This window comes from Staphylococcus sp. 510 (genome assembly GCF_057219715.1).
The window spans coordinates 1-56,987 of the sequence record NZ_JBXVVK010000003.1; the positions used below are offsets into that span (position 1 = coordinate 1).

Annotated in this window: 72 protein-coding genes and 1 riboswitch (1 of these 73 running past the window's edge); of the genes, 45 read left to right on the forward strand and 27 right to left on the reverse strand. The window is 31.9% G+C overall.

Annotated features, from left to right (window positions below; genetic code table 11):
* Positions 1–137: 137 nt before the first annotated feature.
* The 5 genes from AC2D8K_RS02940 to AC2D8K_RS02960 form a co-directional block, all read right to left on the reverse strand.
* Entirely contained in the window at positions 138–371 is a 234-nt protein-coding gene (locus AC2D8K_RS02940) for a hypothetical protein (RefSeq protein WP_002450875.1), read from the reverse strand.
* 228 nt (positions 372–599) lie between these two features.
* The gene (locus tag AC2D8K_RS02945; RefSeq protein WP_002450874.1) at positions 600–839 is read right to left on the reverse strand and encodes a hypothetical protein; all 240 of its coding nucleotides are present in this window, start codon (positions 837–839) and stop codon (positions 600–602) included.
* Positions 840–1,304: 465 nt separating this feature from the next.
* On the reverse strand, positions 1,305–1,520 hold the full coding sequence (locus AC2D8K_RS02950) for a hypothetical protein (RefSeq protein WP_002450873.1): 216 nt from the start codon (positions 1,518–1,520) through the stop codon (positions 1,305–1,307).
* Between the two features lie 77 nt (positions 1,521–1,597).
* Positions 1,598–1,882, reverse strand: coding sequence for a hypothetical protein (locus AC2D8K_RS02955; protein ID WP_002450872.1), 285 nt, complete (start codon positions 1,880–1,882; stop codon positions 1,598–1,600).
* A gap of 89 nt (positions 1,883–1,971) precedes the next feature.
* Positions 1,972–2,724, reverse strand: coding sequence for a poly-gamma-glutamate hydrolase family protein (locus tag AC2D8K_RS02960; RefSeq protein ID WP_484697988.1), 753 nt, complete (start codon positions 2,722–2,724; stop codon positions 1,972–1,974).
* Positions 2,725–2,987: 263 nt separating this feature from the next.
* On the opposite strand from AC2D8K_RS02960, the gene AC2D8K_RS02965 reads away from it, so the two are divergent.
* A complete protein-coding gene (locus AC2D8K_RS02965; protein ID WP_002450870.1) occupies positions 2,988–3,221 on the forward strand; it encodes a hypothetical protein in 234 nt (77 codons plus the stop codon).
* Positions 3,222–3,280: 59 nt separating this feature from the next.
* Here the strand turns inward: AC2D8K_RS02965 and lnsA are convergent, their stop codons facing one another.
* The 3 genes from lnsA to tsaA form a co-directional block, all read right to left on the reverse strand.
* Positions 3,281–3,862, reverse strand: a complete 582-nt coding sequence (gene lnsA / locus AC2D8K_RS02970) for a lipoprotein N-acylation protein LnsA (protein ID WP_037551972.1) — start codon at positions 3,860–3,862, stop codon at positions 3,281–3,283.
* Positions 3,863–3,961: 99 nt separating this feature from the next.
* Entirely contained in the window at positions 3,962–4,147 is a 186-nt protein-coding gene (gene tsaT, locus AC2D8K_RS02975) for a type II toxin-antitoxin system toxin TsaT (protein ID WP_002450868.1), read from the reverse strand.
* Between the two features lie 19 nt (positions 4,148–4,166).
* Positions 4,167–4,424: a type II toxin-antitoxin system antitoxin TsaA gene (gene tsaA / locus AC2D8K_RS02980; protein WP_002450867.1), complete on the reverse strand. Its 258-nt coding sequence runs from the start codon at positions 4,422–4,424 to the stop codon at positions 4,167–4,169.
* 254 nt (positions 4,425–4,678) lie between these two features.
* On the opposite strand from tsaA, the gene AC2D8K_RS02985 reads away from it, so the two are divergent.
* Positions 4,679–4,882: a sterile alpha motif-like domain-containing protein gene (locus AC2D8K_RS02985; RefSeq protein ID WP_002450866.1), complete on the forward strand. Its 204-nt coding sequence runs from the start codon at positions 4,679–4,681 to the stop codon at positions 4,880–4,882.
* Here the strand turns inward: AC2D8K_RS02985 and AC2D8K_RS02990 are convergent.
* Positions 4,874–5,107, reverse strand: coding sequence for a hypothetical protein (locus tag AC2D8K_RS02990; RefSeq protein ID WP_002450865.1), 234 nt, complete (start codon positions 5,105–5,107; stop codon positions 4,874–4,876). The genes AC2D8K_RS02985 and AC2D8K_RS02990 overlap by 9 nt on opposite strands.
* Positions 5,108–5,307: 200 nt before the next feature.
* On the opposite strand from AC2D8K_RS02990, the gene AC2D8K_RS02995 reads away from it, so the two are divergent.
* Complete coding sequence (locus AC2D8K_RS02995) at positions 5,308–5,898, forward strand: histidine phosphatase family protein (protein WP_002450864.1); 591 nt, start codon at positions 5,308–5,310, stop codon at positions 5,896–5,898.
* 129 nt (positions 5,899–6,027) lie between these two features.
* Here the strand turns inward: AC2D8K_RS02995 and AC2D8K_RS03000 are convergent, their stop codons facing one another.
* Positions 6,028–6,522 carry a GNAT family N-acetyltransferase gene (locus AC2D8K_RS03000; protein ID WP_002450863.1) on the reverse strand — a complete coding sequence of 165 codons (495 nt, stop codon included), beginning with the start codon at positions 6,520–6,522 and terminating at the stop codon, positions 6,028–6,030.
* 283 nt (positions 6,523–6,805) lie between these two features.
* Positions 6,806–7,228, reverse strand: a complete 423-nt coding sequence (locus tag AC2D8K_RS03005; protein WP_002450862.1) for an organic hydroperoxide resistance protein — start codon at positions 7,226–7,228, stop codon at positions 6,806–6,808.
* Positions 7,229–7,405: 177 nt separating this feature from the next.
* Between AC2D8K_RS03005 and aroD the strand changes: the two genes are divergently transcribed.
* Positions 7,406–8,122: a type I 3-dehydroquinate dehydratase gene (gene aroD / locus AC2D8K_RS03010; RefSeq protein ID WP_002450861.1), complete on the forward strand. Its 717-nt coding sequence runs from the start codon at positions 7,406–7,408 to the stop codon at positions 8,120–8,122.
* Between the two features lie 77 nt (positions 8,123–8,199).
* Positions 8,200–8,739 carry a nitroreductase family protein gene (locus AC2D8K_RS03015; protein ID WP_002450860.1) on the forward strand — a complete coding sequence of 180 codons (540 nt, stop codon included), beginning with the start codon at positions 8,200–8,202 and terminating at the stop codon, positions 8,737–8,739.
* 108 nt (positions 8,740–8,847) lie between these two features.
* On the opposite strand, the gene AC2D8K_RS03020 is transcribed toward AC2D8K_RS03015, so the two are convergent.
* A complete protein-coding gene (locus AC2D8K_RS03020; RefSeq protein WP_002450859.1) occupies positions 8,848–9,171 on the reverse strand; it encodes a thioredoxin family protein in 324 nt (107 codons plus the stop codon).
* Between the two features lie 140 nt (positions 9,172–9,311).
* Between AC2D8K_RS03020 and AC2D8K_RS03025 the strand changes: the two genes are divergently transcribed.
* The 7 genes from AC2D8K_RS03025 (at position 9,312) to AC2D8K_RS03055 (ending at position 13,996) form a co-directional block, all read left to right on the forward strand.
* Entirely contained in the window at positions 9,312–9,665 is a 354-nt protein-coding gene (locus AC2D8K_RS03025) for an arsenate reductase family protein (RefSeq protein ID WP_002450858.1), read from the forward strand.
* A 176-nt stretch (positions 9,666–9,841) separates the two neighbouring features.
* Positions 9,842–10,222, forward strand: a complete 381-nt coding sequence (gene gcvH, locus AC2D8K_RS03030; protein ID WP_002450857.1) for a glycine cleavage system protein GcvH — start codon at positions 9,842–9,844, stop codon at positions 10,220–10,222.
* 306 nt (positions 10,223–10,528) lie between these two features.
* Entirely contained in the window at positions 10,529–10,915 is a 387-nt protein-coding gene (locus AC2D8K_RS03035) for a toprim domain-containing protein (protein ID WP_002450856.1), read from the forward strand.
* Positions 10,908–11,204 (forward strand): thioredoxin family protein, encoded by a 297-nt coding sequence (locus AC2D8K_RS03040; protein WP_002450855.1) that lies wholly within the window; start codon positions 10,908–10,910, stop codon positions 11,202–11,204. Before AC2D8K_RS03035 ends, AC2D8K_RS03040 begins: the two co-directional genes overlap by 8 nt.
* Before the next feature lie 57 nt (positions 11,205–11,261).
* A riboswitch (SAM riboswitch) is annotated at positions 11,262–11,364 on the forward strand.
* 90 nt (positions 11,365–11,454) lie between these two features.
* Positions 11,455–12,480 (forward strand): methionine ABC transporter ATP-binding protein, encoded by a 1,026-nt coding sequence (locus tag AC2D8K_RS03045; RefSeq protein ID WP_484697992.1) that lies wholly within the window; start codon positions 11,455–11,457, stop codon positions 12,478–12,480.
* Positions 12,473–13,168 (forward strand): methionine ABC transporter permease, encoded by a 696-nt coding sequence (locus AC2D8K_RS03050; protein ID WP_002450853.1) that lies wholly within the window; start codon positions 12,473–12,475, stop codon positions 13,166–13,168. The genes AC2D8K_RS03045 and AC2D8K_RS03050 overlap by 8 nt, the downstream gene beginning before the upstream one ends.
* Positions 13,169–13,186: 18 nt before the next feature.
* A complete protein-coding gene (locus AC2D8K_RS03055) occupies positions 13,187–13,996 on the forward strand; it encodes a MetQ/NlpA family ABC transporter substrate-binding protein (protein ID WP_002467439.1) in 810 nt (269 codons plus the stop codon).
* 88 nt (positions 13,997–14,084) lie between these two features.
* On the opposite strand, the gene AC2D8K_RS03060 is transcribed toward AC2D8K_RS03055, so the two are convergent.
* A complete protein-coding gene (locus AC2D8K_RS03060; RefSeq protein WP_002450851.1) occupies positions 14,085–14,249 on the reverse strand; it encodes a hypothetical protein in 165 nt (54 codons plus the stop codon).
* A 161-nt stretch (positions 14,250–14,410) separates the two neighbouring features.
* Between AC2D8K_RS03060 and AC2D8K_RS03065 the strand changes: the two genes are divergently transcribed.
* Positions 14,411–14,581, forward strand: coding sequence for a CsbD family protein (locus tag AC2D8K_RS03065; protein ID WP_171001918.1), 171 nt, complete (start codon positions 14,411–14,413; stop codon positions 14,579–14,581).
* A gap of 54 nt (positions 14,582–14,635) precedes the next feature.
* On the opposite strand, the gene popT is transcribed toward AC2D8K_RS03065, so the two are convergent.
* Complete coding sequence (popT, locus tag AC2D8K_RS03070; protein WP_075778054.1) at positions 14,636–15,496, reverse strand: polyprenyl-phosphate transporter PopT; 861 nt, start codon at positions 15,494–15,496, stop codon at positions 14,636–14,638.
* Positions 15,497–15,817: 321 nt separating this feature from the next.
* Between popT and sufC the strand changes: the two genes are divergently transcribed.
* From sufC to AC2D8K_RS03130, 12 genes are all read left to right on the forward strand, one after another.
* Positions 15,818–16,579, forward strand: a complete 762-nt coding sequence (sufC, locus tag AC2D8K_RS03075) for a Fe-S cluster assembly ATPase SufC (protein WP_002450848.1) — start codon at positions 15,818–15,820, stop codon at positions 16,577–16,579.
* Between the two features lie 105 nt (positions 16,580–16,684).
* Positions 16,685–17,992, forward strand: a complete 1,308-nt coding sequence (sufD, locus tag AC2D8K_RS03080; protein ID WP_002450847.1) for a Fe-S cluster assembly protein SufD — start codon at positions 16,685–16,687, stop codon at positions 17,990–17,992.
* A 36-nt stretch (positions 17,993–18,028) separates the two neighbouring features.
* A complete protein-coding gene (locus tag AC2D8K_RS03085) occupies positions 18,029–19,279 on the forward strand; it encodes a cysteine desulfurase (RefSeq protein ID WP_172852382.1) in 1,251 nt (416 codons plus the stop codon).
* Positions 19,269–19,730 (forward strand): Fe-S cluster assembly sulfur transfer protein SufU, encoded by a 462-nt coding sequence (gene sufU, locus AC2D8K_RS03090; RefSeq protein ID WP_002450845.1) that lies wholly within the window; start codon positions 19,269–19,271, stop codon positions 19,728–19,730. Before AC2D8K_RS03085 ends, sufU begins: the two co-directional genes overlap by 11 nt.
* 173 nt (positions 19,731–19,903) lie before the next feature.
* Positions 19,904–21,301 carry a Fe-S cluster assembly protein SufB gene (gene sufB, locus AC2D8K_RS03095; RefSeq protein WP_002450844.1) on the forward strand — a complete coding sequence of 466 codons (1,398 nt, stop codon included), beginning with the start codon at positions 19,904–19,906 and terminating at the stop codon, positions 21,299–21,301.
* Positions 21,302–21,524: 223 nt separating this feature from the next.
* Positions 21,525–22,553 carry a hemolysin family protein gene (locus AC2D8K_RS03100; RefSeq protein ID WP_002450843.1) on the forward strand — a complete coding sequence of 343 codons (1,029 nt, stop codon included), beginning with the start codon at positions 21,525–21,527 and terminating at the stop codon, positions 22,551–22,553.
* Positions 22,554–22,567: 14 nt separating this feature from the next.
* On the forward strand, positions 22,568–23,638 hold the full coding sequence (locus tag AC2D8K_RS03105; protein ID WP_207024174.1) for an NAD(P)H-dependent flavin oxidoreductase: 1,071 nt from the start codon (positions 22,568–22,570) through the stop codon (positions 23,636–23,638).
* 158 nt (positions 23,639–23,796) lie between these two features.
* On the forward strand, positions 23,797–24,645 hold the full coding sequence (locus AC2D8K_RS03110) for a DUF72 domain-containing protein (RefSeq protein WP_002450841.1): 849 nt from the start codon (positions 23,797–23,799) through the stop codon (positions 24,643–24,645).
* A 13-nt stretch (positions 24,646–24,658) separates the two neighbouring features.
* The gene (locus AC2D8K_RS03115; RefSeq protein ID WP_002450840.1) at positions 24,659–25,486 is read left to right on the forward strand and encodes a sulfite exporter TauE/SafE family protein; all 828 of its coding nucleotides are present in this window, start codon (positions 24,659–24,661) and stop codon (positions 25,484–25,486) included.
* 91 nt (positions 25,487–25,577) lie between these two features.
* Positions 25,578–26,897, forward strand: coding sequence for a bifunctional metallophosphatase/5'-nucleotidase (locus AC2D8K_RS03120; protein ID WP_002450839.1), 1,320 nt, complete (start codon positions 25,578–25,580; stop codon positions 26,895–26,897).
* Between the two features lie 84 nt (positions 26,898–26,981).
* Positions 26,982–27,899: a lipoyl synthase gene (gene lipA / locus AC2D8K_RS03125; RefSeq protein ID WP_002450838.1), complete on the forward strand. Its 918-nt coding sequence runs from the start codon at positions 26,982–26,984 to the stop codon at positions 27,897–27,899.
* A gap of 190 nt (positions 27,900–28,089) precedes the next feature.
* A complete protein-coding gene (locus AC2D8K_RS03130) occupies positions 28,090–28,464 on the forward strand; it encodes a YutD family protein (RefSeq protein ID WP_002450837.1) in 375 nt (124 codons plus the stop codon).
* A 74-nt stretch (positions 28,465–28,538) separates the two neighbouring features.
* Here the strand turns inward: AC2D8K_RS03130 and AC2D8K_RS03135 are convergent, their stop codons facing one another.
* Positions 28,539–28,805: a DUF3055 domain-containing protein gene (locus AC2D8K_RS03135; RefSeq protein WP_002450836.1), complete on the reverse strand. Its 267-nt coding sequence runs from the start codon at positions 28,803–28,805 to the stop codon at positions 28,539–28,541.
* 105 nt (positions 28,806–28,910) lie between these two features.
* Between AC2D8K_RS03135 and hepT the strand changes: the two genes are divergently transcribed.
* The 8 genes from hepT to dltD all read left to right on the forward strand — a co-directional run bounded on the left by hepT (position 28,911) and on the right by dltD (position 35,756).
* Complete coding sequence (hepT, locus tag AC2D8K_RS03140; protein ID WP_002450835.1) at positions 28,911–29,342, forward strand: type VII toxin-antitoxin system HepT family RNase toxin; 432 nt, start codon at positions 28,911–28,913, stop codon at positions 29,340–29,342.
* A gap of 2 nt (positions 29,343–29,344) precedes the next feature.
* Positions 29,345–30,124: a TIGR01457 family HAD-type hydrolase gene (locus AC2D8K_RS03145; protein WP_002450834.1), complete on the forward strand. Its 780-nt coding sequence runs from the start codon at positions 29,345–29,347 to the stop codon at positions 30,122–30,124.
* 28 nt (positions 30,125–30,152) lie between these two features.
* Positions 30,153–31,115, forward strand: a complete 963-nt coding sequence (locus AC2D8K_RS03150; protein WP_484697996.1) for a 2-hydroxyacid dehydrogenase — start codon at positions 30,153–30,155, stop codon at positions 31,113–31,115.
* Positions 31,116–31,470: 355 nt separating this feature from the next.
* Entirely contained in the window at positions 31,471–31,623 is a 153-nt protein-coding gene (locus tag AC2D8K_RS03155; RefSeq protein WP_002466673.1) for a teichoic acid D-Ala incorporation-associated protein DltX, read from the forward strand.
* Positions 31,624–31,637: 14 nt separating this feature from the next.
* On the forward strand, positions 31,638–33,095 hold the full coding sequence (gene dltA, locus AC2D8K_RS03160; protein ID WP_002450832.1) for a D-alanine--poly(phosphoribitol) ligase subunit DltA: 1,458 nt from the start codon (positions 31,638–31,640) through the stop codon (positions 33,093–33,095).
* The gene (dltB, locus tag AC2D8K_RS03165) at positions 33,092–34,306 is read left to right on the forward strand and encodes a D-alanyl-lipoteichoic acid biosynthesis protein DltB (protein WP_002450831.1); all 1,215 of its coding nucleotides are present in this window, start codon (positions 33,092–33,094) and stop codon (positions 34,304–34,306) included. The genes dltA and dltB overlap by 4 nt, the downstream gene beginning before the upstream one ends.
* 17 nt (positions 34,307–34,323) lie before the next feature.
* Positions 34,324–34,560: a D-alanine--poly(phosphoribitol) ligase subunit 2 gene (gene dltC, locus AC2D8K_RS03170; protein ID WP_002433359.1), complete on the forward strand. Its 237-nt coding sequence runs from the start codon at positions 34,324–34,326 to the stop codon at positions 34,558–34,560.
* Entirely contained in the window at positions 34,557–35,756 is a 1,200-nt protein-coding gene (gene dltD / locus AC2D8K_RS03175; RefSeq protein WP_484697998.1) for a D-alanyl-lipoteichoic acid biosynthesis protein DltD, read from the forward strand. Before dltC ends, dltD begins: the two co-directional genes overlap by 4 nt.
* Before the next feature lie 66 nt (positions 35,757–35,822).
* Here the strand turns inward: dltD and AC2D8K_RS03180 are convergent, their stop codons facing one another.
* The gene (locus tag AC2D8K_RS03180; protein ID WP_484697999.1) at positions 35,823–36,815 is read right to left on the reverse strand and encodes a YeiH family protein; all 993 of its coding nucleotides are present in this window, start codon (positions 36,813–36,815) and stop codon (positions 35,823–35,825) included.
* Between the two features lie 122 nt (positions 36,816–36,937).
* On the opposite strand from AC2D8K_RS03180, the gene AC2D8K_RS03185 reads away from it, so the two are divergent.
* A complete protein-coding gene (locus AC2D8K_RS03185; protein ID WP_002450828.1) occupies positions 36,938–37,774 on the forward strand; it encodes a LysR family transcriptional regulator in 837 nt (278 codons plus the stop codon).
* Between the two features lie 131 nt (positions 37,775–37,905).
* On the opposite strand, the gene AC2D8K_RS03190 is transcribed toward AC2D8K_RS03185, so the two are convergent.
* Positions 37,906–38,148 carry a NifU family protein gene (locus tag AC2D8K_RS03190; protein ID WP_002433501.1) on the reverse strand — a complete coding sequence of 81 codons (243 nt, stop codon included), beginning with the start codon at positions 38,146–38,148 and terminating at the stop codon, positions 37,906–37,908.
* A gap of 99 nt (positions 38,149–38,247) precedes the next feature.
* Between AC2D8K_RS03190 and AC2D8K_RS03195 the strand changes: the two genes are divergently transcribed.
* Positions 38,248–38,562: a YuzD family protein gene (locus AC2D8K_RS03195; protein WP_002450827.1), complete on the forward strand. Its 315-nt coding sequence runs from the start codon at positions 38,248–38,250 to the stop codon at positions 38,560–38,562.
* A gap of 80 nt (positions 38,563–38,642) precedes the next feature.
* Here AC2D8K_RS03195 and AC2D8K_RS03200 read toward each other — a convergent pair whose 3' ends face one another.
* Positions 38,643–39,707 carry an NAD(P)/FAD-dependent oxidoreductase gene (locus AC2D8K_RS03200; protein ID WP_002450826.1) on the reverse strand — a complete coding sequence of 355 codons (1,065 nt, stop codon included), beginning with the start codon at positions 39,705–39,707 and terminating at the stop codon, positions 38,643–38,645.
* A gap of 329 nt (positions 39,708–40,036) precedes the next feature.
* Between AC2D8K_RS03200 and AC2D8K_RS03205 the strand changes: the two genes are divergently transcribed.
* From AC2D8K_RS03205 to AC2D8K_RS03230, 6 genes are all read left to right on the forward strand, one after another.
* Complete coding sequence (locus AC2D8K_RS03205) at positions 40,037–40,282, forward strand: YuzB family protein (RefSeq protein WP_484698001.1); 246 nt, start codon at positions 40,037–40,039, stop codon at positions 40,280–40,282.
* 12 nt (positions 40,283–40,294) lie between these two features.
* The gene (locus tag AC2D8K_RS03210; RefSeq protein ID WP_002450824.1) at positions 40,295–40,654 is read left to right on the forward strand and encodes a HesB/IscA family protein; all 360 of its coding nucleotides are present in this window, start codon (positions 40,295–40,297) and stop codon (positions 40,652–40,654) included.
* Positions 40,655–40,917: 263 nt separating this feature from the next.
* Positions 40,918–42,126: an NAD(P)/FAD-dependent oxidoreductase gene (locus AC2D8K_RS03215; RefSeq protein WP_002450823.1), complete on the forward strand. Its 1,209-nt coding sequence runs from the start codon at positions 40,918–40,920 to the stop codon at positions 42,124–42,126.
* A gap of 160 nt (positions 42,127–42,286) precedes the next feature.
* The gene (locus AC2D8K_RS03220) at positions 42,287–43,768 is read left to right on the forward strand and encodes a leucyl aminopeptidase family protein (protein ID WP_002450822.1); all 1,482 of its coding nucleotides are present in this window, start codon (positions 42,287–42,289) and stop codon (positions 43,766–43,768) included.
* Between the two features lie 155 nt (positions 43,769–43,923).
* Positions 43,924–45,240, forward strand: a complete 1,317-nt coding sequence (locus AC2D8K_RS03225) for a Na+/H+ antiporter family protein (RefSeq protein ID WP_002450821.1) — start codon at positions 43,924–43,926, stop codon at positions 45,238–45,240.
* 21 nt (positions 45,241–45,261) lie between these two features.
* Positions 45,262–45,636, forward strand: a complete 375-nt coding sequence (locus AC2D8K_RS03230; protein WP_002450820.1) for a PaaI family thioesterase — start codon at positions 45,262–45,264, stop codon at positions 45,634–45,636.
* Between the two features lie 43 nt (positions 45,637–45,679).
* Here AC2D8K_RS03230 and AC2D8K_RS03235 read toward each other — a convergent pair whose 3' ends face one another.
* Positions 45,680–46,840: an NAD(P)-binding domain-containing protein gene (locus AC2D8K_RS03235; protein ID WP_207024162.1), complete on the reverse strand. Its 1,161-nt coding sequence runs from the start codon at positions 46,838–46,840 to the stop codon at positions 45,680–45,682.
* 210 nt (positions 46,841–47,050) lie between these two features.
* On the opposite strand from AC2D8K_RS03235, the gene bioB reads away from it, so the two are divergent.
* Positions 47,051–48,028, forward strand: a complete 978-nt coding sequence (gene bioB / locus AC2D8K_RS03240; RefSeq protein WP_002450817.1) for a biotin synthase BioB — start codon at positions 47,051–47,053, stop codon at positions 48,026–48,028.
* 82 nt (positions 48,029–48,110) lie between these two features.
* Here bioB and mnhG1 read toward each other — a convergent pair whose 3' ends face one another.
* The 8 genes from mnhG1 to kapB all read right to left on the reverse strand — a co-directional run bounded on the left by mnhG1 (position 48,111) and on the right by kapB (position 54,392).
* Positions 48,111–48,467 (reverse strand): Na+/H+ antiporter Mnh1 subunit G, encoded by a 357-nt coding sequence (gene mnhG1 / locus AC2D8K_RS03245; RefSeq protein WP_002450816.1) that lies wholly within the window; start codon positions 48,465–48,467, stop codon positions 48,111–48,113.
* Complete coding sequence (gene mnhF1, locus AC2D8K_RS03250) at positions 48,445–48,738, reverse strand: Na+/H+ antiporter Mnh1 subunit F (RefSeq protein WP_002450815.1); 294 nt, start codon at positions 48,736–48,738, stop codon at positions 48,445–48,447. The genes mnhG1 and mnhF1 overlap by 23 nt, the downstream gene beginning before the upstream one ends.
* Complete coding sequence (gene mnhE1 / locus AC2D8K_RS03255; protein WP_002450814.1) at positions 48,738–49,217, reverse strand: Na+/H+ antiporter Mnh1 subunit E; 480 nt, start codon at positions 49,215–49,217, stop codon at positions 48,738–48,740. The genes mnhF1 and mnhE1 overlap by 1 nt, the downstream gene beginning before the upstream one ends.
* The gene (gene mnhD1, locus AC2D8K_RS03260; RefSeq protein WP_002450813.1) at positions 49,217–50,716 is read right to left on the reverse strand and encodes a Na+/H+ antiporter Mnh1 subunit D; all 1,500 of its coding nucleotides are present in this window, start codon (positions 50,714–50,716) and stop codon (positions 49,217–49,219) included. Before mnhD1 ends, mnhE1 begins: the two co-directional genes overlap by 1 nt.
* Positions 50,703–51,050, reverse strand: a complete 348-nt coding sequence (mnhC1, locus tag AC2D8K_RS03265) for a Na+/H+ antiporter Mnh1 subunit C (RefSeq protein ID WP_002450812.1) — start codon at positions 51,048–51,050, stop codon at positions 50,703–50,705. Before mnhC1 ends, mnhD1 begins: the two co-directional genes overlap by 14 nt.
* Positions 51,050–51,478, reverse strand: coding sequence for a Na+/H+ antiporter Mnh1 subunit B (gene mnhB1 / locus AC2D8K_RS03270; protein ID WP_002450811.1), 429 nt, complete (start codon positions 51,476–51,478; stop codon positions 51,050–51,052). The genes mnhC1 and mnhB1 overlap by 1 nt, the downstream gene beginning before the upstream one ends.
* Positions 51,459–53,882, reverse strand: coding sequence for a Na+/H+ antiporter subunit A (locus AC2D8K_RS03275; RefSeq protein WP_002450810.1), 2,424 nt, complete (start codon positions 53,880–53,882; stop codon positions 51,459–51,461). The genes mnhB1 and AC2D8K_RS03275 overlap by 20 nt, the downstream gene beginning before the upstream one ends.
* A 129-nt stretch (positions 53,883–54,011) precedes the next feature.
* A complete protein-coding gene (gene kapB / locus AC2D8K_RS03280) occupies positions 54,012–54,392 on the reverse strand; it encodes a sporulation phosphorelay system protein KapB (protein WP_002450809.1) in 381 nt (126 codons plus the stop codon).
* Positions 54,393–54,457: 65 nt separating this feature from the next.
* On the opposite strand from kapB, the gene AC2D8K_RS03285 reads away from it, so the two are divergent.
* The 3 genes from AC2D8K_RS03285 to AC2D8K_RS03295 all read left to right on the forward strand — a co-directional run.
* Entirely contained in the window at positions 54,458–55,051 is a 594-nt protein-coding gene (locus tag AC2D8K_RS03285) for a peptidylprolyl isomerase (RefSeq protein ID WP_002450808.1), read from the forward strand.
* A 301-nt stretch (positions 55,052–55,352) separates the two neighbouring features.
* Positions 55,353–55,733, forward strand: a complete 381-nt coding sequence (ygs, locus tag AC2D8K_RS03290) for a S1 domain-containing post-transcriptional regulator Ygs (protein ID WP_002450807.1) — start codon at positions 55,353–55,355, stop codon at positions 55,731–55,733.
* A 244-nt stretch (positions 55,734–55,977) separates the two neighbouring features.
* Positions 55,978–56,987, forward strand: the 5' portion of a protein-coding gene (locus tag AC2D8K_RS03295; RefSeq protein WP_002450806.1) for an NADH-dependent flavin oxidoreductase. Its footprint extends 118 nt past the window's final position; only the first 1,010 of its 1,128 coding nucleotides appear in the window; its start codon is at positions 55,978–55,980; the stop codon falls past the right edge of the window.

Here is a 56,987-nt window from a genome sequence, read left to right on the forward strand (position 1 = left end):
TATGCCATTATTTAATTAGAATTATTTAAATATGTAAAACACTCCCAGTTCATTAATGAAATTGGGAGTGTTTAGTATAAATATAATATATAAAACAAAAAACTATCAATCAATGTTAATACTTAATAGATTTTAATTTAAAATTTTGCGTTATGCATAACATTAAGATTAAAAATTTTAGTTTGTCCACAGTTTTCGCAATACGTAGCGAAAGCTTCGATGCCGTTAGATTGATTTGCTGCTGTAGGAATAAAGAACACATCTTCTGAAAATGTAAGTTTAGGATTTGAACAGCAAACTGTACGTCTTCTTGAATTATAGAAACGTTGAATTGTTTCTAGTTCTTCCTGGCTAAATTTTGTGTCTCTCATGTTAACCACATCCTTTCCTCAGTTATGTATATGAATAAGGATTACTATCATAAAGATGTTACAACATGGTTTACGCAAAAATAACAATTGGCTATCTATTAAAGTACAAAATTGATATTAAATAGAGTTTAATACAATTAAGTACAATTTTGTTGGATTTTGCTTAAGTGTTTGAAAAAACAGCTTAAATGTAGTTAACATCTAAGCTGAGATTTTTAAGTACGATGATTAATTTGCTTTATCACCATCTACGCGTTCTTTATTTCCTTTGTCATCTTGAGATTTAGGATTGTCTTTCTTTTTAGCACTATCCTTCACTTTTTTGACTGTATCATCATTACTACTCTTAGAGTCTTTTTTATCTTTTTGTGTTGATTTCTTTTCATCTTGTTTTGAATCATGATCACTTTGACTACATGCACCTAAAACTAAAAAACTACATAGAACCAACCAAAATAATTTTTTCATATAATCCTCCTAAGATTCTTAATTATCTTAAGTTTACTACATATTATTGTTATTTTACATCTTTTTCTTTTTTTAAAATTGTGAATATTTTTATTAATTTGTATAAAGAAATGTAATGATAATTCAAAGTATTTTATTATAATTAAAAAAACGCCAACGTTAACTTTAATAATGACGAAAATTAAAGTTAAGTTGACGCTAACAAGAAGTAATGTTAAACACTCACAAAGTTTAACAAATTAAGATTACCATAAATATAAGCCTTTTACCACTTTATTATATTGATAATTAGAAAAGGAAAATTAAACTTCAAGTTATATATTTTATATAGTTGAATGGAACTTAAAATTACAAAAGATTTAAATTTGAAAATGATATGAGTATTAGAAAAGATGTAAAATCAAAAATATTGTGTATTGTTCAATGTGTGCTATTAAATTTTTGTTTTCTATATTTAGACAACACTTATGAATGATCAAAGATATTTAATTCTGCATTATGAGTATCAGCTGACACATATAGTAGGGGATCATGTACATGGGTAATTTGATTATGTGTGTCGATTTCAGCTAGTATTTTAAAACTTCCGTTGTTTTGTGGTTCAACAATAGAAATTTCATTGTTATTTCGTTGGATTGCAAATTGTCTTTTTGAATGATTGTTAATTTTCCATTCTGCCACGTTCTTTATACCTCCTATAGAGAAATTCATTTCCAAACAAATCGAACATATATTGACTTAATGATAGATGAATTGTATTAGCCAAAACTTTTTTCAATATCAGTAAATGCTTTTGTTGTCATTTTGATATCGTTGATTTGGTTATCTTCAATTTGACCATCAATATAACCGTGTTCAATTAGAACTTTTAAATTTTCAACAAAGTCATCGTAATTTCGATCACAAAAATAATCATCTTGAGTCGTTATAGAATCCTTAAAATGATTGGCTTCTTGTTCGGTTTGTCCATCATTAGAACGTTCCATGTATAATTTATAAAATTTTGCGATGGTATATTTTTGTTCTTTAGTTAGTTCGTCCATATTATTTTCCTCCCCAATATTACACTAAATATCTTTTACCCTATATTTTCAATTTACAAAACGAATTACGCATTCAATTACTGACAAAATTATGACTCTTTTGCTTTTTTGACACCATCTTGAACGGCATTCGCAAATTTATAGAACGTTTTTGTATAATTATCAGGATTAGAACGAACTTTTCTACTTAGCTTATGATTTTTGAAAAACTGTTCTCTTTGTTTTGTGGTTAATTCTAATTGCACACCTGAGTCATTTTCATTCTCATTGACAAAGTTTTTAGACGATTTGGCATCAATCTCATTTGGGCTTTCTTTAACAGTAAATCCTTTATGTCGAAGTGATTTGGCTATAGATTTGGCCATTTTTTTATCTTTACCACCAACAAAAACGATAGAGTCATCCCCTGAAAAACCATGTATTGAAACAGTTTGCTCAGCAGTTTTTAACATTGGATGTAATTTAGGTTCGTCATAATTTGTAGATGTAATGTGAAGTTGATCATTATTTTTCTTACGTAACCCTTCAAATGAATAGAAATCATAGTGACCTACATTAGAAATACGGCGCGCAAGTTCTGTTGTCCCTGGTTCAATACCGCCACCATGTATGGCAGTGACTAAAATATCGTGATGTTTACGCTCTTTTGTGACAATTCTCCAGTCCTTATGCTCTTTGGTATTTGTTTTAAGTTCTTGAAAATTATTGTATCGATCTAAATTCGATTGATTCATGTTTTTTCGTGTATTATAAAATATTAAAGCCACAATCAAGATTGCGATGACTATTAATATGATTGATAAATAGTACAATTTAGTATAAAGACTCATGTTCCTTTTCATACTCTCTCCTTAATAATCAATTTTTGATTTATAAATCATATCAATTTTTTAATACGTTTAACAAGTAATTTGACTACAACTACATATTAATTATATTAATTAAAATATTTCGAAAAACCTAAAAATACGAAATAATAATAACTTCAATTATATCAAGGCGTCCACTATAAGATTCTTTTTATTTAGTTAATGTAAAATAACGCTAAATATTAACAATTTCTTAATGTTAACGTGGTAATATGTAGTTAAAGGGATGTGATGATATGGATAAAGAATTATTAAGACGATATTTAAATGACGATGGTTTCAAAGCAGTTGCGGTAGTATTTGGGAATAAACGTGTCATTTTAGAAAACGATATCCACGTTGATTATGAACATGAGGTCATTATTTATCCTATGAAGAATTGCACAAGAATTATTCCATTTGGGGCGATATCTTATCTTGATTTATTAGAAAAAAATGACCAGTTTGTTAATTATTTTAAAGAAGTCTAATCGCATGAATAAACGCCTTACTCATCATTTGTAAAATGACTTAAATAGAGTAGGGCGTTTTAATATGTTTTCACTAATTTTAAATGGTATTCGTCTGTAAAGTTATCTTTAAGTGCATAAGGTGAAATGATATACATACCGTGGTCGGTTACTGCATTTTGACTTACACCTTCTTTATAGGCTTGGTAGATAATTTTTGTGCAGTAAGTGAAATGTTTACTTTTAAGATTTAATGTTACTAAATATCTATGATCAGTATTTTCGTAGTTATCTTTAGTCCATTGAGCAGCCTTTTCACCAGCGCCAGGCTTTGCACAACGGTATATTTTAATCCAGTCATCTTTACCTTCACCAAATCTTGATTTAAATGATTCAAATGATTCAGTGATAGGTTTGTCACCAGGGCCTTCAATTTGCAATACGGTATCATGATCAATGGCAATGCTTGAATGACCAAAAAAGCCGAATAAGACAGGACCTTTAGTTATAATGATATCTCCAGGTTGCAGTTGGAAGTCTTGTTTTGATTTGGACATAGAAGTATCTTCGGCATTAGCAATATTGCTATGCAAAGGTGGTAAGGTCAAGCATATATTGAGGATTATAGTAAAAATTAATATGTATACGAACTTTTTATACAATGATTAAAGGCTCCTTTATAAATGTAAAATACATAAAAATTAATATAGTATTAAAATAAAACGTTCAGCTACAAGGCAACTGAACGTATTTTTTCAGGACTAGAGTCCGAATAACAATGTATAAATCAACATTGCTAATCCAAAAATGAAGAATACAATGGTGAAACCAAGATAAGATTCCTTCTTAGATTCTTTTTTAGTTTTAAGCATGATAGCTAGAATGATTGCGCCAGCTATGATAAATATAAGTGAAAGCCAAAAAAGAATTGTAAAATGCAAGCTCATTTTTTAACCTCCTATCTCTTTAAAGAAAATCATAAAAAATTGGATAAATGTAATACAGTGTAAGAATAATATTAATAAAGAAAAGAACTTCACTTAATAAGTCCTTAATGGTAATAGCAATAGTAAAGCTAATCATCATAATCAAACCGCATACAATTAATCCAGGCACTAACCACAAGGTTTCGTCTAGGTTTGTATTATAAGTAATAATCACATTAAAAATAATAAGTAATATCGTTAAAATGATATTGATTGCATGTAAAATGTATCGTTTCATAGGTGCTTCACCTCTGGAAAATGCATCTTTGATTTTAAAACTCTTATTCTTATCATATCATTAATTGAGATTTGGTAAATATAGAAATGATATAACTATCGATTAAATGTGAATAAAAAATGAGAAATTAATTGAAGAAATATTAAAAATTAATAAAAAATGTGCAAAATTGAATTTTGCACATTTACAATCTCGAGTTTTCTGATAAGATTAAATACAAATCAGCTATAGATTAAGATAAGGGGGTATGTGATATGACATTTTATGATTTTATTATAGGTTTTATTAATGATGATACACCATTTGGAAGTTTAGCTAACTATATTAATAAAGATCACAAATTCCCAAAAGATGAGAAAAATAAGTATGTTATTCGATCGTATGTGTTATCTAATTATAAGGACCCTCAACTTATTGAAAGCACCAATAGAGCGATTAGTTTATATCAATTAACTTAAGTAATACCAATTTTGTTGGTTTAAAGCATGCCAAACGTCTTTCGTTTTAAAATTAATATCATTATTTTTGATACTAAACGGCTTTATGATGTCGTTATCTAACCAGGTGTTAATGAGCTCATTTGGTACGCCGTCTAATAACATATCACTCTTACTAACAATAAAACATTCCCAATCAAGTGATACATTTTGCGGGTTCACATAATTGTAATCATGAGACTCCATTTTATTTAACACTCCTTTAACAAATGTAAATCTAGTGTTAAGTTATACCCTTTTTATGGGTAGCCAAACCCTATTAAACAGTTAATTTATCAATAAATTGTTGATTTACTAACGGTTTTAGTAGTGATTTAATGGTATTAGATAAACAACTCGTTGTAATCGAATGAATTGTGAATAGTAGTTTAGTAGAGGTGTAAAAATTGACAAAGATTTTATATTTAATGAGACATGGTCAAACAGTTTTTAATTTAAAGGGTAAAATTCAAGGGGCAAGTGATTCCCCCTTAACAGACCGTGGAATTGAACAAGCTCAAGCCGCTGCTCGTTATTTTAAGAATAATAAGATTGAATTTGATGCCTTATTTACATCTTCTCAGGAAAGAGCGTGTGATACACTTGAGAATGCTGTACCTAACCATCAACAAAAATATGTTCGGTTAAAAGGTTTAAAAGAATGGCATTTTGGTGTATTTGAGGGAGAGAGTATTGAATTACTTAAGAAAATCAAACAGCCTAAAACGCTTTATGGAGATTATGTAGTTCCTTTCGGTGGAGAGTCACGTTTACAAGTAGAACAACGTATGACAGATACACTAACTGAAATTATGGAACATCATAGTGGTAAAACAACGTTAGCTGTAAGTCACGGTAGCACTATAGGACTTTTCATTAGAAAGTGCTTGGGTTATGAAGAGGGCAGTTCGTATGACATAGGAAATTGTCATATTTTAAAATTTGAATATCAAGATGGACAATTTAATTTTATTGAATTGATCGATCCTACTATATAAAAATAAGCTCGACGTTGCAATTTTGGCAATGTTGAGCTTTAAATGTATCTTATAGCGTGAATCTGTTTTAAATATTTAAATGAATAGTGTGTGCATTGTTCATTTATACTTTTTAATCAAACGCAAATATTAGCTATTTCTCAAATCATAAGATAACCAATGTTCATCAAAGTATTCGTCACCAATTTTACTAGCATTTTTCTCAAAACCAAGATTTTCAAATCCTAGAGAACTAAAAAATACTTTAGCACTGATGTTACTAGAAGTAACGGATGTAAGTATCGTTTCTAAGTTCTTTTGATCCGCATAATGAATAATATAATTGATTAATTCTCTGTTAATTACTTCGTCATTATCTTTTACAAAGTTATTTAAGATGATTGCTTTGTGTTGTTTACCTACATATTTACTTTGTCTCAATGTTGCAGTTGCAACTAGAACATCATCTTCAAAAGCACCAAAAACATTGATATGACTAGTTTCTGAAGATAAAATTTTTGTCAAAGCATCGTCGGATACGTGATCCAAATAATAGCGATCCCATGAATATGTGTGGTGTTCCCCTGATAAAAGTGTTTTATATGATGCTAAATCATCTAAGGTTAATGTACGTATGTTGTTCATAGTGACCTCCTGATTCAAAGGGTTGATTAATTTGAAGTAGCTAATTAATTACATAATAAAATATTTAATAAAAACTTTCAATAATAATTTAAAAACAGGCAAAAACACTTTTAACAACTTTGATAAAATAATTATTTAATTACTTGTTTGCATATATTATATATTCAGTATACCAAAATTATTGGTAGGATGGGGGAAATTACTTAAAGAGTTAATATAAAAAATAGGCACGTTCAACTATGAACGTGCCTTTCGTATTCAATCTTTTAAACGCTATTTTTATTTAGTCTTCTACTTTAACATTTAAATTAACATCGATATTACCGCGTGTTGCTTTAGAATATGGGCAAAAGTCATGTGCGTCTTGAAGATATTTTTCTGCATCTTCTTGAGATAATACATTCTTCACTTTTGCATCAATATCTACGCTTAATTTTGGACTTTCAGCGTCTGGATCATCTTCTAATCTTACTGTAAGAGTTACTTCTGGTTCTGCATCACGTACTTTGTTTTGTTTTAAGATTAAATCAAAAGCACCATTAAAGCATGATGCATAACCTGCAGCAAATAGTTGCTCAGGATTTGTTGCTTTACCATCTGCTTGTTGAGGTGGTAATACATCTACATTTATCGCATTATCATCAGTTTGAACGTGTCCTTTACGTCCACCAACGTTTGTTGCTTTAGTTTCATATTGAACTGCCATATATGATTACCTCCTATATTTTGTATATATTATTTTTATACCCGCAAATATTTATCTCAATCATATATAAATCTTTTTCTAAGATGTACTAAGCAATCGCGCTTTATGGCGGTTTGATATGATTTGGTTTAAAATAATAAACAATAAATGATGTATTGAATGAAATGAGGGATTGATATGAGCAAGGTAGATATAGCCGTAACGATTGCGCCTGAAGATGCAACGATAAGTGATTTGTTTAAAGATTTAGAGTTCTATCAAGATAGTATTGATATTATTGAATTAAGGATAGATCAATGGACTGATGTTACAGGAGTTAAACAAGTTATCAATGAGTTAAAGGAATTGCCATTTGAATTTAAAGTATTAATCACATATAGATCTAATTCCCAAGGAGGTAAGGGTCATGTGAATGAAATGGAATATCAAAATGTGATTCAAAAGCTTATTAATGAATCAGGATATGAGATGTTAGACATTGAATGGGATGACAAAAAAGATAAAAATACTTATTTATCATTCATAAATAAGGCACATCAAAAAGGCATTCAAGTGGTACTATCACATCATAATTTTAATGAAACACCGTCATTAGAAGAATTAAAATTCACTTATTATAAAATGCATCAATTTGAAGCAGACTATTTAAAAGTGGCTGTCATGCCAAATGACGAAAAAGATGTATTACATCTATTAGAAGCGGTCAAAGACTCTGCTGATGCTTTAAATCAACATATTATTGGCATAGCAATGTCTGATATTGGCATAGTTAGTCGCACGGCACAGGGCGTATTTGGTGGTACTGTATCCTATGGTTGCTTAAATGAACCGCAAGCTCCAGGACAAATTCACATAGAAGAATTGAAAAAACAAATAGATTTCTATAATAAGTAAGTAGACAATTTGAACAAAGCCTAAATATAATTTATAATTGATAAAGATTATCAATGAACGAAGAAGGAGCGATATGATTGGAACTACAAGATGCAATATCAAATAGAAGAAGCGTCAAGAAGTTTAAACACGATATGACTATCGATGATAATGCTTTATATGAAGCTATAGAAAAAGCTACCGATGCTCCTAACCATGGTATGAGAGAACCTTGGCGAGTTGTACATGTTTCTAAAGATAGATTAGGAAATATGAGTGAAGATATTACACGCTTTGCTTTCCCAAATAGTCCTGAAAAGCGAGCAGATCATTATGATAAAGTGACGAAATTAGGCGGTATGTTGTTGTTGATTATGAAAGCTGATCCAAGACAACGTCAAAATAGAGAAAATTACTTTGCATTCGGTGCATTTGCCCAAAATTTAATGTTATTACTTTATGAAGCGGGTATCGGTACATGTTGGAAATCGCCTGCATATATTTTTGAACCTAAAATACGTAAAGCATTAAATATTGAAGATGATGAAATTTTAGCAGGATTCTTATATCTAACCGATTTAGAAGAACCAATGACAAAAGCTAAACGTAAGAATAGAGATTTAATCTCAGAGTATTAAAGTGATTATATAGAGCTATAATCAAATAAGGTCGAGACCATAACTAAGTCATAAACCATAAAGTGGTTACTTATGATACTTAATTAGTGTCTCGACCATTTTTGTATATTATTTATTGAATGTTTCGTCTAAGAATGATTCTACTTGTTCAGGTGATTTAGCGTTTGCTGAGTGTAAATGAGCTAACTTTTCACCATTTTTAAATACTAAAATACTTGGAATACCCATAACATCATTTTCAGCAGTTACATCTTCTAATTCATCACGATTAACAGTATACCATTCATAATCTTTATATTTTTCAACGATAGGGTCTATCCACATATCCATTGCTTTACAATCAGGGCACCAGCCTGCTTCGAATTTGACGATGACAGGTTGATCGTTTTGGACAGTGTTGTTAAATTGTTCAGTTGTTTTAATACTTTCCATTTATAAAAGCTCCTTTGAAAAAGTTTAGTAAATTTATTATAACGGATGGAAATACTTAAATAAAAAAATAAGCTTAAAAAGTAGAGCGTTTTCTAAAATAACATGATATATTGGATTTAAGAGATAAAGGAGGCAAATCGATGATTAAATTTTACCAATATGCTAATTGTACAACTTGCAAAAAAGCAGCTAAATTTTTAGATGAATACGGTGTAAGTTATGAACCTATTGATATCGTTCAACATACACCTACGAAAAATGAATTTAAAGAAATAGTAGATAAAACTGGTGTAGATACTAAAAAATTATTTAATACGCACGGTGCTAAATATCGTGAATTAGATTTAAAAAATAAATTAAATGACTTATCAGACGAAGAACGTTTTGAATTACTTGCTTCAGATGGCATGTTAGTGAAACGTCCGTTAGCTATATTAGGTGATAAGATTACATTAGGCTTTAAAGAAGAAGAATATAAAAATACTTGGTTATAAAAGTAGATTGTTTCAAATTATAAAAAGTGAACTTTCATTTTAATAAAGTTATAAAAATAGCAATTTACATTTTTAAACCCGAATATTTTAAGGTTTAAAATTTTTAGATAATAGTTGATTGATAATTGCGGGTATGGCATCATTAAAATGTACTTAAAATTAGGAGGGGATTTATCGTGGCAGTACCAAACGAATTTAAATACTCTAAAGAACACGAATGGGTTAAAGTTGAAGGAAATGTAGCGACAATTGGTATTACTGAATATGCTCAAAATGAGTTAGGTGATATCGTATTCGTTGAATTACCTGAAACTGATGATGAATTAAACGAAGGCGACACTTTCGGTAGTGTTGAATCTGTAAAAACTGTATCTGAATTATATGCACCAATTACTGGTAAAGTAGTTGAAGTTAATGAAGAATTAGAAGATAGTCCTGAATTTGTAAACGAATCACCATATGAAAAAGCATGGATGGTTAAAGTAGAAATTAGCGACGAAAGCCAAATTGACGAATTATTATCAGCAGATCAATATTCAGAAATGATTGGCGAATAATATTAGTAAACTCCTCGATCTCGTATCAAGGAGTTTTTTTAGTGTTTTTTAAATCTTTAGATTTTGGAAACACTTATGCCATTGCGAAAGCAAAGGCGACCCGAATGCAAGGAATATATAAGCAAGAGTACATACAATTTGATGAACTTAGATTAAAAAACATTTATGACATTTGTAAAAATGATATTAACAGTGTAATAAAATGGTTAATTCATTTTAAGTTTTTGCAGTATATGTTTTATAAGCAGAATCCTCGTGGAAATGAATAGTGATAGTTAATTTTCGATTTTTAAAGGGTGAATACTTATGACTATTGTGAACAAAGTAATCATTGTTGAAGGTAAATCTGATAAAAAACGAGTGCAGCAAGTCATCGCAGAACCGGTAAGTATTATCTGTACGCATGGTACTATGAGTATAGATAAGATCGATGATATGATAGAATCACTTTATGGTAAACAAGTTTTCGTCTTAGCTGATTCAGATGACGAAGGGGATCGAATTAGAAAATGGTTCAAACGATATTTAAGTGAGTCTGAACATATTTTTGTAGATAAAACATTTTGCGAAGTGGCAAACTGTCCTAAAAATTATTTAGCACATGTACTTACCAAACATGGATTTAATTGCAAGAAAGAGAAATCCCTTATACCTAATTTAAAAACTGAAAGGTTAGTTTTAGTGAATGAGTAAATCTATAGAAATAGACGATGTGACAGAAAATTTTGGAGAAGAAAAACATCTTATTTTCGGGTATACGCCAACATGTGGGACGTGTAAAGTGTCTGAAAGAATGTTGGATATAGCAAATGAAATCTTGAAACTCCCCGTTAAGAAAATCGATATGAACTTTCATCCGAAATTTAGTGAAACACATCAAATTATGTCAGTACCAGTATTAATGTTAATGAATAAGGATAAAGAAGTGAAAAGGTTGTATGCATTTAGGTCTGTTCCTTATTTGTTAGAAAATTTAAAATAATTATTGACGAATCTCTACCGTGATGGTAGGATTAAATAAAATTAAATCATGCAAACACTCTTATCGAGAGAGGTGGAGGGATGTGCCCTACGAAGCCCGGCAACCGTCTTATATAGAAATGGTGCCAATTCACATAAAGGTAAACTTTAGAAGATGAGAGAAAGATATTTTAAAATGCTTTCTCAAACAGTCTAAAGTTTTGAGGAAGCATTTTTTAATTTGTATTAGTTATAAACAAGGAGGCATTAACGTGATTGAGTTAAAACAAATCGTGAAACGATATCATACGAAAAATAAAGACGTACTCGCTGTAGATCACGTTGATTTAAACATTCAATCCGGTTCCATTTTTGGGGTGATTGGTTTTTCTGGAGCAGGTAAGAGTACTTTAATTAGAATGTTTAATAATTTAGAAGCACCCACTTCTGGAGAAGTTATTATTGATGGAGATAATATAAGTCAATTATCGAAGTCAGATTTACGTAAGAAACGCCAAAAAGTAAGTATGATTTTCCAACATTTTAATTTACTATGGTCGAGAACAGTTCTTAAAAATATTACATTCCCACTAGAAATTGCAGGCTTATCTAGAGGAGAAGCTAAACGTAAGGCCAATGAATTAATAGAACTTGTAGGGTTGAAAGGTCGAGAAAATGCATATCCATCTGAGTTGTCTGGTGGACAAAAACAAAGAGTGGGTATTGCTAGAGCATTAGCCAATGATCCGACAGTATTGCTTTGTGATGAAGCAACGAGTGCACTTGATCCTCAAACTACAGATGAAATTTTAGACTTATTATTAAAAATACGTGAGCAACAAAATTTAACAATCGTGTTAATCACGCATGAAATGCAAGTCATTCGCCGAATATGTGATGAAGTTGCAGTTATGGAAAACGGACGAGTGATAGAACAAGGTCAAATAAGCCAGGTATTTGAAAATCCACAACACGAAGTAACACGACGATTTGTAAAAGATGATTTAAATGAGGATTTTGAAGAATCATTAGATGCATTAGAACCATTAGATAACAATGCATACATAGTTCGATTAAACTTTAACGGTGAAAATACAACTCAACCGATTATATCGTACATTACGAAAACACATCAGATTGAAGTCAACATTTTGGAAGCTGACATTAAGAATACAAGAAATGGTACGTTAGGATTTTTAGTCGTCCATATACCTTTTATAAGTTCTGAAAATTTTGAAGTTTTCAAAAATAATCTTCATGAGAAACATGTGAATGTGGAGGTGTTAAGACATGGGTAAGTCAGTTGGAGAAATACTCCAAGAAATGATTACAATGCCAAACGTCCAATGGCCAGAAGTTTGGCAAGCCATTGTTGAAACACTTTATATGACTGTTGTATCAACAATATTTGCTTTTATATTTGGATTGATTTTAGGTGTTTTATTATTTTTATCAGCTAAGAGTCATTCGAAAGTTGCAAGAATTTTTTATTCAATTGTTTCATTTATAGTGAACTTATTTAGAGCGATACCGTTCATCATTTTAATTCTTTTATTAATACCATTTACAAGTGTTGTATTAGGTACAATAAGTGGTCCAACAGGTGCATTGCCTGCCTTAATCATAGGTGCAGCGCCATTCTATGCTAGATTAGTAGAAATTGCTTTCAAAGAAATAGATAAAGGGGTAATTGAAGCAGCATGGTCTATGGGTGCTAATACTTGGACTGTAGTAAGAAAAGTATTACTACCTGAAGCAATGCCGGCGTTAGTATCAGGCTTGACAGTAACAGCAATTGCATTAGTAGGATCTACAGCAATTGCCGGCGTTATTGGTGCGGGTGGTTTAGGTAACTTAGCATACTTAACTGGTTTCACTCGAAATCAAAATGACGTTATTTTAGTTTCAACAGTTTTCATCTTAATTATTGTATTCATCATCCAATTTATTGGTGATTGGGTTACAAATAAAATTGATAAACGCTAAAGAAAAGGGGATAAATCAATGAAGAAAATTTTAGGTATTTTATTATTACTATCTTTAACCGTAGCATTAGCAGCATGTGGAGGTAAGGATGATGACAAGACGATTAAAGTCGGAGCTTCACCTGCACCACACGCAGAAATTCTAGAAAAAGCCAAACCATTATTAGAGAAAAAAGGTTATAAATTAGATATTCAAACAATCAATGACTATACAACGCCTAACAAATTATTAGATAAAGGTGAATTAGATGCCAACTTCTTCCAACACACACCTTACTTAAAAACTGAAAGTAAAGAAAAAGGATACAAAATTGAGTCAGCTGGTGACGTAGAATTAGAACCAATGGCAGTTTACTCTAAAAAATATAAAAGTTTAAAAGATTTACCTAAAGGCGCAACAGTATACGTATCTAACAACCCTGCAGAACAAGGTCGTTTCCTTAAATTCTTCGTGGATGAAGGATTAATTAAAATTAAAAAAGGTGTTAAAATTGAAGATGCAAAATTCAGTGACATCACTGAAAATAAAAAAGATATCAAATTTAATAACAAACAATCAGCAGAATTCTTGCCTAAAATCTATCAAAAACAAGATGCAGATGCAGTGATTATTAACTCAAACTATGCTATTGATCAAAAATTAAATCCTAAAAAAGATTCAATCGCATATGAAAAAGCTAAAGATAATCCATATGCTAACTTAATCGCAGTTAAAGATGGACATAAAGATGATAAGAAAATTAAAGAATTAATGAAAGTTTTACGTTCAAAAGAAATTAAAGACTACATTAATAAAAAATATGATGGTGCCGTTGTGCCTGCAGAATAATGATTGAAACAGTAAAATCCTCAAGACGAAAATGCTTGAGGATTTTTGTATATTTAAATGTTGATTCAATCCATAGTTATCCAATAGCTCATTTTAATATGTTATAAAATAACAATATTAATGAAGCAATGAGTAGAAGTACAGAAGGTAACATGGCATTATGATTAGGCTTAGTGAATTGATTTTTAATAATTAAAATTAAAGATATTAATATTAATAAAGTTGCTAATAAATGAATGATCAATACTAACATTAAACCACTCCTTTCTTGCAAGCATAACATAATGAAAAAGGCATTATTTTCATAATAAACACTCAATTAATATAAATTTTTTGATAATAAATGTTTATATAGTACGAATAGTGGTATAAATTAATCATAATAACTTACAAAATAAATTCTAGGAGGAATTCATCATGGCTGAAGATAAATTCGAACAAGCAAAAGGTAATGTAAAAGAAACTGTAGGTAACGTAACTGATAATGAAAACCTTGAAAAAGAAGGTAAAGAAGATAAAGCTTCTGGTAAAGTTAAAGAAGCAGTAAATAACGTTATCGACAAAGTAAAAGGTAACAAAGAATAATTAATAAATAATCAAAAGGCTCTCATACACCAAAGTGTTTGAGAGCCTTTCTTTTTATATTTGTTCTTCATTTTTAGCAGTTATTTGTCCTAAGACATAGCTAACGATAAAGCCAATAATTAAAGTGACAATTGAAATGATCCATGTCAAAGCGGAATGAGGTAAACCTGGATAAACGGCAAATATAGATCCAATAACGAAGCCTATAATTAATGCAAATGTCATGGTTGTATGATGATGTAACAAGTATTGGATTAATTTACTTGAAACTAAGAATCCAGTTAGGATACCTAAACCTACAATTAAAAGTATGGGTAAAGCGTTGAAATTAAATTTAACTAATTCAGATATAGCAAACATTACAGTACCATAAGCACCAAATATAAGTAACATAAATGAACCAGAGATTCCTGGTAAGAGCATTGCACTAGAAGCGCATATACCTGCAATATAATATTTAATAATAAGACTAGTAGATAAAGATAATGTTTCTCCTGTGTGCTTGTCTCCACCATTAAGTAAAGTCATAATCACTAATATTGCGATGCCAACCAAAACTACAATGTAATGCTTTGCTTTGAAAGTAGATTTAAAACGTGACACTTTAAGAAGGTAAGGAATGATACCGATGATTAAACCAGTAAAAAAGAACATCGTTGGAATTTCATGTGTACTAAGTAAATAGTTAAATAGATTACTTAATATACCGATTGCTAAAAGCATTCCTATTATAATAGGTAATAAAAATTTCAAACTAGGCCAAAATCTTCTAGAAAATAAGCCGCTGATGGAACTAATAAAACCATCATAAATGCCAAGTAAAAGTGCTATAGTACCACCACTAACACCAGGTACTAAATCACTCGTACCCATACCAAAACCTTTTAATACATTAATCCATTTAAAGTTTTTCATTAATGTCTCCTTTCTTAACCCTAAAAGGTTAAAGTGTATAATAACATAATTCATTGGTTTGGGTTAAATAAAACAACTATTTGTCTAAAAAGTGTCTATTGAGAAAGATGCATATTTCGTTATCATTTGAAATAACTAAAAACAATAGATGAAAATCGTTTTTTGAAAAGAATAACTCTAATTTACGGTTTTAAAAAGTTTATATTCTCCTGTAAGTACGTTATAATGAACAGGATTGAAAATTCCAAAGGCTTTTTGACTACAGATTAAAATTATTATAAACTAGTTAAGAAAACTTTATATTTTATGGAGGGAATATAAATGTCATCAACATTAGAAATTAAAGACCTACACGTGTCTATTGACGATAAAGAAATTTTAAAAGGTGTTAATTTAACAATTAATACTGGGGAAATTCATGCCATTATGGGACCAAATGGTACTGGTAAATCAACGTTATCATCTGCAATTATGGGTCATCCAAGCTATGAGGTAACACAAGGTGAAGTGTTACTTGATGGTGTTAACATTTTAGAATTAGAAGTTGATGAAAGAGCTAAAGCAGGATTATTCTTAGCAATGCAATATCCTTCTGAAATTACAGGTGTTACTAACGCTGATTTCATGCGTTCAGCAATCAATGCTAAACGTGAAGAAGGACAAGAAATCAACTTAATGCAATTTATTAAAAAATTGGATAAAGAAATGGATTTCTTAGATATTGACCAAGATATGGCACAACGTTATCTAAATGAAGGTTTCTCAGGCGGAGAGAAAAAACGTAATGAAATCCTACAATTGATGATGTTAGAACCTAAATTTGCAATTTTAGATGAAATTGACTCAGGTTTAGATATCGATGCGTTAAAAGTAGTATCTAAAGGTATTAATCAAATGCGTGGAGAAGATTTCGGTGCATTAATGATTACTCACTATCAACGTTTATTAAATTATATTACACCAGACAAAGTACATGTTATGTATGGAGGTAAAGTAGTTAAATCTGGTGGACCAGAGTTAGCGAAACGCCTTGAAGAAGAAGGTTACGAATGGGTTAAAGAAGAATTTGGTGCAGCTGAATAATCGATATTGATACATCGATTGTAAGCTCGTTGAGATGTTCGTATAAATGATGAAACTGAACATTGACTTATTAATACTATTTCATCAAGTGGGAGGATAAGAGTTATGACAACTGAAACTTTGAACATTTCTGAAGAACAACTTGTTGATTATTCAAAAGCGCACAATGAACCTTCTTGGATGACAGAATTACGTAAAAAAGCGTTGAAATTAACAGAAACTTTAGAAATGCCAAAACCTGATAAAACAAAATTAAGAAAATGGGACTTTGATAGTTTTAAACAACATCACACTGAAGGTAGTGTATATCAAAGTTTAGAAGAATTACCTGAATCAGTTAAGAAGATTATCGATGTTGAAAATACTGAAAACTTAGTTATTCAACATAATAATGATTTAGCGTATACACAAGTTTCTGAACAAGCTAAAAATGATGGTGTCATTATTGAAGGTTTATCAGAAGCACTTGTTAATCATAGTGATTTAGTTCAAAAATATTATATGACAGATGCTGTAAATGTTGATGAACATCGTTTAACGGCTTTACACACTGCTTTAGTGAATGGTGGCGTATTCGTATACGTACCTAAGAATGTAGTCGTTGAGCATCCGGTACAATATGTTGTGTTACATGATGATGAAAATACAAGTTTTTATAATCATGTCATCATAGTTACTGAGCAAAGTGCAGAAGTAACTTATGTCGAAAACTATTTATCAAATGCAAGCGGTGAAGGAAATCAAATTAATATCGTTTCTGAAGTTATCGCAGGTGCAAATTCTAATATCACATATGGTTCAGTAGACTATTTAGATAAAGGATTTACTGGACATATTATTAGAAGAGGTACTACTGAAGCGGATGCATCAATTAATTGGGCTTTAGGATTAATGAATGAAGGAAGCCAAATTATTGATAATACAACTAACTTAATGGGTGATCGTTCAACAAGTGAACTTAAATCAGTTGTAGTCGGTACTGGCGATCAAAAAATCAATTTAACTTCTAAAATTGTTCAATATGGTAAAGAGACAGATGGCTATATCTTAAAACATGGTGTAATGAAAGAAAATGCATCTTCTGTATTTAACGGTATTGGCTACATCAAACATGGTGGTACTAAATCAATTGCTAACCAAGAATCACGTGTATTAATGCTTTCTGAAAATGCACGAGGAGATGCTAACCCAATTTTATTAATTGATGAAGATGATGTAGAAGCAGGACACGCAGCATCTGTAGGTCGTGTAGATCCAGAACAACTATACTACTTAATGAGCCGTGGTATTTCTAGAAGAGAAGCTGAACGCTTAGTTATCCATGGATTCTTAGACCCAGTTGTTAGAGAATTGCCAATTGAAGACGTAAAACGTCAATTAAGAGAAGTTATTGAGCTTAAAGTATCTAAGTAAACATACAAATAAGAGATTTTTAATTAAAGAAAGGTCGTGAATAAAGTGGCCGAACAATCATTTGACGTTAATGAAGTTATTAAAGATTTTCCAATTTTAGAGCAACAAGTTAATGGCAAACGTTTAGCTTATCTTGATTCAACTGCGACAAGCCAAACACCAGTTCAAGTATTAAATGTATTAGATGATTATTATAAGCGCTATAACTCTAATGTACACAGAGGTGTTCATACATTAGGTTCGTTAGCTACAGATGGATATGAAAGTGCTCGTGAAACAGTAAGACGTTTCATTAATGCAAAATATTTTGAGGAAATCATCTTTACACGAGGTACAACAGCGTCTATTAACATTGTTGCGCATAGCTATGGTGATGCTCATGTTGAAGAAGGCGATGAAATTGTAGTTACTGAAATGGAGCATCACGCTAATATCGTGCCATGGCAACAACTTGCCAAACGTAAAAAGGCATCATTAAAGTTCATCCCAATGACTGATCAAGGTGAACTCAATATCGATGACATTAAAGCAACAATTAATGATAAAACTAAGATTGTTGCTATCGCGCATGTTTCTAATGTATTAGGGACAATTAATGATGTAAAAACGATAGCAGAAATTGCACACCAACATGGTGCTATCATTAGTGTTGATGGTGCACAAGCAGCGCCACATATGACATTAGATATGCAAGATATTGATGCAGACTTTTATAGTTTTAGTGGTCATAAAATGTTAGGACCTACAGGTATCGGTGTGTTATATGGTAAGCGCGATCTACTTAAAGACATGGAACCTGTTGAATTTGGTGGCGATATGATTGATTTTGTAAGTAAGTATGATGCTACGTGGGCAGACTTACCAACTAAATTCGAAGCAGGAACACCTTTAATTGCACAAGCAATTGGTTTAGCCGAAGCCATACGTTACATTGAAAAATTAGGATTCGAAGCTATCCATCAACATGAAAAAGAATTAACAGAGTATGCATACGAACAACTATCAGAAATTGAAGGTTTAGACATTTATGGCCCGCCTAAAGATAGACGTGCAGGTGTCATTACATTTAATTTAGCTGATATTCATCCGCATGATGTTGCAACTGCTGTTGATACAGAAGGTGTTGCGGTAAGAGCAGGACACCATTGTGCGCAACCATTAATGAAATGGTTAGGCGTTTCTTCAACTGCCAGAACAAGCTTTTATGTATACAATAATAAGCAAGACATCGACCAATTTGTATATGCATTGAAACAAACGAAGGAGTTTTTCTCTTATGAATTTTAATAATTTAGATCAACTTTATCGATCTGTAATTATGGATCATTATAAAAATCCTAGAAACAAGGGCGTATTAGACAATGGCTCGATGACTGTTGATATGAATAATCCAACATGTGGTGACCGTATTCGACTTACCTTTGATATAGAAGATGGCGTTATTAATGATGCTAAATTTGAAGGTGAAGGTTGTTCAATCTCTATGTCTAGTGCTTCAATGATGACTGAAGCGGTAAAAGGTCATACATTAGCTGAAGCAATGCAAATGAGTCAAGAATTCACGAAAATGATGCTAGGTGAAGACTACGAAATTACTGAAGAAATGGGAGACATTGAAGCATTACAAGGTGTTTCTCAATTCCCTGCACGTATTAAGTGTGCCACTTTAGCTTGGAAAGCGCTCGAAAAAGGGACAGTTGAAAAAGAAGGTAAATCAGAAGGAACTACAGAAGAATAAAACTGGAGATGTTTCTATCTGACATAACGGGTAAACTTAAACTAGATAATGAATATTATCATTCATGTTGGCTTTTTACTTTCCTTAATCGTTGTTATAATATGATAACAATTTAATATTTGTAATTAAAAATCTCGCACATGACGTTTAAATATATATAAGGAGTGATTGAAATGGCTAAAAAAGCACCTGATGTTGGGGATTACAAATATGGTTTCCACGACGAAGATGTTTCCATTTTCAGATCAGAACGAGGTCTAACTGAAAATATAGTTAGAGAAATTTCAAAAATGAAAGATGAACCTGAATGGATGCTCGATTTCCGTTTGAAAGCTTTAAAATTATTCTATAAAATGCCAATGCCTCAATGGGGTGGCGACTTATCAGAATTAGACTTTGATGACATTACTTACTACGTAAAACCATCAGAACATACTGAACGTTCATGGGATGAAGTACCAGAAGAAATCAAACGTACATTTGATAAATTAGGTATTCCTGAAGCTGAACAAAAATATTTAGCAGGTGTATCTGCTCAATATGAATCCGAAGTTGTTTATCACAACATGGAAAAAGAATTAGAAGAAAAAGGTATCATCTTTAAAGATACTGATAGTGCATTACGTGAAAATGAAGATTTATTCCGTGAGTATTTTGCAACAGTTATTCCAGCAGCTGACAACAAATTCGCGGCATTAAATTCAGCTGTTTGGTCAGGTGGATCATTTATTTACGTACCTAAAAACGTTAAATTAGATACACCATTGCAAGCTTATTTCCGTATTAACTCTGAAAACATGGGACAATTTGAACGTACATTAATCATTGCTGATGAAGGTGCTTCTGTAAACTATGTAGAAGGTTGTACTGCACCCGTTTATACAACAAGCTCTCTACACTCAGCAGTAGTTGAAATTATTGTTCATAAAGATGCACACGTACGTTATACTACAATTCAAAACTGGGCAAATAATGTTTATAACTTAGTTACTAAACGTACATTTGTTCATGAGAATGGTAATATGGAATGGGTTGACGGTAACTTAGGTTCTAAATTGACGATGAAATACCCTAACTGTGTATTACTTGGTGAAGGTGCAAAAGGTAGCACATTATCAATTGCATTTGCAGGTAAAGGACAAGTTCAAGACGCAGGTGCAAAAATGATTCATAAAGCACCAAATACGTCTTCTACTATTGTTTCTAAATCAATTTCTAAAAATGGTGGTAAAGTTATCTATCGTGGTATTGTTCATTTTGGACGAAAAGCGAAAGGTGCGCGTTCAAATATTGAATGTGACACATTAATTTTAGATAATGAATCAACTTCAGATACAATTCCTTATAATGAGGTATTTAACGATAATATTTCATTAGAACACGAAGCTAAAGTTTCTAAAGTATCAGAAGAACAATTATTCTATTTAATGAGTCGTGGTATCTCTGAAGAAGAAGCGACTGAAATGATTGTTATGGGCTTCATTGAACCATTTACAAAAGAATTACCAATGGAATATGCGGTAGAAATGAATAGATTAATCAAATTCGAAATGGAAGGATCTATTGGTTAATTGTAACTTATAGATGAACATCGTTTGATATAATTTGAGATATCAATCTCAGTCATTGCTAGCCAATGGATTTTATGATCCGTTGGCTAGTTTTTTTATTTGAGTATTTCAAGTAAAATATTTTATAAGTTCACGCTATGGACTGAATAGTTTATAAAAGCTTATTCAAGGGAATGTTTTAATTATTATTAAAGAAAATTTGTATGAATAAGGAGTATGCCTCATGATTATAGCTATCATATTCTTATTGATCGTATTATTCTATTTATCACTTAGTGAAACAGCGTTAACGGCAGCAAATAAAAGTAAATTTCAGACTGAAGCGAAAAATGGTGATAAAAGGTCACAAAAACTTTCCCAATTATTAGATAAACCAAGTGAGTTTATAACAACTATATTAATCATAAAAAATATAAGTAATATTATATTGCCAGTGCTTGGTACCATTCTTGCTATAAAAATGCAATTTAATGTATTAGCTGTGCTAGTCATCATGATTATATTCATTGTATTAGTATCTGAAGTGATACCCAAAGCAATCGCAGCAGCAAATCCTGATAAAACATCACGTATTGTTTATCCAATCATTCGCACATTAGTTATTATTCTTAAGCCAATTACAAAATTGTTGAATACTATAACAAGTAAAATTAGTAAATCATTATCAAAAGATAGAGCTGATGATAATCAGTATACTAAAGAAGAAATACGTACAATGTTGATTGTGGCAGGACGTGAAGGTGCATTTAATGAGACAGAACAAAATCGATTAAAAGGTGTATTAGATTTCGAAAACCTTAAAATAAAAGATGTAGATACAACTCCGCGTATTAATGTTGTAGCATTTCCAAAAGATATTTCATTTGATGAAGCATATGACACCGTTATGAAAGAACCATATACCCGTTATCCAATTTATGATGAAGATATAGATCATGTCATAGGTGTATTCCATTCTAAATATCTGTTAGCATGGAGTAAGAAAAAATACGAATCAATAACTAATTTCTCATCAGAACCATTATTCGTAAATGAACATAATAGGGCTGAATGGGTACTTAGAAAAATGACGATATCTAGAAAACATTTAGCAATCGTACTAGACGAATTTGGTGGAACAGATGCAATCGTGTCACATGAAGATTTAATTGAAGAGCTGCTAGGAATGGAAATTGAAGATGAATTAGATAAAGAAGAAGAAGAAAAATTAGAAAATCAAACCTATCTCAATAAAACGAAGCGTAACAAATAGAAAAGGTGAGTAATATGTGGAATGACAATAAGTTAACACGTCTATTAGGCATTCAATATCCAATTATTCAAGCAGGTATGGCCGGCAGTACTACTGCATCTTTAGTTGCTACTGTCAGCGAAAAAGGTGGACTTGGTACAATAGGAGCTGGATATTTTAGTATCGATCAGTTGGAAAGTGAAATTAAAGCAGTTAAAGAAAAGACCACCCAACCTTTTGGGGTCAATTTATTTGTACCTCATCAAAATGCTACAGCAAATCCACAACAGGTCGAACATATGAATGCATGGTTAAAACCGTATATGAGAGCTTTTCATTTAGAGGAACCAGTGATTAACATAGATGAAACTCAAAAATTTAAAGAAGCTATAAATATGATTATTAAGTATAATGTACCAATCTGTAGTTTTACATTCGGTATTCCTGATGCATTAACTATTGAAAAGTTAAAAGAACATCAAGTGATATTAATTGGTACAGCAACAACAGTAGAAGAAGCTATAGAAAATGAAAAAGCAGGAATAGATATTGTTGTAGCTCAAGGAAGTGAAGCAGGTGGACATAGAGGGTCATTTTTACAAATTAGTCATAATGTAGAACCAATGGTTGGCACAATGTCTTTAGTACCTCAAGTGGTCGATCATGTATCTATACCTGTTGTCGCAGCTGGTGGTATTATGGATGAAAGAGGTTTACTTGCCAGTCTAATGTTAGGAGCACAAGGTGTGCAAATGGGAACTGCATTCTTAACTTCTCATGAAAGTGGAGCAAACGAGTTACTTAAAGACACTATATTAAAAAGTAAAGAGACTGATACAGTGGTCACTAATGTTTTTAGTGGTAAAAATGCTCGTGGCATTAATAATCAATTCGTTAAAGAAATGAGCGAATATCAAGGAGTTATACCAGATTACCCGATTCAAAACCAGTTAACTACTCAAATTAGAAAGGCTGCAGTACAACAAGGTGATAGTGAACTAACTCATATATGGAGTGGTCAATCACCAAGATTAGCTGAAAAGCAAAATGCAGCAAACTTAATAGAACGTATGGTCAGTCGTATCAGTGATATGTCCAATTTATAATTGTTAAATCAAACGCTCTCTTAAATAATTAAGGGAGCGTTTTTATTATTTGATGCATTATCTGTAGGTTACCTATAGATTAATAAGAATCTGTAAATTTGAAATAGATAAAGTGAATCGTCGTTTTGTTCTGTGGTATCATTAATTTGGTGATATAAATGATAAATATAGGTCTAACTGGTTGGGGAGATCATGATACATTATATGAAGATCTAGCTAGAAAATCAGATAAATTAAAAACATATGCAAGTCATTTTCCTATTGTAGAACTTGATGCATCATACTATGCGATTCAACCAGAACGAAATATCAAGAAGTGGATAAGTGAGACACCAGAAAGGTTTCAATTTGTAGTTAAAATACATCAAGCTTTGACACTACATGCAGATTTTAGAGATTTTTCAGAAACACGCCAAGAACTATTTGATGCATTTAAAGAAATGTTGGCACCATTACAAGAAAGTCATAAACTAGCTATGGTACTGGTACAATTTCCACCATGGTTTGATTGTTCTAGTCAAAATATCAAGTATATTTTATATGTTAAACAACAACTGCAAGACTATCCAATGTGTGTTGAATTCAGACATCAGTCTTGGTTTAATGATCAATTTAAAGAGGAAACATTGTCCTTTTTAACTGAACATCAAATTATTCATGCAGTTGTAGATGAACCACAAGTCAAAGATGCAAGTATCCCACTTGTAAATAGAATAACCAGTGATATCGCTTTTGTTAGATATCATGGACGAAACGTACATGGTTGGACAAAAAAAGATATGACAGATCAAGAATGGCGAGATGTAAGATATTTATACAATTATAACGAAACAGAATTACTGGATTTAGCACAAAAAGTTAAAATTTTAGAACAAAAAGCTAAACAAGTATACGTTGTTTTTAATAATAATTCTGGTGGTCATGCAGCTCAAAATGCTAAAACATATCAAAATATTCTCGGTATTGACTATGAAGGACTAGCACCACAACAACTAAAATTATTCTAAGAGGCGAAAGTAAATGTTATTAACGATTTTATTATTAATTATCATTGGTGGATTGTCAGCGATTATAGGTTCAATAGTAGGTATTGGCGGAGGCATCATTATTGTACCTACATTAGTCTATCTTGGAGTCGATCATAGTATATTACATGGTATTACGACTCAAATCGCAATAGGGACATCGTCTGTCATTCTCATTGTGACTGGGTTGTCATCCTCATTAGGCTATTTAAAGACGAAACAAGTTGATATAAAAAATGGCTCTATTTTCTTATTTGGATTATTACCAGGGTCATTAATTGGGTCTTTTTTAAGTCAATATTTAACATTAAAGTCATTTAATCTCTATTTTGGGATATTTATGATTTTTGTAGCCATATTGTTAATGGTAAGACATAAAATTAAACCATTTAAAATATTTAATAAACCTCAATACGAAAAAACATATATAGATGCAGAAGGTAAGACATATCATTATAGCGTACCACCATTCGTTGCTTTTGTTGCTACTTTATTGATCGGTATTCTTACAGGATTGTTTGGTATTGGTGGAGGTGCATTAATGACGCCGTTAATGTTAATTGTATTTAGATTTCCACCGCATGTAGCAGTTGGAACAAGTATGATGATGATTTTCTTTTCAAGTGTGATGAGTTCAATTGGACATATCATACAAGGTCATGTAGCTTGGGATTATTCAATTGTACTTATTATTTCTAGTTATATAGGCGCTAAAATTGGTGTTAAAGTCAATCATTCGATTAAGTCTGACACAGTCGTCATGTTGTTACGTACTGTAATGTTGCTAATAGGTGCATATTTAATTATTAAATCTATTATTTAAAAGTTAAAAGTACATATAATCTATTCGTTTTAACGATACATGTTACATTATATATGACCTTATAAAGTCATTTTAAAAAGGGGGAAGTATTTTGAAGTTAACTATATACCATACTAATGATATTCATAGTCATCTCAACGAATATGCACGTATTCAATCATATATGACAGAACATCGCTCAAAACTTCAACATCCCTCACTATATTTGGATATAGGTGATCATGTTGATTTATCAGCACCGATTACACAAGCAACCCTAGGAAAGAAAAATATAGAATTATTAAATGAAGCTAAATGTGATATTGCAACAATAGGTAATAACGAAGGTATGACAATTTCGCATGAGGCATTACAAAATTTATATACAAATGCACAATTTGAAGTGATTTGTGCTAACGTATTTGATGAAGAGGGACGTCTGCCTAACCGTATAGCATCATCATATATAAAAGAAATAGATGGTGTACGTATATTATTTGTAGCGGCAACAGCACCATTTACACCATTTTATAGAGCTTTGGATTGGGTTGTTACAAATCCACTCGAATCCATCAAAGATGAAATTAAAGCAAACGATGGACAATATGATGTACTAATTGTAATGAGTCATGTAGGTGTATTTTTTGATGAAAAATTATGCCAAGAAATTCCGGAAATTGATTTAATTCTTGGTAGTCATACACATCACCATTTTGATCATGGCCAAATGAATAATGGAGTCTTAATGGCAGCAGCTGGGAAGTATGGACATTACTTAGGAGAAGTGAACTTAACAATTGAAAATAAAAGCATAACTCGGAAGACTGCGTGCTTACATCCGTTAGAAACGTTACCAGAAGTTCAAACCAACTTTGATGAGGAAGGAAAGGCGATGATGCGTACGCCAGTTGTGAATCACCCGCTTAAGTTAGATAATAAAACAGATGTAATCACAAAAACGTCGTATTTATTAGCAGAAAGTGTCTATGAATTCACAAATGCAGATTGTACAATTATAAATGCAGGTTTAATTGTAAAAGGCATTGAAGCGGATGAAATAACGGAATTTGATATTCATCGCATGTTACCTCATCCCATCAATGTTGTAAGAGTAAAATTGACAGGCGAAGAACTTAAAGAAGTCATTGTTAAAAGTCAAAAGCAAGAGTATATGCACGAACATGCTCAAGGCCTTGGATTCCGTGGAGATATTTTTGGGGGATATATTTTATATCGATTAGGTTTTATTGAATCAGAGGGACGTTATTTTATAGATGGAAAAGAAATACAAAATGATGAACATTATATTTTAGGAACAGTAGATATGTATACATTTGGTAGATATTTCCCATCGTTGAAAGGACTTCCAACAGAATATATAATGCCCGAATTTTTACGAGATATATTTAAACAAAAGTTACTGGAATTTTAAAATAACAATAGATTAGATTTTAATTTACTGTTAATTTCGTTATAATAATAAAGAGAGAGATTAAACAGGAGGGTATGCGTTGTTATGGCTACAAAAAATGAGGAAATACTACGAAAACCAGATTGGTTGAAAATAAAGCTAAACACGAACGAAAACTATACTGGCCTTAAGAAAATGATGCGCGAAAAGAATTTACACACTGTTTGCGAAGAAGCAAAGTGTCCAAATATACATGAGTGTTGGGGAGAAAGACGTACAGCTACATTTATGATTTTAGGAGCTGTATGTACACGTGCTTGTCGTTTCTGTGCCGTTAAAACTGGTTTGCCTAATGAATTAGATTTAAATGAACCAGAACGTGTTGCAGAATCAGTAGAATTAATGAACTTAAAACATGTTGTTATTACTGCAGTAGCTCGTGATGATTTACGTGATGCGGGTTCAAATGTTTATGCTGAAACAGTAAGAAAAGTTAGAGCAAGAAACCCATTCACTACAATCGAGATTTTACCGTCAGACATGGGTGGTGACTACGACGCGTTAGAAACTTTAATGGCATCTAAACCAGATATCTTAAACCACAATATCGAAACAGTTCGTCGTCTAACACCTAGAGTTCGTGCTCGTGCAACATATGATCGTACGTTAGAATTCTTACGTCGTTCTAAAGAATTACAACCAGATATTCCTACAAAATCAAGTTTAATGGTTGGCTTAGGGGAAACAATGGAAGAAATTTATGAAACAATGGATGATTTACGTGCTAATGATGTAGATATTTTAACTATAGGCCAATATTTACAACCATCACGTAAACATTTAAAAGTTGAGAAATATTACACACCATTAGAATTTGGTAAAATGAGAAAAGTAGCAATGGAAAAAGGATTTAAGCATTGTCAAGCAGGACCATTAGTACGTAGTTCTTATCATGCAGACGAACAAGTTAATGAAGCTGCAAAAGAAAGACAACGTCAAGGTGAAGAACAATTAAATAGCTAATCATAGTAATGACATTCATTATATGAAGTTGAATGTTTTGATAGAACCACTTTCTTTATGAGAATAAATGAAGTGGTTCTTGTTTTTTAGATTATTTATGTAGTATACAAAAGTGAGTAAAATTGTATATTAAAGGCTAAAATTGTTAAAATAGAGACATAATCATTCGAAAAGTGGATTAGGTGAAAAAATGATAAAAGTAGAACAACAATATTTTGAATTAATAGAAGATTATAGAGCATGTTTCGATGAAGAAATATTTGCCAACAGATATTCAGATATATTAGATAAATATGATTATGTCGTAGGAGACTTTGGATACGATCAATTACGTTTAAAAGGATTCTATAAAGATACAAACAAAAAAGCTGAAATCAGTAAACGCTTCTCAAGTATTCAGGACTACTTATTAGAATATTGTAATTTTGGGTGTCCTTATTTTGTAGTAAAGCATTTATCTAAAAATGAAGTGAAACAACAAATAGATGATCCAGCAATTATAGATCAAGAAGATAAATTGCATGATGTTAAAATACAACCTACAATCCAAGATACTGAAAAGTAAAACAATAAATTAACAATAATCAAATAAATAATCTCCCTCTGTAAACGCTAGCGTAAACAGAGGGAGATTTACTTTTATTGAATAACCTCATTTAGATATTCAATGATTTCATCGCCTTCTTCAGCTGATACCCCAAGAATATGAGCGATATAACCTTCCTCTTCAATATCATCTGAACCGATGATACCAAATTTATTAGTTTGCATATTTAAGACAAGTGTTTTTCCATAATGACGATCTGTTTGTACTAACATTAAGTCGTATCGACTATGTTCTCCAACAAAGCCAACGAATTGAACTTGGCTTTGTTCTTCATCATCATATAAATACATATCAATCATTTTTTAAGACCCCTTTAATACGAAATTTACTAAAGTTAGTATAACGACAAATGAAGTGTACTGCAAAGTTGTGATATGATTAAGATAATAAGAGGTGACTAAGGAATGTATTTTGTAGATAAAGATAAACTATCAGAAAAACTAAATTACTTACAACAATTAACAAATGATTATGAAACAAATAAAACAAATCAATATGCATTTGAAAGAATTGCGCAAATGTTAATCGAATCTTCAGTCGATATTGGCAATATGATTATTGATGGATTCATTTTAAGAGATCCAGGTAATTATAAAGATGTTATCGATATTTTAGAATTGGAAAACGTCATTTCAAAAGAGACACAAGAGCATATTAATCAAACTGTTGATGTTAGAAAGCAATTTGCACACAACTACATTCAACTAGATACTAAGGAAATTGAACCGTTATTTGACCATGCATTACCATATTATAAACAATTTATTAATGAGGTTGTGCAATTTCTAAATAATGAAAATGTTCCAATTACTGCATTTGGTAAAGGAGAGAATTAAGCGTGAAGCATTACAAGGCATATTTAATTGATTTAGATGGAACGATGTATAAAGGTACGGATGAAATTGATGGTGCAAGTCAATTTATTGATTATTTAAATCAACATCAAATTCCTCATTTATATGTAACAAACAACTCAACAAAAACACCTGAACAGGTCGCAGCAAAACTACATGAAATGAACATTGATGCATCAGCTAATGAAGTGGTTACATCTGCATTAGCAACTGCAGATTATATCTCAGAAAAATCACCAGGTGCTTCTGTTTATATGTTAGGTGGAGAAGGTCTACATACTGCGCTTACTGAAGCTGGACTTGAAGTTAAAGATGATGAAAATGTAGATTATGTGGTCATAGGTTTAGATGAAAATGTAACGTATGAAAAACTTGCGATTGCAACACTAGCAGTCAGAAACGGTGCAACATTTATTTCAACAAATCCAGATGTCTCAATACCAAAAGAGCGTGGTTTTTTACCTGGTAATGGAGCGATAACAAGTGTTGTGACAGTATCTACTGGGGTTCAACCACAATTTATCGGTAAACCGGAAACAATCATTATGGAAAAATCATTAGATATACTACAACTTGATAAACAAGATGTGGCAATGGTTGGAGATTTATATGATACTGATATTATGTCAGGCATTAATGTTGGTATTGATACGATACATGTACAAACAGGTGTAACAACATTTGAAGAAATTCAAACAAAAGATGTACCACCAACGCATTCATTCAAAGATTTAAATGAAGCCATTACCGAATTAGAAAAATAAATTTATGAAGGTGAGAGGAGATTTTAAATTGAATAAAATTATTGTAACACGTCAAATCCCTCAAAAATTCATATCACAATTAGAAGACATCGCAGAGGTAGTCGTTTGGAATGAGTCTTTGATACCCATGCCTAGAGATAAATTTTTAGCGGAAGTACAAGATGCTATAGCATGTTTTATCACATTAAGTGAAACAATAGACGAAACATGTCTTGCAAATGCACCACATCTAAAAGTAATCGCAAACATGGCAGTAGGATATGATAATATTGACGTTAATATAGCTAAACAAAAAAGTATCATAGTTACTAACACACCGGAAGTACTTACCGAGACAACTGCTGAATTAGCTTTTACTTTAATGTTGGCAACTGCACGTCGAATTGTTGAAGCAGAAAAATATGTTCAAGATGGTCAGTGGAAGAGTTGGGGGCCATATTTATTGTCAGGAAAAGATGTCTATGGATCAACAATTGGTATATTCGGAATGGGAGACATTGGAAAAGCATTTGCCAAACGATTAAAAGGGTTCGACACTAACATTCTTTATCATAATCGTTCCAGACATGAAGATGCAGAACGTGATTACAACGCGTCATTTGTATCATTTGAAGAACTATTAGAGAACAGTGATTTTGTTGTTTGTACTGCGCCCTTGACGGACGAAACTAAATACAAATTCAATGCCGAAGCTTTTGCAAAGATGAAAACAGATGCCATTTTTATTAATATCGGTAGAGGTGCAATTGTGAACGAAAATGATTTAGTACATGCATTGAATACTGGACAAATTTTGGCATGTGGACTAGATGTGTTGGAGCAAGAGCCGATTGATGTAGAGCACCCACTACTTAAAATGCCTAATGTAGTGATTGTCCCTCATATAGGAAGTGCCTCAGAATATACGCGAGATCGTATGGTGCAATTGTGTGTTGATAATATTAAAGCAGTTCTTAATAATGAACCAGCCATAACACCTGTATCAAGTTAAATAATATATAAAAGCTTGTTTACTTAGATAGAAAAGTAAACAAGCTTTTTGATTGAATAATGGCTAATCTAACAATTTTGTTATATGATCTGTAATTGTTTAATTCACGCTTAAGATTTAGAATAATAATATTCACTAAATAAATACTCATGCATAAGATAGATATCAAGACATTGGATTAAGCAGATAGTGGTTTTAATGTTTAAAATTTGTTTTGAATTTCAATCGAAGAATGAGTATAATGAATTATAAAAATAAAATATAAATTATTAATTATATATCAGATTTGTTTAAAGGGACTATGAATCATTTATAGCTTTAAATAAAGATATTTAAATTTTAGGAGAGGTGCCAAATGAAGTCCAAAGGTAAGGAACCTACGAATAAGTATTACCTAGCAATGAAGCCGTACCTTTTAACATTGTTATATTTAGCAATATTTATAGCACTATATTTAATTTATGGAAGCGGAGATACACAGAATAACTTCATTTATAATGAATTTTAATGAGGGAGAAAACTATGACAGATATTATTAATATTCTCAGTCAATTGAGTAAACAACAACCAGACGCAATTGCAGTAAGACATACGACTGAAGAAATCACTTATAAAGAACTAGATGAATTTTCTAGTAAGCTTGCACATCAACTTCAAGGTAGTCAACAACCTATGATTTTATTTGGACATATGTCGCCATTTATGATTGTAGGAATGATTGGTGCAATTAAAGCAGGATGTGGATATGTACCTATCGATACGTCAGTGCCAGAAGAACGTGTGAAGATGATTATCGATAAAGTACAACCTGAATATATCTTTAATACTACTGATTACACTTTGGATCAACAAAGCGCTCAGGTTATCACAATTGAAAACGTTGAGAATTCACAAGACCCTGTAATATTTGATAGCCAAATGAAGGCTAATGATGTTGTATATACAATCTTCACATCAGGTTCTACAGGAGAACCCAAAGGTGTACAAATTGAATATGCAAGTTTAGTTGAATTTGCGGAATGGATGGATTCATTGAATCAATCTGGGAATGGTCAAGAGTGGTTAAATCAAGCACCGTTTTCATTTGATTTATCTGTAATGGCTATTTATCCATGTTTAGTTTCAGGAGGTACATTAAACTTAGTTGATAAAGATATGATTAATAAACCTAAATTATTAAATGATATGTTACAAGCGACACCAATTAATATTTGGGTTTCTACACCATCATTTATTGAAATGTGTTTATTATTACCGACTTTAAATGAAGAACAATATGGTAGCTTGAATCACTTCTTCTTCTGCGGAGAAATTTTAGGACATAGAACTGCTAAAGCGTTAGTAGATCGATTCCCTAATGGTACGATTTATAATACGTATGGACCTACAGAAGCGACAGTTGCAGTGACTAGTATACAAATTACATCAGAGGTACTAGAACAATATAATCCACTTCCAGTAGGTGTTTCTAGACCAGGTACTAAATTGACGACAACTGAAGATGGTGAATTAGTTATTCAAGGTCAAAGCGTCAGTGTTGGATATTTGAAAAACGAAGAAAAAACAGCTGCTGTGTTTAATTTTGAAGATAGAGTAAGAACTTATCATACAGGTGATAAAGCTAAAGAAGAAAACGGCTTATGGTTTATACAAGGTCGAATCGACTTCCAAATTAAATTAAATGGTTATCGTATGGAATTAGAAGAAATAGAGTCGCAATTACGTGATTCTGACTTAATACGCGAAGCCATAGTAGTACCAGTATATAAAAATGATAAAGTCATTCATTTGATTGGTGCGGTCGTATCAACAGAAGAAGTTGAAGATGAGAGACAAATGACTAAAGCTATTAAAGACGAACTGAAATCACGCTTACCAGAGTACATGATTCCGAGAAAGTTTGTTTGGATGGAGCAGTTACCATTAACATCTAATGGTAAACTTGATCGTAAAAAGATTGCTGAGGTAGTTAACGGATGATACCTTATGGCACATTTACATTCTTCTTAATATCATTTATTGTACTTATTCCTGTTATAATTCTTGGCTTTTTAGGTAAGCGAAGCTATATATATAACGGTATTAGTACGGCATTTATGATTGTACTTATCTTTTCTTCAGATAAGCATAATTTATTTGGACAAAAGTACTTAAGCGTACAGTTAATAAGTTTTATCATATATATCATTTGGCAAGTTGCCTTAATCATGTTTTATTATAAATCTAGACAGAAAAATAACACATTTGCCAAATTTGTAACTATCATGATTCTGTCTATATTACCTTTAGCATTAGTTAAAGTGTTACAAAGTACTTGGCTAGGTGGCCACCAAATTCATTTCCATGAAAGCAAATTAATTGAATTTGTAGGATTCCTTGGAATATCTTATGTGACCTTCAAAAGTGTTCAATTGATTATGGAAATACGTGATGGGTCTATTAAAGAAATTAAAGTAGGGAAATTAATCCAATTTATATCATTCTTCCCAACTATTTCTTCTGGACCAATTGACAGATATAAACGATTTGTTAAAGATGATAAAAAGGTTCCAACTGGTGGAGAATACAGAGAATTAGTGTTAAAAGCGATCCACATGATTATGATAGGCTTTTTATATAAATATATTATTGCCTATTTCATTCAAGTATATGCGATAAATCCATTACAAATGAATTTACATGGATTCACACATATGTGGTTATATATGTATGCATATAGTTTTTATCTATTCTTTGACTTTGCAGGTTATAGTTTATTTGCTATAGCGCTTAGTTATTTATACGGAATTAAAACACCACCTAACTTTAATAAACCATTCCAATCTAAAAATATTAAAGATTTCTGGAATAGATGGCATATGACATTATCATTCTGGTTTAGAGATTGTATTTATATGAGATCTTTATTCTATATGTCTCGTAAAAAGATGTTTAAGAGCCAATTAGCAATGTCAAATATTGCATTCTTCCTTAACTTCTTTATTATGGGGATTTGGCACGGTTTAGAAGTTTACTATATTGTATACGGTTTATACCATGCAGCATTATTTATAGGTTATGGTTATTATGAAAAATGGAGAAAAAAACATCCACCACGTTGGCAAAATAAATGGACTACAGCATTAAGTGTAGTGATTACTTTCCATTTTGTTGCGTTTGGCTTTTTAATTTTCTCAGGTAAATTTATTTAATAAAGGAGTAATTAATTATGGAATTTAGAGATCAAGTATTAGATTTATTAGCAGAGGTCGCAGAAAATGATATCGTCAAAGAGAATCCTGATGTAGAAATTTTCGAAGAAGGTATCATTGATTCTTTCCAAACTGTAGGTTTATTATTAGAAATTCAAAATAAATTAGATATCGAAGTATCAATTATGGACTTTGACCGTGATGAGTGGGCTACACCAAATAAAATTGTGGAAGCATTAGAAGAACTACGATGAAATTAAAACCTTTTTTACCAATTCTAATTAGCGGCGTTATTTTCATCATATTTGTCCTGTTACCAGCGCAATTGTTTACAGGATTGATAACTGATAAAACGCTTGCTAATAATAGAATTTCATTAACAGATCAAGTATTAAAAGGCACGCTCATTCAAAATCAACTTTATAAATCAGATAAATACTATCCAATTTATGGTTCTAGTGAATTAGGTAAAGATGATCCATTCAATCCAGCAATTGCATTGAATAAACATCACTCAGACAAAAATGTATTTTTATTAGGTACTGGTGGATCAACGGATTTGATTAATGCGGTTGAACTTGCGTCTCAATATGATAATTTAAAAGGTAAAAAATTAACTTTTATTATCTCTCCGCAATGGTTTACGAATCATGGATTAACTAACCAAAACTTTGACGCACGTATGTCACAAACCCAAATTAACCAAATGTTTAATCAAAAGGATATGCCAGAAGATTTGAAACAACGTTTCGCTAAACGTTTGTTACAATTCCCTCATGTTCATAATAAGGATTATTTAAAACAAGTTGCGAAAGATCCGAATAATGTATATGGAAATTACATTTCAGCATTTAAAGAGAATCAATTAATTAAGATTGAAGCAATTAAATCATTATTCTCTTTCACTAAACCACCATTGTCTCATGTTGATCCTGCCACAGATGAAAAAGCATCATGGAGTCAAATGAGAAATAAAGCAGAAGAAATTGGTAAAGATAATACAAAATCTAATCAATATCATATTAGAGATCCATATTGGAAATTAATTAAAGGAAATAAACGTAAAGTTAAGCGTGATTATGAATTTAACGTTAATTCTCCTGAGTTCCAAGACTTAAAATTACTCGTTCAAACAATGAATAAAGCTGATGCAGATGTACAGTATGTAAGCATTCCTTCGAATGGTAAATGGTATGATCATATTGGTATTGATAGTGATAGACGTCAAGCAGTCTATAAAAAAATTCATTCTACTGTCGTTGATAATGGCGGTAAAATATATGATATGACAGATAAAGACTATGAAAAATATGTGATTAGTGATGCCGTTCATATAGGATGGAAAGGTTGGGTCTACGTTGACCAACAAATTGCTAAACATATGAATGATGACAAACAACCTAAAGTAGATCATAAAGATAAACAAAAGCATCAAGAAGATAACAAATAATAATAAACGCCTTTCAAGTATCATGATGATAAACTTCATCATATAAAGCTTGAAAGGCGTTTTTTTTTAGAATATGGTTTGAGTGATAAAGTAACTTAAGATCGATAAACAAATAGATACAATAATAATAACGAGTAAGGGTTTTAAAGCTCTAGATTTTAAATCTTTAAAAGAAACATTTAATCCAAGTGCTACCATCGCCATTAGTAAAAAGATATTGGTCATGATTTCTAGTACTTTTAATAAAGCAGGTGGAAGTGAAATATATGTATTAATTAAAGCCATTGCAATAAAGCCAATTAAAAAATAAGGGAAATCGATACGATGTGATTGTTCACTGTCTTTATTTTTATATTTAACACATAATATAAAAATGATAATCACAGGTATTAATAAAAATACACGACCTAACTTAGCTAATAATGCAATTTTTAATGAATCAATGCCTGCATAATTACCTGCTAATACAACCTGTGCAATTTCGTGCAAACTGGTTCCTGACCATATACCAAAATGAATAGGTGACATATGAACAATTGAATAGATTAATGTATAAAATAATGAAAAGACAGTGCCGACTAATGCGATAATACCAACACTGATTGCTATATCTTTATATCTAGACTTTATGACAGGTGCAATAGCCGCAATAGCTGCCGCCCCACAAATACCAGTCCCCACACCTAATAGAGTTGTTATTGACGTATCTGTTTTAAACAAACGACTTAAGGCATATGTCATAATAATGCTAAAAATGATAATACAGGCATCCATCAATAATAGTGGACCGCTACGTCCTAAAATTTCATCGATATTCAACTTGAGACCGTAAAAGACGATAGCGATTTTCAATAGTCGCTTAGAAAAAAATGTAATACCAACTTTGTATTGTTCAGGATATCCTTTGAAGTGACGATATAAAATTGCAATAAGTATCGCAATAGATAATCCACCGACATGGTTAAGTATAGGTAATTTAGATAATGCCAGACTTAACATTGCAATACAAAATGTAAATAACATACCTATGAAAAAATATTTATGCTTGAGTTGAATCATGTGCCGTTCCTCCTATAAGAGAAAGTTTAGCATTGTACTGTTATAACGTTAAATAAATATTTGATATAGTATACATAACAAAAGTGATATGATGAATATATATTTTATTAAGGGGAATATCCATGGATCCATATAAAGTATTAATAGAAGTAGTAAAAACAGCAAATTTTACAAAAGCAGCTGCGCATCTGTACACATCACAGCCATCAATAAGTCGTGATATCAAACGACTTGAAACTAAGTATAATGTTAAAATTTTTGAATTTACTAGGCCATCGATTCGTTTAACATCAGATGGTGAGAAGATTTTAAAATATGCACTGCAACGAGAAAATATAGAGCGGGAACTTTGGCAAAATTTAAAAAATGATAAGAAAGATGTAGCGGGTGTACTATCTATAGGTAGTAGTTATACGTATGGTGAGCAATATTTATCACAAAAATTAATAGAAATTGCCAACCAATATCCAGAATTACATGTAAATGCATATTTAACTAATTCAGATACGGTCTTAGATAACGTTAAACACAATGTTGTAGACATTGGAATTGTAGAGAGAGAAATCCAAAATAATACCATTGATTTAGCATGTATATCGCAAGATGAAATGGTCTTAATTTACAATCAAAAAGTAGGCTTTGATGCGAAACAAATATGCTTTGTTCGAGAACAAGGATCAGGTACAAGAATTTACCAAGAAATCGGTTTAACTAACTTATCATTACATCCATATTTAGTGGAAATTAATAGTAATCAAGTAATCGTGGATATGGTGAAAGCTGGTAAAGGATTTACAGTTATATCTAAATCTGTATTAGATGAAGAACATAATAATATATTAGCTGCTATCAAGTTAGACGTCTTTCGAAATTTTTATCTCATAAAGCATAAAGATAAATATCTAGATGTTAATTTGAAAGCTATTATTGAATTATTTCAATGCTATTATGAAGATTAAACGTTACATTGAAATTAACGGAAATTGTAAACAAACAAAAAACACCCATCAATGGATTAATCGTCCAGAGATGGGATAAAACGAAATCAATTATTTTAAATTATATCTTTATATTACACTAACGAAAAACATTAGAATACTTGTTCAACTTCGATAACGCCAGGCACTTCTTCGTGTAACGCACGTTCAATACCAGCTTTTAATGTTATTGTTGAGCTTGGGCAAGTACCACAAGCACCATGTAATTGTAATTTTACGATGCCGTCTTCAACATCAACTAACGTACAGTCGCCACCATCACGTAATAAAAATGGACGTAAACGTTCTATTACTTCAGCTACTTGATCAAACATTGTCGCATTCTCAGTAGGCATGAGATATGTCTCCTTTCAAGTAAATTATTTCATTATCATTATTAGTACATTATAATAGATTAAGTAAGAAAAATCTATAAATCAAAACGAGGGATTTCAATGACTAAAGTGAGTGTTGTTGTTTATGGGGCAGATGTAGTATGTGCAAGTTGTGTGAATGCACCGACATCAAAAGATACATTTGATTGGTTACAACCATTGTTAAAACGAAAATTTCCACACCATCATTTTGAGTTTACTTATATTGATATTGAAAAGGATACCGAAAATCTAACAGATCACGATCAACAATTTATTGAACGTATTCAAGAAGATGAGTTGTTTTATCCTTTGATTACAATGAATGATGAATATGTAGCAGATGGTTATATTCAAACTAAGCAGATTACGCAGTTTGTAGATCAAAAATTTTAAAAACAGAAAGTTAATATAGAGTATTAAAAATAGGGGCAGTGAAACCAATTAAAATGATTTCATTGCCCCTTTTATTTATTTTAACCGTTATGATATTTATATAACCAAAGGACACCTGATTTTAAGATAGAAGCGAGACGTCCGGTAACAGTTCGATCCATAATATAAGCAAATCCTTGTTTATCACCTAGAGAGCCTAAGAAACCTTGAACTTTAAGTTCTGGCATTTTTTCAGGTAATGGTTCGTTATTCCATTGCTTTTTCATTACGTCAGCGATTTGTTCGCCTTGTAATTCAGCTAATTGAGCACTAGGCGCATGTGGTAAGTCTGCACAGTCACCTACAACGTAAACATTTGGATAAGTAGGAATTTGGTGATACTGGTTTAAAATGACACGACCGTTGTTATTAATATCTATAGGTAAATTTCTAACTACTTCAACTGGTTGTATACCAGCCGTCCAAACGACTAAATCGACATCTTCAGGAACACCATTATTATATATCTTTCCTGGTTCGACTTTATCGATGACTGAGTTGGGTACTACAGTAACATCGTGTTTAGAGAACCATTTTGAAATATAATTACTAAGTTTTTCTGGGAAATTGCGTAAAATTCGTGGACCACGATCATATAATAATATTTCTAAATCTGCACGACTTTCACGTAATTCACTAGCTAATTCAATGCCACTCAGTCCAGCACCAACGATAGCAACTTTAGCGCCTTTAGGTAGTTCACTAATACTATGAAAAGTATCGCGTGCCTTCGAAAGGGTTTGAATACTATGTGTATGTGTATCTGCACCAGGTACATTATGATACTTATCTTCGCAACCTAAACCAATGACTAGCTCATCATAATCTATTTTTGAATTACCTACAGAGATGATTTGCTCATCTAAATTAATATCATTGATTTCCCCATAAACTGTATTGATATTTGCATCATTTGGAAACGACATACGTACATCTTTATCTGATTTTGTACCAGCAGCTAATGCATAAAATTCTGGTTTTAAACCATGGAATGGCATACGGTCAATTAAAGTCAACCTATATCCTTCTGGTAACGCATTAGGCAATATACGAGCCATGATGCGCATATTACCGTAACCCCCGCCTAATAAAACAATGTTTTTCATTTTAGTATACCCCTTTATCCTAAAAAATCATGTTATAAATAAGAGCATTAATATTGATATTGCCCTTTAGACTAATGTCATATTAAGCATTTTTGCCCAAAAAAATGATGGAAATGAACAAAAATTTAACCATCTTATCTTATATGACTATGTATTTATATGATTATTATATCGGTTTTTCAAATTGACTACAAATATATATCGAATTAAATTAAATATATTGTTTTATTAGTAAATTTTTCTATTTCCGACATTTTAAGCTCAATAATAGTCATAATAGCGTGTGGTTTGTTATAATATTATAACTATTATAATAGAGAGGGTGTCGTATGTTTCCGTTAGTTGAATTCTGCATTTCCAATATGGCTAAGGGTGGAGATGTGGTTTATGAAAAGTTAGAAAATGATCCTGATGTAGATGTTTTAGAATATGGATGCTTACAAAATTGTGGTATATGCTCCAACGGCTTGTATGCACTGGTTGATGGTGATATTGTTGAAGGAGATACACCGGACAATTTGTTAAATAATATATATAAACATATAGAAGAAAATGATTTTACGAATTTATTATAGGAGGTTATGACAATGCAAACAGTTATTTTAACTGAAGCGGCAGCTTATGAAGTAAAAGACATGTTAGAAAGTAATGATATGCCTGATGGTTATCTTAAAATCAAAGTCAATGGTGGTGGATGCACAGGATTGACTTATGGTATGTCAGCAGAAGCTGAACCAGGTAAAAACGATGAAGTATTAGAATTCTTCGGTTTGAAAGTATTGGTAGATAAACATGATGCCCCAGTATTAAACGGTACAACAATTGATTTCAAACAATCACTAATGGGTGGTGGCTTCCAAATCGATAATCCAAATGCCATTGCTTCATGTGGCTGCGGTAGTTCATTTAGAACTGCTAAGGTTGCAGGTAATCCAGAAGATTGCTAGGCGAGATGACGGTTTTAATTTAATAAATTAAATTTTTCACAATGTGGACTATTGTCGCTTGAAAATATTGTGTAAAAGCTATAGAATTAAACTTGGATTAAATATTGTCTTTTCTGTGAACTTCACGAGATATAGCTTAAAGAAAAAAGACGTAATAATTACTGTGTTGACGTGGTTATAATGCAAGGCTTAATTAAAAAGGTCGTGTATTTTTAAGTATGTTACACTGGAGTTAAAATATTATGAAAGCTTAGGTGAAAACAATGGCTCAAGAACGTAAAAAAGTATTAGTTTTAGGTGCGGGTTATGCAGGTTTACAAACTGTTACTAAATTACAAAAAGAACTTTCTGCAGAAGAAGCGGAAATCACTCTAATTAACAAAAATGATTATCATTACGAAGCAACTTGGTTACATGAAGCTTCAGCAGGTACAATCAATTATGAAGATTTATTATACCCAGTTGAAAGTGTATTGAAAAAAGACAAAGTTAACTTCGTAACTGCAGAAGTTACTAAAATCGATCGCAATGCTAAAAAAGTAGAAACTGACAAAGGCATCTATGATTTTGATATCTTAGTTGTAGCATTAGGATTTGTGAGTGAAACATTTGGTATTGACGGAATGAAAGATCACGCTTTCCAAATTGAAAATGTTTTAACTACGCGTCAATTATCTCGTCATATCGAAGATAAATTCGCTAATTATGCAGCTTCTAAAGAGAAAGACGACAAAGATTTATCTATCTTAGTTGGTGGTGCTGGATTCACTGGTATCGAATTCTTAGGTGAATTAACTGATCGAATTCCTGAATTATGTAGCAAATATGGTATTGACCAAAACAAAGTGAAAATCACTTGTGTTGAAGCAGCACCTAAAATGTTACCAATGTTCTCAGATGACTTAGTTAACCATGCTGTAAACTACTTAGAAAACCGTGGCGTAGAATTTAAAATTGCTACACCAATCGTTGCTTGTAACGAAAAAGGTTTCGTAGTAGAAGTAAATGGTGAAAAACAACAATTAGAAGCAGGTACATCAGTATGGACTGCAGGTGTACGTGGTAGCCACTTAATGGAAGAATCATTTGAAGGTGTTAAACGTGGCCGTATTGTGACTAATCAAGACCTTACAATTGCAGGTCATGATGATATCTTTGTTATCGGTGATGTTTCTGCATTCATCCCAGCAGGTGAAGAACGTCCATTACCAACAACAGCTCAAATCGCAATGCAACAAGGTGAACATGTTGCTAAAAACATCAAACATATCTTAAATGGCGAAGCTAAAGAAGAATTTGAATATGTTGATCGTGGTACAGTATGTTCATTAGGATCTCATGACGGTGTAGGTATTGTTTACGGTAAAGATATTACTGGTAAAAAAGCTGCATTCATGAAGAAAGTTATCGACACTCGTGCTGTATTCAAAATCGGTGGCGTAGGTCTTGCATTCAAAAAAGGTAAATTCTAACTTTTTATGATATATGAAGCCTCCTTACTTAAAAGTTTGGAGGCTTTTTTGTATGCTTAAATATAAATAAGATCATTTACAACTATTGAAAGAGTGACTTTAAAAATAACTACTTATCATAATAGTTGATTTAAATTAAATATCAAAAGGAGGCTGTATGATGAATATCCAAATTAATTCTACTAATCTAGATGACATACATACATTAATTATTGGTATTCCTGAACATATGAATCAATTAAATGATATCGTGTATCACGAACAATCATTAATGAATGATTTAAAAGTTTTAAAGAAAAATCATATTATACAAGGTGCAACTGGAAAGATAACGACATCAATGATTTATATTCAACAACAACCTAAACGTCTTATAACTGTTGGATTAGGAAATATTAAAGAATTAACTTATGCGGATTATTTAATCATTTGGGGAAATGTGTTTCAGTTTTTAAAACAAGAACATATCACAGAAGCAGAATTGTTACTAAACTCATTTTTAAGTCCACATATTGAAGACGATGTAGTGACTAAAACGCTAGGTTTGCAAAGTGAACAAGCTATTTATCAGTTTGACAATTATAAATCTGATAAGCGTGCACCTTATCAACCTGATTTACACGTAAATGTTGACTGTGACCTTGAGAAAATTGAAAGTAAAATACAAGAAGGTAAAACGGTAGGTGAATCAATTAATTTAGCGCGTGAATTAAGTCAAATTCCCCCTAATCTATTAACACCTCAATATTTTGCTGAGCTTGTCGTACAACACTTTAAAGATTCATCTGTAGAAGTAGATATTAAAGATGGTCAGAAAATACAATCAGAAGGATTTGGATTGATACATGCGGTAGGAAAAGGCTCTATCCATGAACCTAGAGTGATTACGATGCAATATGATGGTAGTCGTACTGATGAGAAGCCAATTGTCCTAGTTGGAAAAGGTATTACCTATGACTCAGGTGGCTACAGTATTAAAAGTAAAATAGGAATGCAAACGATGAAATTTGATATGTGTGGCGCTGCAAATGTTGTTGCCATGATTGAGGTTGCTCATCAATTAGCGTTACCAATTAATATTATAGGTATCATAGCTTCTGCTGAAAATATGATTAATGACAAGGCAATGAAACCAGATGACGTTTATACCGCATTAAGTGGTGAAACAGTTGAAGTACTCAATACAGATGCTGAAGGTCGTTTAGTATTAGGTGATGCTGTTGCATATGCAACTCAATTTCAACCTCAAGTTATTTTAGATTTTGCTACATTAACAGGTGCTGCAATTGTGGCTCTAGGTGAAGATAAGGCTGCCGCGTTTGAAACTAATGCCAGTGAGCAATTAAAAGCGATTTTAAGTATCTCTAAAACCGTTGATGAACAAGTGTTTGAATTACCTATTACAAAAACAGAAAGACAGTTAATTAAAAATAGTGATGTCGCAGACTTAGTCAATCACACAAATGGACAAGGGAAAGCTTTATTTGCCGCTTCATTTATCAGTCATTTTAGTGGCTCAGTACCTCATCTGCACTTTGATATAGCTGGTCCAGCAACGATAAATAAACCATCACATAAAGGTCCGAAAGGTCCAACAGGATATATGATTCCAACGATTGTTGAATGGTTAAAATCATTATAGTTATTTAAGGAAGCGCCTTAGCGCTTTCTTTTTTATTTTTTGAAAGGGTTATTTAAACTAGATTTCAATTTCGTATTGACTTTATAAAATTGAGTTGCTATGATATTATCCATAAATACTTTAGTTCGATAGAGTAGTAAAGGATGGTTTTGCGTATGATTAATGCAGTAGTGATTGCTGTTATTTTAATGATTATTTTATGTTTATGTAGGTTGAACGTTGTGATTAGTTTATTCATTAGTGCTTTAGTAGGTGGTATGCTATCTGGCATGAGCCTTGAAAAAGTCATTAACATATTTGGTAAGAATATTGTTGATGGGGCCGAAGTAGCACTGAGTTATGCGTTATTAGGTGGCTTTGCCGCTTTAATTTCCTATAGTGGTATTACTGATTACTTAGTTGGTAAAATTATTAAAGCCATTCACTCTGAAAACAGTCGACTTTCAAGAATCAGAGTGAAAGTGATTATAATTGTTGCACTTTTAGCAATGAGTATTATGAGTCAGAACTTAATACCTGTACATATTGCGTTTATTCCAATAGTAATTCCGCCATTATTAAGTTTATTCAATGATTTAAATATGGATAGACGCTTGATTGGTTTAGTTATTGGATTTGGATTATGTTGGCCGTATGTGTTATTACCGTATGGTTTTGGTCAAATATTCCAGCAAATTATTCAAAGTGGGTTCCAAAAAGCGCACCATCCTATCGAATTTAATATGATTTGGAAAGCGATGCTTATTCCTTCAATGGGCTATATTGTAGGCTTAATTTTAGGACTTATCGTCTATCGTAAGCCTAGAAAATATGAAGAGAGAAATATTAATGATAGAGCAACAGTTACAGAACTAAAACCATATATTTTAGTTGTGACTGTGATTGCCATTTTAGCAACATTTATTGTTCAAACATTAACAGAATCAATGATTTTTGGTGCTTTAGCAGGTGTACTTGTCTTCTTTGTATCACGTGCATATAGTTGGTATGAATTAGATGAGCAATTTGTAGATGGTATTAAAATCATGGCATATATTGGTGTGGTTATTTTAACTGCCAATGGCTTTGCTGGTGTTATGAACGCAACTGGTGATATTGATAATTTGGTTAAAAGTTTAACTAGTATTACTGGAGACCACAAATTAATTAGTATAGTAGTGATGTATATTATCGGATTAATCGTGACGTTAGGTATAGGTTCTTCATTTGCAACAATACCAATTATCGCTTCATTGTTTATTCCATTTGGTGCATCTATTGGTTTAGATACAATGGCATTAATAGCGTTAATCGGTACAGCAAGTGCGTTAGGTGATTCTGGATCACCTGCAAGTGATTCTACATTAGGGCCTACAGCAGGATTAAATATGGACGGTCAACATGATCATATTAGAGATACTTGTATCCCAAACTTTTTATTCTATAATATCCCATTAATTATTTTTGGTACCATTGCGGCCATGGTATTATAGTATAAAAAGAGGAGTGTTAGGTTGACCAATTTATTAGAAACATTTGAAATGAATGTTGAAATTGAAGAAGAAGGTAAAGTTGTCATTTCAATGCCTGTAACAGATAAAGTGAAACAACCGTTTGGTTATCTACATGGTGGCGCAAGTTTAGCATTAGGTGAAACTGCATGCTCATTAGGTGCAGCAAACTTAATTGATACGTCTAAATATATTCCATTAGGTTTAGAGATGAATGCTAATCATATTCATTCAGTTAAAGAAGGTAAAGTGATTGCGATTGCTACTATTATTCATCAAGGCAAATCAACACAAGTATGGCATATTGAAATTAAAGATGACAATAATCAATTAATTAGTATAATGCGAGGAACAATGGCTATTAAGCCATTGAAATAAATAAAAGCTACCGTTTCGTTGTGAAGCGGTAGCTTTTATTATGTTATGATGCGAGTTGTTTTTGTAGGCGAATAAACGCTTGGTATATTCTTTCGGATGCTTCTCTGCCTCCCATAATGTTTCTACCAAAAGGTCCTAGTTCTAAATCAGCTAAACCTCCAGCTACAAATAAATGTGGTAGCCATTCTAGTTCATGCGTAATGTCTGGGAAACCACATTGTGCGATAGGGGCATTGAAATGTAAAACTAAATCTTGAATCATAGGTTGTGACATGACAGTATTTTCAAATCCTGTAGCCAATAAGATATGATCATAATACATCTTACCATTTGAAGTAATGATATGATGATTTTTAATATCTTCAATCTCATTTTTATGAATGATTAAACGACCTTGGCTCATTTTTTTCTTTAAGCGCAGATATAACTCATGAGGCATCGATCCTTTATGACGTTCTGTTTGAATAATACGCATTCTTTCTTCAGAAGATTCGATATTTAGGAATGCATTCATATTTTTGGGACCTAACCATCCTGGATCCGCGTCAAAGTCATGAATTTCAATATCTTTATTAAGCCATAAATGTACTGTTTTACTGTCATCATTATTGACTAATTTTAGGGCTAAATGTGCAGCAGATATACCACTACCTACAACATGAGATGTTTGTTGTTCTTTAATTTGTGATTCTTCTTCATCAAAAATATGTTGAATATCTGGTTGATCATGATACATAGCTGGGATATAGGCACGATGATTGCAACCGTGTGCAATGATTAAATACTGTGTTGACAATATTCGACCATCATTTAATTCTAATTGCCATTGTTGATGATTATCTCGATGTATATGCCTTACGGCTCCTTGTATATGACTTTCATTCAAACGATATTGATGGATGAGTTCATGTGTATGATGCATGAACATATCGCGTTGAGGACGCTTATATGGCCCATAAGTAGCCCCTGTATACTGATTTAATTTAGCGTATTGTTTTAAATGAAATGGTTTTGGATGTATATGGTGTACAAAAGGTGATCTTAAAAAAGGCATACTAATACGATGTGTATAACTATTAAATTGTTCACATAATGTACGATAGGGATCAATGATTGTTAAATCCTTAGCGTCTAAACCAGCTTGTCTTAATTTTAAAGCTATGGTTGTTCCTTGAATGCCACCACCAATAATTGTCCATTGCATACTATCAACTCTTTCTTATTTTTTGTAAAACGTAATTGTTTCGATTTATAAAATTGTAGCATATTTGTGACATGAATACAATTTTTATATTGAAAGGATGAATCACGCTTATAATGTAAACTTTTATTTTGATTAAGTTTACATTATACTAAGTTAAGTCAATGACTATATATGGTGAGTGATTACTTTTTAAGAAGAGGAGGATTTCTGATGACATTATCAGAACGAATTTTAAACAATGAGCATTTTTCTAAAGAAGCGTGGATGCATATATTTGAAGATGAACATATCGATACATTGGATTTATTACATGAAGCGTATAACATTAGAAAGCATTATTATGGTAAACGTGTAAAATTAAATATGATATTAAATGCTAAAAGTGGTATTTGTCCTGAAGATTGTGGCTATTGTGGTCAATCTAGAGAAATGAAGCAAAAACAGAGATATAGTTTAGTTGATAAAGAACAGATTAAAGATGGTGCCAATGTAGCACGAGAACATCAAATTGGAACGTATTGTATTGTGATGAGTGGCCGTGGTCCAAGTGATAAAGAGGTTGCACATATTTGCGATACAGTTGAGGAAATTAAAAGTATTCATCCTCAATTAAGAATTTGTGCGTGCCTAGGATTAACAAATGAAAAACAAGCTGCAAGGTTAAAAAAAGCAGGTGTCGATCGTTATAATCATAATATTAATACCAGTGCACGATACCATGATAATGTAGTGACTACACATACGTATAAAGATCGTGTTAATACAGTTGAGATTATGAAACAACATCATATATCACCTTGTTCAGGTGTAATATGTGGTATGGGAGAATCAAATGAGGATATCATTGATATGGCATTAGCATTAAAAAAGATTGATGCTGATAGTATACCTATTAATTTTTTACACCCGATTAAAGGTACTAAATTTGGAGATATGGATGAGTTAAATCCAATAAAGTGTTTACGAATTATTGCGATGTTTAGATTAATTAATCCTACTAAAGAAATAAGAATAGCAGGTGGACGAGAAGTGAATTTAAGATCATTACAACCTTTAGCATTACAAGCTGCTAATTCAATATTTGTTGGAGATTATTTAATTACTGGTGGACAGCCTAATCAAATGGATTACGAGATGTTAGAGGATTTAGGATTTGAAATTGATGTTGTTAATAACGACACCCATTAAAATTATTTGCAATTCAAATATGTCATATTAATATAAAACAGCCAAACGGTTGATGTATAACATCCCGATTGGCTGTTTATTTCTATAATTTTTTATCTTTTAAATCGTCTTTGATTTCATCTTGTTTAGTATTTTTACTGTAGGGTGTTTTAATATTATAGGCTGCTTTCATAATCATATGGCTTGAAAGTGGACCAGTGATTAGTACAAATATGATGCCTATAATTAACTGCATATTTGTATAACCATCTTTAACAATAAAGTATAAAAAGGCCCCAAATAATAAACTCATAGCACCTAAAGTAGACGCTTTTCCTGCAGCATGTGCACGTGAATAAACGTCTTCAAGCCTCAATAAACCAATAGCTGCTACCGCACTAATAAGTGCACCAATCATAATTAAGATAATTGAAATACTAATGATGATGGTTTCGATCATGTTCAATCACCTTACCTTTATCCATGAATTTTGAAAATACAGCTGTGCCTAAAAAGGCTAAAATACCTACTAGTAGGATAACAACAATCATATATTTGATATCCATTAAAATACTAAAAAGGGCAATAACTGCCATCAATTGTAATCCCATTGCATCTAATGCAACAACTCTGTCGGCTAGAGATGGGCCTAAAATAACTCTAACTAACATTGCTAACATAGATAATACGACAATGACTAAAGCAATAATTATTAATGTTTTGGTAATCATTATTGTTCGCCCACCTCTCTAACTACTTTTTCAAGTGAAGATTTAATACCTTCAGTTTCTTCTTCAGTAGTACTAAAGTCAATGGCATGGATATAAATTTTTGTACGATCATCACTAATTCCAAGGACGACAGTACCTGGCGTTAGTGTAATCAGGTTAGACAGTAACACGATTTGCCAATCCGTCTTCAAGTCTGTGTGATAGACAAAGAACCCAGGTTTATTTGAAATATGTGGTTTTAAAATAATTTTCAACACATCTAAATTCGCTTTAATTAATTCTAGTAAGAAAATGAAAACTAATTTAATCATTCTATAAATACGTATGAGATAAAATTTACCTGGCATCACACGGTGGAGTAGGTAAACTAAAATGAGACCAAATAGATAGCCTAATACAAAGTTATTAAGTGTATAACTATCAGAGATAAGTAACCATATGATTGAGACTAATAAATTAATAACAATTTGGACTGCCATTATGATTTACCCCCCAATACGCTATTGATGTAAACAGTTGGATCGTAGAATGTTGTTGCGCCTTCTTTAATAATAGGGTATAACACATCTGCTGATAAACCGAATATCACAGTAATAACCACAGCTACGATAGATACGGTAGTCATACCTAATGTATTAGCTTTATTTGTGACGTCATATCCTTTAGGTTCTCCGAAGAATCCTTTTAAGAAAATTCTTATGACTGAGTATAAAACAACTAAACTTGATAATAAGACAACGATACCAGTGATATAGAAGCCTTTTTCAAATGTAGCTTGCACAATATATAGCTTTCCGTAAAAACCACTTAAAGGTGGGATTCCGGCTAAACTTAATGCAGCAATGAAGAAGGTCCAACCTAGCACTGGGTATTGTTTAATTAAACCACCAAATAAACGTAAATCGGTAGTTTTAGTGATTTTATACATGACCCCGATGAGTAAGAATAGAGATGCTTTTACTAACATATCATGGATAGTGTAATAAATAGCACCTATCATACCTGCTTCATTCATCATAGCTACGCCAACCAATATAACGCCAACAGCAATCATAATATTGTATAGAATGATTTTCTTTGTATCATAGTATGCTATTGCACCAACGCAACCGAATATAATCGTCATGATAGCTAGGAATAAAATGACATAGTGAGAAAAACTTACTGTATTGTTAAAGAACAAACTTAAAGTTCTAGCAATTGCATAGACGCCGACCTTTGTTAATAACGCACCGAAGAATGCAATAATAGCGAAAGGTGGCGCATAATAAGCGCCTGGTAGCCAAACATACATAGGGAAGACACCAGCTTTTGTAGCAAAGACAAATATAAATAATATAAATACAATGTTTACTAAGCCACTTTCATGTGCTGATAAATCATTCAAACGTTGACTAATATGCGCTAAGTTTAAAGTGCCCACGACAGAGTATAGAATCGCTACACCCATGACAAAGAATGATGATGATACAACATTGACTAATATATACTTAATCGTTTCTTGTAATTGAATCTTTGTCGTACCAATAACTAATAAACAGTAGGATGACATTAAGAATACTTCGAAGAATACGAATAAGTTGAAAATATCACCTGTTGTAAATGCACCGATGATACCAATAAGCATAAACATAATAGAGAAATAATAATAAAACGTTTCTCTTTCAACACCAATAGATCGATAAGAATATAATATGATGAGTGCAGTAATGATAATACTCGTAATAATCAATAATGCACTAAAAATATCTAATACAAAAACGATACTATAGGGTGCTTTCCATGAACCTAATTCTAATTTAATAGGTCCATCTTGTAAGACATTTTTTAAATTAAGTATTGCAATTATTAATGTAATGATTGTACCTACTAATGCGACATAACGTTTGATATGCGGTCTTTTTCCAATGAAGACGAGTAATATTGCCGTCAGAATTGGTACAACTAAAGTAAGAGCTAACATATTACTCTCTGACATCTTCTGGAACTCCTTTCATACTTTCAACGTTATCTGTACCAAGTTCTTTATAAGTTCTAAATGCTAAAACTAAAAAGAAAGCAGTAGTAGCAAAAGCGATAACGATGGCTGTTAATATAAGTGCTTGTGGGATTGGATCAACATAACTTTGCGTGCCTTTTTCATAAATAGGTGCTTTGCCATGTTTTAATCCGCCCATTGTTATTAAAAATAAATTTGCTGCGTGTGTTAGTAGCGTAGTCCCCATAATGATCCGTATCAAACTCTTAGACAAAACGAGATAGACGCTAATTGCTGTGAGGATACCACTAACAAATATCATAATAATTTCCACTATTCGTTCTCTCCAATCGATAAAATAATAGTCATTACAGTTCCAACTACGGCACATAAGACACCGAAATCAAAGAATACAGCGGTAGTCATATGCATGGGCGCTAGCAATGGAATAGGTATGTCAAATGTGACATGTGTAAAAAAGTTGTTGGACATGAACCAACTTGCCATTGGAGTACCAACGCAAAATAATAATCCGATACCAATTAATATTTTAAAATCAATTGGAAAAATACGTCTCATTGTCTTTATATCAAATGCAATGGCAATAACAACCAAAGCGCTTGAGAATAATAAACCTCCAACGAAACCGCCACCTGGTGTATAGTGACCTGCTAGAAATAGTGAAAAGCCGAACATCATAACCATAAAGAAAATGATGACTGCTGTATATTGGAACATTAAATCATTTTTCTGTCTGTTCATGACGTTTCACCTCACTTGTTTCTGAACGATGTTGATGTTTCATACGTAATTTAATCATTGTATAAATACCTAAGCCTGCGATACCTAATACGGATGATTCGAATAAAGTATCCATGCCACGGAAATCTACTAAAATAACATTAACCATATTTTTACCTGAAGCAAGATCGTAAACATGATCTTGATAATAATGAGTGATTGATTCGAAGTGTCTATTGCCATACGCAATTAATCCTAAAATCGTCACAACAAAACCGACACCAACCGAAATTAAAGCATTTATGACTTTAAATGATCGTGTTTCGTTGTAACGGTTAAGATTAGGTAAGAAATAGAAACATAGTAAAAATAATGCGGTAGAAATGGATTCTACAACAAATTGTGTTAATGCTAAGTCAGGTGCTTTAAAGAATATAAACAACACTGAAACAGAATAACCGACAGCGCTTAACATAATAATGCTAAATAAACGAGATTTAGCAAAGACAATTAAGAACGAAGCAATGACAAGTAAAACAATGATGCCTACTTCAAATATTCTAATGCGACTGACATCTTTGAAATTAATTGTGAATGGAACACTTAATAAAATTACTGTAGTTAATAAAATTAATAAACCGAAGATAATCACGAGATTATTTCGAGAAGATTCAGTGACATAGCTATTTGTCATATTTTTAGAATACGTTGGCATTATTTTACCAGTTCGATCGTACCAGTAATTAAGTGTAAGTTGGTTAGGTTGTGACTGTAATAATTTAATCCAATAAGCAAACGTTATGATGAGTAAAATACCAATGATGTAGATACCAATAGTTGTAATAAATGCCGGTGTTATACCGTGGAATAAGTGAAACTCGGCACTTACTTGAGTTGTTTGACTCATTGATGTTGTCGCTGGTTCAATAATCGATTGTGTCAATACTCCAGGGAATAGACCAAATATAATAACTAATATAGCTAATATTGATGGTGAAATAAGCATTAATATAGATGCTTCATGAGCTCGTTGTGGTAATTGATTAGGTTTATATTCTCCAAAGAATATATGCATAATAAATTTAATTGAATAGACAAAAGTAAAAATACTTCCGACAATGGCAAGTATTGGGAAGATGAGGCCTAATGTATTTAGACTCATCACATGCGCGTGTGTTAATTCAATGACGGATTCTAAGAATTTCTCTTTAGATAAAAAGCCATTAAAAGGTGGGACGCCTGCCATACTTAATGAAGTAATAACAGTAATCGTGAACGATATAGGCATAATAGTTAATAAACCACCTAATTTCTTAATATCACGCGTTCCGGTACTATGGTCGACTGCACCAGTTATCATGAATAACGCACCTTTAAACGTAGCATGATTAATTAAATGAAATGCAGCTGCAGTAAAGGCAGCTATATAAAGTTGACTATCTTGACCTTCAAAATGATAGCTAACTGCACCCATACCTAACATAGACATGATCATTCCGAGTTGTGACACAGTTGAAAAGGCTAGTATACCTTTTAAATCTTGTTGTTTTGTTGCATTTAAAGATGCCCAAAATAAAGTGATTAATCCAACTAGTGTAACTGTCCAAATCCAACCTTGTGATACAGCAAAAATGGGCGTCATTCTTGCAATTAAATATAAACCAGCTTTAACCATTGTTGCCGAATGTAAATAGGCACTAACAGGTGTTGGTGCTTCCATTGCATCTGGTAACCATATGTAAAAAGGTACTTGAGCTGATTTAGTAAATGCACCAATTAAAATAAATATCATAGCTAGGATAAAGAAAGAACTGTTTTGTATTTCTGCAACGTGTTGAATAATATAATGTAAACTAAATGAATCTGACGCTACAGAAAGTAAAATGATGCCACCTAAAAGGCTAAGTCCTCCAAAAACTGTGATGATTAAAGATTTTTGAGCCCCATAAATGGAAGCCTGTTTCTCTCTCCAAAATGATATAAGTAAAAAACTTGAGAACGAAGTTAACTCCCAGAATAAGTATAAAATAATAAGGTTATCTGAAAGAACAACGCCTAACATTGCACCCATGAAAAGTAATAAATAACAGTAAAAATTCCCTAATTGTTCTGATTGGCTTAAATAACCAATGGAGTATAAGACAACTAAACTGCCGACACCAGTAATCAGTAAGCTGAATAACAACCCTAATCCATCAACATAAAGGTTGAAATTCATACCGATATGTGGCATCCACTTAAAAGTTTTCATTACGGTATTACCTGACGAAGTAGTCGTAATAAAGGATAAGAAATATATAAATAAGACGACGGGGACAGGTAATACAAACCAACCTATGTGAATTCTTTTGAAGAAGCGATATAGGATTGGAATAATGAGTGCAAATATTAACGGTAATAGAACCGCAATATGTAACAAACTCATTAAATTGTCCTCCTTTAAAAATGTTTATGATATTCATTATACATGAATCATATCATTCTGAAAAACGTCTGAACGCTTGAAATTACTGAATTTCTATCCACTGTTAAATAAGAAGAAACACGTCAATTTTTAATGAAAATTTTGTTTGTATTGAATAGTATAATCAGCTTTAAGTTGTTCTAAATTTTGTAATGAACGCTTTGCATGTGCGTCATTTTTTTCTTTTAATTGTGACTCTAAATTTGAAATAGCTTGTTGAAGAGAATCTTCATATGACATTTTTTCGACATTAAAGTCACGTAATTGTGAACGCTTAGCATATCTTTTTTCATAATGGCTTAATGCTTTACGTTCATGGAAAAATACACCTGTCGATTCATTAGGATTGTGTAAATCACCTTGTTTAGGATGTTTGATCACTTGTTCAACTTGAACTAAAACGTCGTCACCAGTATCTTCTTTAATTGAAACACCGTAGCTTCCTGTCTTATGAGAAAATCGATATAACATGCTATATTACTTCCTTTCAAATGTGTTAATATATACGTATATCATAACATGAATGGAGAATTTTAATGACGAACTATCCTCAGTTAAATAAAGAGATACAAGAAGATGAAATTAAAGTTGTAATGCATACTAATAAAGGAGACATGACATTTAAGTTATTCCCTAATATTGCACCTAAAACAGTTGAAAACTTTGTTACACATGCTAAAAATGGTTACTATGATGGGGTAACTTTCCACCGCGTAATCAATGATTTTATGGTACAAGGCGGCGACCCGACTGCAACTGGAATGGGTGGCGAAAGCATTTATGGTGGTGCATTCGAAGATGAGTTTTCGTTAGAAGCGTTTAATTTATATGGTGCATTATCTATGGCTAATGCTGGTCCGAATACAAACGGTTCACAATTTTTTATCGTTCAAATGAAAGAAGTACCACAAAATATGCTAAGTCAATTAGCTGATGGTGGTTGGCCAGAACCAATCGTTAAAGCGTATGGTGAAAATGGAGGTACGCCTTGGTTAGATCAAAAACATACTGTATTTGGTCAAATGGTTGAAGGTGAAACAACATTAGAAGACATTGCGAATACGAAAGTAGGACCTCAAGATAAACCTGTACATGATGTAGTTATCGAATCTATCGATGTTACTGAATAAGGTGACTGTTTGTATTTAACGATTCGTAAACATGATTTTAGGATAATTTCAATTTAAAAAAGATTAGAAACTTCACGCTCAAGTAAAGTCATACTTTGAACGTGAAGTTTTTTAATGTTATATAACATAGAGGGGCACAACATTTTTATCAGACATTTTATTATTATCATTATGGGAATGAATAAAGTTCCATAGGATCTATTTCAAAATAATTCAAAAAATTCAACGTTATAGTTAGTCCCTTAATTTGTTTTATGCTATGATAATAGTGTTAAGAAAAACGAAATAAGGGGTTATCAAGTTGAATAATCACTACAAAGAAGGTCAACATATTAAGGTACGTGTGACTGGTATTCAACCGTATGGCGCATTTGTTGAGGCCCCTGACCATACTGAAGGACTTATCCATATTTCTGAAATCATGGATGATTATGTCCATAACTTGAAGAAATTTCTATCTGAAGGACAAGTCGTCAAAGCTAAGATTTTATCAATTGATGAAGAAGGTAAACTCAACTTGTCTTTAAAAGATAATGATTACTTTAAAAATTATGAACGTAAAAAAGAAAAACAGTCGGTGCTAGATGAAATAAAAGAAACAGAAAAGTATGGGTTTCAAACACTTGAAGAACGCTTACCGGTCTGGATCAAACGGTCTAAACGTACTATACGTCAAGATTAAAGTGACGTAATTATATTCGTTATATTTATACTAAGAATATAGGGATGATATAAACGATAGTATCTATTTTGTGATGGATATTATCGTTTTTATTTTGAGAAAGTTGAACAAGTATAGCTTCAGTCTCTAAAGAGCCCTTTGATTGTTTGATGATGATTCATATAAAAAATCTATAAGCAAATAAATAGAGCATAAAATCTTTTCATGTTATAGTCTCCATTATTATTAATCTGGAGGTAGAGTTATGAATAGTAAATATAATTCATTATTTGAAAGTGTGACTTTGCCAAATGGCGTTGAATTAAAAAATAAGTTCGTTTTAGCGCCTTTAACACACATTTCATCTAATGACGATGGCACAATTTCAGATGTTGAATTAACCTATATTGAAAAGCGTGCGAAAGATGTCGGATTAGCGATTAATGCAGCGAGTAATGTGAACGATCTTGGTAAGGCATTTCCTGGACAGCCTTCAGTAGCTCACGATGCAGACATAGAAGGTCTTAAAAAACTTGCACAAGCGATGAAGAAAAATGGTGCTAAAGCATTAGTTCAAATTCATCATGGTGGGGCTCAAGCATTACCTGAATTGACGCCCGATGGTGATGTAGCTGCTCCAAGCCCAATTTCATTAAAAAGTTTCGGCCAAAAACAAGAACACGATGCAAGAGAAATGACATCAGAAGAAATTGAACAAACGATTAAAGATTTCGGTGAAGCAACACGACGTGTTATACAGTCTGGGTTTGATGGTGTTGAAATTCATGGAGCTAACCATTATTTAATCCACCAATTTGTTTCACCTTACTACAATAGAAGAAACGATATATGGGCTGAGAATTTGAAATTCCCAATGGCTGTCATTGATGAAGTGCTTAAAGCGAAAAAAGATTATGCATCTGATGATTTCATTGTCGGATATCGTTTGTCACCAGAAGAAGCGGAATCACCAGGTATTACAATGGATATTACTGAAGAATTAGTTAATGCAATTACTAAAAAAGACATAGATTATATTCATGTATCAATTATGGATATTTATTCTAAAACACGTGATGGACAGTATGAAGGACAAAATAGATTAGAACTTATTCATAAATGGATTAATGGACGTATGCCATTAATCGGTATTGGATCAGTATTTACTGCTGATGATGCTTTAAATGCAGTTGAAGATGTTGGCGTAGAATTAGTAGCTTTAGGACGTGAGATTCTACTTGATTATGATTTTGTAGGGAAAATTAAAGAAGGTAG

Excerpts from the sequence above, each read along its gene's own strand:
- AC2D8K_RS03135 (WP_002450836.1), bottom strand. The coding sequence starts at position 28,805 with ATGATTGATATGTATTTATATGATGATGAAGAACAAAGCCAAGTTCAA.
- hepT (WP_002450835.1), top strand. The coding sequence starts at position 28,911 with ATGTATTTTGTAGATAAAGATAAACTATCAGAAAAACTAAATTACTTA.
- sufU (WP_002450845.1), top strand. The coding sequence starts at position 19,269 with ATGAATTTTAATAATTTAGATCAACTTTATCGATCTGTAATTATGGAT.
- popT (WP_075778054.1), bottom strand. The coding sequence starts at position 15,496 with ATGAAAAACTTTAAATGGATTAATGTATTAAAAGGTTTTGGTATGGGT.
- AC2D8K_RS03210 (WP_002450824.1), top strand. The coding sequence starts at position 40,295 with ATGCAAACAGTTATTTTAACTGAAGCGGCAGCTTATGAAGTAAAAGAC.
- AC2D8K_RS03025 (WP_002450858.1), top strand. The coding sequence starts at position 9,312 with ATGATTAAATTTTACCAATATGCTAATTGTACAACTTGCAAAAAAGCA.
- AC2D8K_RS03040 (WP_002450855.1), top strand. The coding sequence starts at position 10,908 with ATGAGTAAATCTATAGAAATAGACGATGTGACAGAAAATTTTGGAGAA.
- kapB (WP_002450809.1), bottom strand. The coding sequence starts at position 54,392 with ATGTTATATCGATTTTCTCATAAGACAGGAAGCTACGGTGTTTCAATT.
- mnhG1 (WP_002450816.1), bottom strand. The coding sequence starts at position 48,467 with ATGATCGAAACCATCATCATTAGTATTTCAATTATCTTAATTATGATT.
- bioB (WP_002450817.1), top strand. The coding sequence starts at position 47,051 with ATGACATTATCAGAACGAATTTTAAACAATGAGCATTTTTCTAAAGAA.
- mnhD1 (WP_002450813.1), bottom strand. The coding sequence starts at position 50,716 with ATGTCAGAGAGTAATATGTTAGCTCTTACTTTAGTTGTACCAATTCTG.
- AC2D8K_RS02955 (WP_002450872.1), bottom strand. The coding sequence starts at position 1,882 with ATGGACGAACTAACTAAAGAACAAAAATATACCATCGCAAAATTTTAT.
- AC2D8K_RS03235 (WP_207024162.1), bottom strand. The coding sequence starts at position 46,840 with ATGCAATGGACAATTATTGGTGGTGGCATTCAAGGAACAACCATAGCT.
- AC2D8K_RS03115 (WP_002450840.1), top strand. The coding sequence starts at position 24,659 with ATGTTATTAACGATTTTATTATTAATTATCATTGGTGGATTGTCAGCG.
- mnhB1 (WP_002450811.1), bottom strand. The coding sequence starts at position 51,478 with ATGAACAGACAGAAAAATGATTTAATGTTCCAATATACAGCAGTCATC.
- sufD (WP_002450847.1), top strand. The coding sequence starts at position 16,685 with ATGACAACTGAAACTTTGAACATTTCTGAAGAACAACTTGTTGATTAT.
- AC2D8K_RS03215 (WP_002450823.1), top strand. The coding sequence starts at position 40,918 with ATGGCTCAAGAACGTAAAAAAGTATTAGTTTTAGGTGCGGGTTATGCA.
- AC2D8K_RS03275 (WP_002450810.1), bottom strand. The coding sequence starts at position 53,882 with ATGAGTTTGTTACATATTGCGGTTCTATTACCGTTAATATTTGCACTC.
- AC2D8K_RS03220 (WP_002450822.1), top strand. The coding sequence starts at position 42,287 with ATGAATATCCAAATTAATTCTACTAATCTAGATGACATACATACATTA.
- AC2D8K_RS02945 (WP_002450874.1), bottom strand. The coding sequence starts at position 839 with ATGAAAAAATTATTTTGGTTGGTTCTATGTAGTTTTTTAGTTTTAGGT.
- dltB (WP_002450831.1), top strand. The coding sequence starts at position 33,092 with ATGATACCTTATGGCACATTTACATTCTTCTTAATATCATTTATTGTA.
- AC2D8K_RS03100 (WP_002450843.1), top strand. The coding sequence starts at position 21,525 with ATGATTATAGCTATCATATTCTTATTGATCGTATTATTCTATTTATCA.
- AC2D8K_RS03050 (WP_002450853.1), top strand. The coding sequence starts at position 12,473 with ATGGGTAAGTCAGTTGGAGAAATACTCCAAGAAATGATTACAATGCCA.
- AC2D8K_RS03000 (WP_002450863.1), bottom strand. The coding sequence starts at position 6,522 with ATGAACAACATACGTACATTAACCTTAGATGATTTAGCATCATATAAA.
- AC2D8K_RS03225 (WP_002450821.1), top strand. The coding sequence starts at position 43,924 with ATGATTAATGCAGTAGTGATTGCTGTTATTTTAATGATTATTTTATGT.
- AC2D8K_RS02965 (WP_002450870.1), top strand. The coding sequence starts at position 2,988 with ATGGATAAAGAATTATTAAGACGATATTTAAATGACGATGGTTTCAAA.
- AC2D8K_RS03005 (WP_002450862.1), bottom strand. The coding sequence starts at position 7,228 with ATGGCAGTTCAATATGAAACTAAAGCAACAAACGTTGGTGGACGTAAA.
- AC2D8K_RS03180 (WP_484697999.1), bottom strand. The coding sequence starts at position 36,815 with ATGATTCAACTCAAGCATAAATATTTTTTCATAGGTATGTTATTTACA.
- AC2D8K_RS03020 (WP_002450859.1), bottom strand. The coding sequence starts at position 9,171 with ATGGAAAGTATTAAAACAACTGAACAATTTAACAACACTGTCCAAAAC.
- sufC (WP_002450848.1), top strand. The coding sequence starts at position 15,818 with ATGTCATCAACATTAGAAATTAAAGACCTACACGTGTCTATTGACGAT.
- sufB (WP_002450844.1), top strand. The coding sequence starts at position 19,904 with ATGGCTAAAAAAGCACCTGATGTTGGGGATTACAAATATGGTTTCCAC.
- aroD (WP_002450861.1), top strand. The coding sequence starts at position 7,406 with ATGAGCAAGGTAGATATAGCCGTAACGATTGCGCCTGAAGATGCAACG.
- AC2D8K_RS03195 (WP_002450827.1), top strand. The coding sequence starts at position 38,248 with ATGACTAAAGTGAGTGTTGTTGTTTATGGGGCAGATGTAGTATGTGCA.
- mnhF1 (WP_002450815.1), bottom strand. The coding sequence starts at position 48,738 with ATGATTACCAAAACATTAATAATTATTGCTTTAGTCATTGTCGTATTA.
- tsaA (WP_002450867.1), bottom strand. The coding sequence starts at position 4,424 with ATGAAACGATACATTTTACATGCAATCAATATCATTTTAACGATATTA.
- AC2D8K_RS03285 (WP_002450808.1), top strand. The coding sequence starts at position 54,458 with ATGACGAACTATCCTCAGTTAAATAAAGAGATACAAGAAGATGAAATT.
- AC2D8K_RS03190 (WP_002433501.1), bottom strand. The coding sequence starts at position 38,148 with ATGCCTACTGAGAATGCGACAATGTTTGATCAAGTAGCTGAAGTAATA.
- lipA (WP_002450838.1), top strand. The coding sequence starts at position 26,982 with ATGGCTACAAAAAATGAGGAAATACTACGAAAACCAGATTGGTTGAAA.
- AC2D8K_RS03110 (WP_002450841.1), top strand. The coding sequence starts at position 23,797 with ATGATAAATATAGGTCTAACTGGTTGGGGAGATCATGATACATTATAT.
- dltC (WP_002433359.1), top strand. The coding sequence starts at position 34,324 with ATGGAATTTAGAGATCAAGTATTAGATTTATTAGCAGAGGTCGCAGAA.
- AC2D8K_RS03185 (WP_002450828.1), top strand. The coding sequence starts at position 36,938 with ATGGATCCATATAAAGTATTAATAGAAGTAGTAAAAACAGCAAATTTT.
- AC2D8K_RS03155 (WP_002466673.1), top strand. The coding sequence starts at position 31,471 with ATGAAGTCCAAAGGTAAGGAACCTACGAATAAGTATTACCTAGCAATG.
- AC2D8K_RS03060 (WP_002450851.1), bottom strand. The coding sequence starts at position 14,249 with ATGTTAGTATTGATCATTCATTTATTAGCAACTTTATTAATATTAATA.
- AC2D8K_RS02990 (WP_002450865.1), bottom strand. The coding sequence starts at position 5,107 with ATGGAGTCTCATGATTACAATTATGTGAACCCGCAAAATGTATCACTT.
- mnhE1 (WP_002450814.1), bottom strand. The coding sequence starts at position 49,217 with ATGGCAGTCCAAATTGTTATTAATTTATTAGTCTCAATCATATGGTTA.
- AC2D8K_RS03200 (WP_002450826.1), bottom strand. The coding sequence starts at position 39,707 with ATGAAAAACATTGTTTTATTAGGCGGGGGTTACGGTAATATGCGCATC.
- dltA (WP_002450832.1), top strand. The coding sequence starts at position 31,638 with ATGACAGATATTATTAATATTCTCAGTCAATTGAGTAAACAACAACCA.
- AC2D8K_RS03035 (WP_002450856.1), top strand. The coding sequence starts at position 10,529 with ATGACTATTGTGAACAAAGTAATCATTGTTGAAGGTAAATCTGATAAA.
- AC2D8K_RS03205 (WP_484698001.1), top strand. The coding sequence starts at position 40,037 with ATGTTTCCGTTAGTTGAATTCTGCATTTCCAATATGGCTAAGGGTGGA.
- AC2D8K_RS03055 (WP_002467439.1), top strand. The coding sequence starts at position 13,187 with ATGAAGAAAATTTTAGGTATTTTATTATTACTATCTTTAACCGTAGCA.
- AC2D8K_RS03105 (WP_207024174.1), top strand. The coding sequence starts at position 22,568 with ATGTGGAATGACAATAAGTTAACACGTCTATTAGGCATTCAATATCCA.
- AC2D8K_RS02985 (WP_002450866.1), top strand. The coding sequence starts at position 4,679 with ATGACATTTTATGATTTTATTATAGGTTTTATTAATGATGATACACCA.
- AC2D8K_RS02960 (WP_484697988.1), bottom strand. The coding sequence starts at position 2,724 with ATGAAAAGGAACATGAGTCTTTATACTAAATTGTACTATTTATCAATC.
- dltD (WP_484697998.1), top strand. The coding sequence starts at position 34,557 with ATGAAATTAAAACCTTTTTTACCAATTCTAATTAGCGGCGTTATTTTC.
- AC2D8K_RS03130 (WP_002450837.1), top strand. The coding sequence starts at position 28,090 with ATGATAAAAGTAGAACAACAATATTTTGAATTAATAGAAGATTATAGA.
- AC2D8K_RS02940 (WP_002450875.1), bottom strand. The coding sequence starts at position 371 with ATGAGAGACACAAAATTTAGCCAGGAAGAACTAGAAACAATTCAACGT.
- tsaT (WP_002450868.1), bottom strand. The coding sequence starts at position 4,147 with ATGAGCTTGCATTTTACAATTCTTTTTTGGCTTTCACTTATATTTATC.